The organism is Methylobacterium sp. FW306-05-D, assembly GCF_058782155.1.
Window position 1 is genome coordinate 1 of record NZ_JBYSXL010000035.1, and the last position, 46,456, is coordinate 46,456.

Annotated in this window: 46 protein-coding genes, 2 tRNA genes and 1 pseudogene; 29 read left to right on the top strand and 20 right to left on the bottom strand. The window is 70.0% G+C overall.

The annotated features are described in order from the left end of the window. Positions 1-297: hypothetical protein (locus tag AC3WLN_RS13470; protein WP_492481958.1), on the bottom strand; the 297-nt coding region annotated here is incomplete at its 3' end. Between the two features lie 275 nt (positions 298-572). On the opposite strand from AC3WLN_RS13470, the gene mnmA reads away from it, so the two are divergent. The 4 genes from mnmA (at position 573) to AC3WLN_RS13490 (ending at position 4,906) form a co-directional block, all read left to right on the top strand. Next, positions 573-1,724, top strand: coding sequence for a tRNA 2-thiouridine(34) synthase MnmA (gene mnmA / locus AC3WLN_RS13475; RefSeq protein WP_463769480.1), 1,152 nt, complete (start codon positions 573-575; stop codon positions 1,722-1,724). Between the two features lie 50 nt (positions 1,725-1,774). Continuing rightward, entirely contained in the window at positions 1,775-2,428 is a 654-nt protein-coding gene (locus AC3WLN_RS13480) for a class I SAM-dependent methyltransferase (RefSeq protein ID WP_492481961.1), read from the top strand. After that, entirely contained in the window at positions 2,425-3,228 is an 804-nt protein-coding gene (locus AC3WLN_RS13485; RefSeq protein WP_492481963.1) for a TVP38/TMEM64 family protein, read from the top strand. The genes AC3WLN_RS13480 and AC3WLN_RS13485 overlap by 4 nt, the downstream gene beginning before the upstream one ends. A gap of 187 nt (positions 3,229-3,415) precedes the next feature. Then, positions 3,416-4,906 carry a sensor histidine kinase gene (locus tag AC3WLN_RS13490; protein WP_492481965.1) on the top strand — a complete coding sequence of 497 codons (1,491 nt, stop codon included), beginning with the start codon at positions 3,416-3,418 and terminating at the stop codon, positions 4,904-4,906. Between the two features lie 44 nt (positions 4,907-4,950). Here the strand turns inward: AC3WLN_RS13490 and bioB are convergent, their stop codons facing one another. Together bioB and AC3WLN_RS13500 are read right to left on the bottom strand one after the other, a co-directional pair. Beyond that, the gene (gene bioB / locus AC3WLN_RS13495; protein WP_492481967.1) at positions 4,951-5,970 is read right to left on the bottom strand and encodes a biotin synthase BioB; all 1,020 of its coding nucleotides are present in this window, start codon (positions 5,968-5,970) and stop codon (positions 4,951-4,953) included. Between the two features lie 49 nt (positions 5,971-6,019). Further along, entirely contained in the window at positions 6,020-6,904 is an 885-nt protein-coding gene (locus tag AC3WLN_RS13500) for a fumarylacetoacetate hydrolase family protein (RefSeq protein WP_463769469.1), read from the bottom strand. Between the two features lie 432 nt (positions 6,905-7,336). Between AC3WLN_RS13500 and AC3WLN_RS13505 the strand changes: the two genes are divergently transcribed. Next, positions 7,337-8,674 (top strand): OmpP1/FadL family transporter, encoded by a 1,338-nt coding sequence (locus tag AC3WLN_RS13505; RefSeq protein WP_492481970.1) that lies wholly within the window; start codon positions 7,337-7,339, stop codon positions 8,672-8,674. A 13-nt stretch (positions 8,675-8,687) separates the two neighbouring features. Here AC3WLN_RS13505 and AC3WLN_RS13510 read toward each other — a convergent pair whose 3' ends face one another. From AC3WLN_RS13510 to AC3WLN_RS13520, 3 genes are read right to left on the bottom strand one after another with little or no spacing between them, the layout of a single operon-like run. Further along, positions 8,688-8,882, bottom strand: coding sequence for a GNAT family N-acetyltransferase (locus tag AC3WLN_RS13510; protein ID WP_492481972.1), 195 nt, complete (start codon positions 8,880-8,882; stop codon positions 8,688-8,690). Then, a complete protein-coding gene (locus AC3WLN_RS13515; protein WP_492481974.1) occupies positions 8,882-9,148 on the bottom strand; it encodes a hypothetical protein in 267 nt (88 codons plus the stop codon). The genes AC3WLN_RS13510 and AC3WLN_RS13515 overlap by 1 nt, the downstream gene beginning before the upstream one ends. Further along, complete coding sequence (locus tag AC3WLN_RS13520; protein ID WP_492481976.1) at positions 9,145-10,950, bottom strand: PHA/PHB synthase family protein; 1,806 nt, start codon at positions 10,948-10,950, stop codon at positions 9,145-9,147. The genes AC3WLN_RS13515 and AC3WLN_RS13520 overlap by 4 nt, the downstream gene beginning before the upstream one ends. A 142-nt stretch (positions 10,951-11,092) precedes the next feature. Here AC3WLN_RS13520 and AC3WLN_RS13525 point away from each other — a divergent pair, with 142 nt between their 5' ends. From AC3WLN_RS13525 to AC3WLN_RS13540, 4 genes are all read left to right on the top strand, one after another. Further along, on the top strand, positions 11,093-11,419 hold the full coding sequence (locus tag AC3WLN_RS13525; RefSeq protein WP_492481978.1) for a hypothetical protein: 327 nt from the start codon (positions 11,093-11,095) through the stop codon (positions 11,417-11,419). Between the two features lie 250 nt (positions 11,420-11,669). Further along, the gene (locus AC3WLN_RS13530) at positions 11,670-12,902 is read left to right on the top strand and encodes an LL-diaminopimelate aminotransferase (RefSeq protein WP_492482034.1); all 1,233 of its coding nucleotides are present in this window, start codon (positions 11,670-11,672) and stop codon (positions 12,900-12,902) included. Positions 12,903-13,060: 158 nt separating this feature from the next. Then, on the top strand, positions 13,061-13,273 hold the full coding sequence (locus AC3WLN_RS13535) for a hypothetical protein (protein ID WP_056475130.1): 213 nt from the start codon (positions 13,061-13,063) through the stop codon (positions 13,271-13,273). 219 nt (positions 13,274-13,492) lie between these two features. Further along, a complete protein-coding gene (locus AC3WLN_RS13540) occupies positions 13,493-13,813 on the top strand; it encodes a hypothetical protein (protein WP_492482036.1) in 321 nt (106 codons plus the stop codon). Here AC3WLN_RS13540 and AC3WLN_RS13545 read toward each other — a convergent pair. Further along, positions 13,810-14,184 (bottom strand): ribosomal maturation YjgA family protein, encoded by a 375-nt coding sequence (locus AC3WLN_RS13545; RefSeq protein WP_492481981.1) that lies wholly within the window; start codon positions 14,182-14,184, stop codon positions 13,810-13,812. The two genes, AC3WLN_RS13540 and AC3WLN_RS13545, sit on opposite strands and share 4 nt — an antisense overlap. Positions 14,185-14,289: 105 nt before the next feature. On the opposite strand from AC3WLN_RS13545, the gene prfB reads away from it, so the two are divergent. Further along, positions 14,290-15,418, top strand: a protein-coding gene (prfB, locus tag AC3WLN_RS13550) for a peptide chain release factor 2 (protein ID WP_492481983.1) whose coding sequence is annotated in 2 segments (ribosomal slippage) — positions 14,290-14,358 and positions 14,360-15,418 — 1,128 coding nt in all. Because the reading frame shifts where the segments join, the coding sequence is not laid out codon by codon here. Between the two features lie 48 nt (positions 15,419-15,466). Here the strand turns inward: prfB and AC3WLN_RS13555 are convergent. Both AC3WLN_RS13555 and AC3WLN_RS13560 read right to left on the bottom strand, forming a co-directional pair. After that, positions 15,467-16,663, bottom strand: a complete 1,197-nt coding sequence (locus tag AC3WLN_RS13555) for a M23 family metallopeptidase (protein WP_492481985.1) — start codon at positions 16,661-16,663, stop codon at positions 15,467-15,469. A gap of 97 nt (positions 16,664-16,760) precedes the next feature. Beyond that, positions 16,761-17,228: a peroxiredoxin gene (locus AC3WLN_RS13560; protein WP_492482038.1), complete on the bottom strand. Its 468-nt coding sequence runs from the start codon at positions 17,226-17,228 to the stop codon at positions 16,761-16,763. Between the two features lie 186 nt (positions 17,229-17,414). Between AC3WLN_RS13560 and AC3WLN_RS13565 the strand changes: the two genes are divergently transcribed. After that, positions 17,415-20,864, top strand: a complete 3,450-nt coding sequence (locus tag AC3WLN_RS13565; RefSeq protein ID WP_492481987.1) for a hypothetical protein — start codon at positions 17,415-17,417, stop codon at positions 20,862-20,864. A gap of 47 nt (positions 20,865-20,911) precedes the next feature. Here the strand turns inward: AC3WLN_RS13565 and AC3WLN_RS13570 are convergent, their stop codons facing one another. Further along, the gene (locus AC3WLN_RS13570) at positions 20,912-21,784 is read right to left on the bottom strand and encodes an aldo/keto reductase family oxidoreductase (protein WP_492481989.1); all 873 of its coding nucleotides are present in this window, start codon (positions 21,782-21,784) and stop codon (positions 20,912-20,914) included. Between the two features lie 96 nt (positions 21,785-21,880). Here AC3WLN_RS13570 and AC3WLN_RS13575 point away from each other — a divergent pair, with 96 nt between their 5' ends. Beyond that, positions 21,881-22,831, top strand: coding sequence for a LysR family transcriptional regulator (locus AC3WLN_RS13575; protein WP_492481991.1), 951 nt, complete (start codon positions 21,881-21,883; stop codon positions 22,829-22,831). Between the two features lie 36 nt (positions 22,832-22,867). Here AC3WLN_RS13575 and AC3WLN_RS13580 read toward each other — a convergent pair whose 3' ends face one another. After that, positions 22,868-23,059 (bottom strand): hypothetical protein, encoded by a 192-nt coding sequence (locus AC3WLN_RS13580; RefSeq protein WP_492481993.1) that lies wholly within the window; start codon positions 23,057-23,059, stop codon positions 22,868-22,870. A 196-nt stretch (positions 23,060-23,255) separates the two neighbouring features. On the opposite strand from AC3WLN_RS13580, the gene AC3WLN_RS13585 reads away from it, so the two are divergent. After that, the gene (locus tag AC3WLN_RS13585; RefSeq protein ID WP_492481995.1) at positions 23,256-23,498 is read left to right on the top strand and encodes a hypothetical protein; all 243 of its coding nucleotides are present in this window, start codon (positions 23,256-23,258) and stop codon (positions 23,496-23,498) included. Positions 23,499-23,508: 10 nt separating this feature from the next. Further along, a complete protein-coding gene (locus tag AC3WLN_RS13590; protein ID WP_492481997.1) occupies positions 23,509-23,709 on the top strand; it encodes a hypothetical protein in 201 nt (66 codons plus the stop codon). Positions 23,710-24,510: 801 nt separating this feature from the next. On the opposite strand, the gene tyrS is transcribed toward AC3WLN_RS13590, so the two are convergent. After that, positions 24,511-25,815 carry a tyrosine--tRNA ligase gene (gene tyrS, locus AC3WLN_RS13595; protein WP_492481999.1) on the bottom strand — a complete coding sequence of 435 codons (1,305 nt, stop codon included), beginning with the start codon at positions 25,813-25,815 and terminating at the stop codon, positions 24,511-24,513. A gap of 135 nt (positions 25,816-25,950) precedes the next feature. Here tyrS and AC3WLN_RS13600 point away from each other — a divergent pair, with 135 nt between their 5' ends. The 4 genes from AC3WLN_RS13600 (at position 25,951) to ribB (ending at position 30,755) form a co-directional block, all read left to right on the top strand. Continuing rightward, positions 25,951-27,090 carry an anhydro-N-acetylmuramic acid kinase gene (locus AC3WLN_RS13600; protein ID WP_463769433.1) on the top strand — a complete coding sequence of 380 codons (1,140 nt, stop codon included), beginning with the start codon at positions 25,951-25,953 and terminating at the stop codon, positions 27,088-27,090. A 147-nt stretch (positions 27,091-27,237) separates the two neighbouring features. Then, positions 27,238-28,338: a catalase family protein gene (locus AC3WLN_RS13605; RefSeq protein ID WP_492482001.1), complete on the top strand. Its 1,101-nt coding sequence runs from the start codon at positions 27,238-27,240 to the stop codon at positions 28,336-28,338. Positions 28,339-28,488: 150 nt separating this feature from the next. Beyond that, positions 28,489-29,592, top strand: coding sequence for a chorismate synthase (gene aroC / locus AC3WLN_RS13610; protein WP_492482003.1), 1,104 nt, complete (start codon positions 28,489-28,491; stop codon positions 29,590-29,592). A gap of 86 nt (positions 29,593-29,678) precedes the next feature. Then, complete coding sequence (ribB, locus tag AC3WLN_RS13615) at positions 29,679-30,755, top strand: 3,4-dihydroxy-2-butanone-4-phosphate synthase (protein WP_463769426.1); 1,077 nt, start codon at positions 29,679-29,681, stop codon at positions 30,753-30,755. A gap of 97 nt (positions 30,756-30,852) precedes the next feature. Here ribB and AC3WLN_RS13620 read toward each other — a convergent pair whose 3' ends face one another. Then, positions 30,853-31,032 (bottom strand): hypothetical protein, encoded by a 180-nt coding sequence (locus AC3WLN_RS13620; RefSeq protein ID WP_492482005.1) that lies wholly within the window; start codon positions 31,030-31,032, stop codon positions 30,853-30,855. Positions 31,033-31,335: 303 nt separating this feature from the next. Here AC3WLN_RS13620 and AC3WLN_RS13625 point away from each other — a divergent pair, with 303 nt between their 5' ends. Continuing rightward, complete coding sequence (locus tag AC3WLN_RS13625; RefSeq protein ID WP_492482007.1) at positions 31,336-32,469, top strand: FAD-dependent monooxygenase; 1,134 nt, start codon at positions 31,336-31,338, stop codon at positions 32,467-32,469. Between the two features lie 139 nt (positions 32,470-32,608). On the opposite strand, the gene AC3WLN_RS13630 is transcribed toward AC3WLN_RS13625, so the two are convergent. Then, positions 32,609-32,693, bottom strand: a tRNA-Leu gene (locus tag AC3WLN_RS13630). Between the two features lie 135 nt (positions 32,694-32,828). Then, on the bottom strand, positions 32,829-33,134 hold the full coding sequence (locus AC3WLN_RS13635; RefSeq protein ID WP_492482009.1) for a FliM/FliN family flagellar motor switch protein: 306 nt from the start codon (positions 33,132-33,134) through the stop codon (positions 32,829-32,831). Between the two features lie 80 nt (positions 33,135-33,214). Between AC3WLN_RS13635 and lipB the strand changes: the two genes are divergently transcribed. Then, positions 33,215-33,940 carry a lipoyl(octanoyl) transferase LipB gene (gene lipB / locus AC3WLN_RS13640; RefSeq protein WP_492482011.1) on the top strand — a complete coding sequence of 242 codons (726 nt, stop codon included), beginning with the start codon at positions 33,215-33,217 and terminating at the stop codon, positions 33,938-33,940. Here the strand turns inward: lipB and AC3WLN_RS13645 are convergent. Together AC3WLN_RS13645 and AC3WLN_RS13650 are read right to left on the bottom strand one after the other, a co-directional pair. Next, the gene (locus AC3WLN_RS13645; protein ID WP_492482013.1) at positions 33,937-34,824 is read right to left on the bottom strand and encodes a cation diffusion facilitator family transporter; all 888 of its coding nucleotides are present in this window, start codon (positions 34,822-34,824) and stop codon (positions 33,937-33,939) included. The two genes, lipB and AC3WLN_RS13645, sit on opposite strands and share 4 nt — an antisense overlap. 119 nt (positions 34,825-34,943) lie before the next feature. Beyond that, positions 34,944-35,210, bottom strand: coding sequence for a hypothetical protein (locus tag AC3WLN_RS13650; protein ID WP_492482015.1), 267 nt, complete (start codon positions 35,208-35,210; stop codon positions 34,944-34,946). Between the two features lie 199 nt (positions 35,211-35,409). Between AC3WLN_RS13650 and queA the strand changes: the two genes are divergently transcribed. From queA to AC3WLN_RS13685, 7 genes are all read left to right on the top strand, one after another. Continuing rightward, entirely contained in the window at positions 35,410-36,495 is a 1,086-nt protein-coding gene (gene queA / locus AC3WLN_RS13655) for a tRNA preQ1(34) S-adenosylmethionine ribosyltransferase-isomerase QueA (RefSeq protein ID WP_492482017.1), read from the top strand. 52 nt (positions 36,496-36,547) lie between these two features. Continuing rightward, positions 36,548-37,714 (top strand): tRNA guanosine(34) transglycosylase Tgt, encoded by a 1,167-nt coding sequence (tgt, locus tag AC3WLN_RS13660; RefSeq protein WP_492482019.1) that lies wholly within the window; start codon positions 36,548-36,550, stop codon positions 37,712-37,714. A 118-nt stretch (positions 37,715-37,832) separates the two neighbouring features. Then, positions 37,833-37,908: transfer RNA gene (locus tag AC3WLN_RS13665), tRNA-Lys, on the top strand. Positions 37,909-38,244: 336 nt separating this feature from the next. After that, complete coding sequence (locus AC3WLN_RS13670) at positions 38,245-38,706, top strand: hypothetical protein (protein WP_492482020.1); 462 nt, start codon at positions 38,245-38,247, stop codon at positions 38,704-38,706. A gap of 123 nt (positions 38,707-38,829) precedes the next feature. Next, a complete protein-coding gene (locus tag AC3WLN_RS13675) occupies positions 38,830-39,867 on the top strand; it encodes an NAD-dependent epimerase/dehydratase family protein (RefSeq protein ID WP_492482022.1) in 1,038 nt (345 codons plus the stop codon). Positions 39,868-39,884: 17 nt separating this feature from the next. Continuing rightward, a complete protein-coding gene (locus tag AC3WLN_RS13680; protein WP_492482024.1) occupies positions 39,885-41,393 on the top strand; it encodes a hypothetical protein in 1,509 nt (502 codons plus the stop codon). A gap of 174 nt (positions 41,394-41,567) precedes the next feature. Further along, a complete protein-coding gene (locus tag AC3WLN_RS13685; protein ID WP_492482026.1) occupies positions 41,568-42,884 on the top strand; it encodes a Tle-like phospholipase domain-containing protein in 1,317 nt (438 codons plus the stop codon). Positions 42,885-43,044: 160 nt separating this feature from the next. On the opposite strand, the gene AC3WLN_RS13690 is transcribed toward AC3WLN_RS13685, so the two are convergent. Continuing rightward, positions 43,045-43,314, bottom strand: coding sequence for a hypothetical protein (locus AC3WLN_RS13690; protein ID WP_492482040.1), 270 nt, complete (start codon positions 43,312-43,314; stop codon positions 43,045-43,047). Between the two features lie 375 nt (positions 43,315-43,689). On the opposite strand from AC3WLN_RS13690, the gene AC3WLN_RS13695 reads away from it, so the two are divergent. Next, positions 43,690-43,815: a hypothetical protein gene (locus tag AC3WLN_RS13695; protein WP_492482028.1), complete on the top strand. Its 126-nt coding sequence runs from the start codon at positions 43,690-43,692 to the stop codon at positions 43,813-43,815. Positions 43,816-44,055: 240 nt separating this feature from the next. Beyond that, positions 44,056-44,365: pseudogene (locus AC3WLN_RS13700) on the top strand (integrase core domain-containing protein); the annotation flags it as partial. On the opposite strand, the gene AC3WLN_RS13705 reads toward AC3WLN_RS13700, so the two are convergent. Together AC3WLN_RS13705 and AC3WLN_RS13710 are read right to left on the bottom strand one after the other, a co-directional pair. Beyond that, positions 44,365-45,639: a L,D-transpeptidase family protein gene (locus tag AC3WLN_RS13705; RefSeq protein WP_492482030.1), complete on the bottom strand. Its 1,275-nt coding sequence runs from the start codon at positions 45,637-45,639 to the stop codon at positions 44,365-44,367. The pseudogene AC3WLN_RS13700 and the gene AC3WLN_RS13705 overlap by 1 nt on opposite strands. A 70-nt stretch (positions 45,640-45,709) precedes the next feature. Beyond that, positions 45,710-46,456: extensin-like domain-containing protein (locus tag AC3WLN_RS13710; protein WP_492482032.1), on the bottom strand; the 747-nt coding region annotated here is incomplete at its 5' end.

Consider the following 46,456-nt stretch of genomic DNA (forward strand, 5'->3'; position numbering starts at 1 on the left):
GGGGTGGGGGCACTCCTCCGCCTTGCCGGCGCGCGCCGCCGCGGCCGCCTTCGCGGTGTCGCGAACCTCGGCGGCCTCGCGGTTCGCGGCCGCATCGGCGGCCCGGTCGGACGCGATCCGTTCGGCGCGGTCCGCCGCCGCCGCGCGGTCGTCCCGGGCGCGGGCCTCGGACACCCGCGGACGGGGATCGGGCGCGGGCGCATCGAGCGTGAAGGCCGCCGCCGCGCGCGACGGAACCGCGCCGGGCGAGACCGGGCGCCGGGCCGGGAGGTTCCATTCGATCGACGAGACAGCCATGGGCGACAATCCTCTACGGCCTTCGTTCAGCAAGGCGCAGGCCAGCCGCCGAGAACCGTAAGCCGTTGACGGAGCGAGCGATTTTCGAAAGCGTCCTGTCCCGCCCCGGCACGGACGGGCAAATCCTGCCGGGAGGCCGGCAGCTTTCGCCCGGTGGGACCCGCCGGGGGCGGGCGCGCAGCCGGGTGGCGCGGCCTCCCTGGAACTCCGGGTCGAGGATCGCTATAGACTCACGCGCGGGACCCGGCCGGTCCCTCCCGGCAAACCCTGGCGTGATGAATTCCCTCGATCTTCCCAAGGCCCCGCACGAGACGCGCGTCGTCGTCGCCATGTCGGGCGGCGTCGATTCCTCCGTCGTGGCCGGGCTCCTGAAGCGCCAGGGCTACGACGTCGTCGGCATCACGCTCCAGCTCTACGACCACGGTGCCGCCACCCACCGCAAGGGCGCCTGCTGCGCCGGGCAGGACATCCACGACGCCCGCCGGGTGGCCGAGACCCTCGGCATCCCGCACTACGTGCTCGACTACGAGGACCGCTTCCGGGAATCGGTGATCGACCGCTTCGCCGAGAGCTACCTCGCGGGCGAGACGCCGATCCCCTGCGTCGAGTGCAACCGCTCGATCAAGTTCCGGGATCTGCTGCGCACCGCCCGCGACCTCGAGGCCGACTGCCTCGCCACCGGCCACTACGTCGCGAGCCGGCGCGAGGCCTCCGGCCAGCGCGGCCTCTACCGCGCCCTCGATCCGGCCCGCGACCAGAGCTACTTCCTCTACGCGACGACCGCCGAGCAGCTCGACTTCCTGCGCTTTCCCCTGGGCGAACTCCCCAAGGACGAGACCCGGCGGCTCGCCCGCGACCTCGGCCTCGCGGTGGCCGAGAAGGCCGACAGCCAGGACATCTGCTTCGTGCCCCAGGGGCGCTACGCCGACGTGATCGCGCGGCTGCGGCCGGATGCGGCCCGGGCCGGCGAGATCGTCGATCTCGGCGGGCAGGTGCTCGGCCGGCACGAGGGCATCATCCACTACACCGTCGGCCAGCGCCGGGGCCTGCGCCTCGCGGTGGGCGAGCCGCTCTACGTCATCCGCCTGGAACCCGACACCGCCCGCGTCGTGGTCGGGCCGCGCGCCGCGCTCGCCACCAGCCGCATCCGGATCGCCGACCTGAACTGGCTCGGCGGCGCCGGCGCCGTCGCGGACCTGCCGGTGGCGGTGCGCGTGCGTTCGACCCGGGAGCCGCGGCCGGCCCTGCTCAGCCGCGACGCGGCGGGCGACACGGCCGAGATCGTCCTCGCGACGCCGGAGGACGGCGTCTCACCCGGGCAGGCCTGCGTGATCTACGCCGATGACGGCCCGCGCGCCCGGGTGCTCGGCGGCGGCACCATTCGGCGCATCGACGCGTTGGCGACCGGCGCGGCCGAAGCCGCCTGAGCGCGACGGCCCGAACCAATCCCATCCCCTCATAGGACGACGAGATCGACATGCTGAGCGAGCCGCGGGAGGCCGGTCCGAGCACCGCCCTGATGCGCAAGGCCTATGCGCGCTGGGCGCCGGTCTACGACGTCGTCTACGACAAGCTCACGGAGCCCGCCGCCCGCGACGCGGTCGAGGCCGCCGTGGCGTGCGGCCCGCGCATCCTCGAGGCCGGCGTCGGCACCGGCCTGTCGCTGGGCTACTACCCGCCGACGAGCTTCGTCTGCGGCGTCGACCTCTCCGAGGACATGCTGAAGCGCGCGCGCGCCAAGGTGCTGCGCCGCGGCCTGCACCACGTCCGCGGCCTCCAGGTGATGGATGTCTGCCGCCTCGGCTACGCCGATGCGAGCTTCGACGCCGTGGTGGCGCAGTTCCTGATCACCCTGGTGCCGGACCCGGAGGCCGCCCTCTCCGAGTTCCTGCGCGTGGTCCGGCCGGGCGGCGAGATCGTGCTCGCCAATCATTTCGGCCAGACCGCCGGCCCCGTCGCCAAGGTCGAGGAGATCGTGGCGCCGCTCTGCACCAAGATCGGCTGGTCGTCGGCCTTCAAGTCGACCCGGATCGAGGCCTGGGCCCGCGCCCACGGCGTCGAGTTCATCGGCGTCTCGCCCACCTTCCCGGGCGGGTTCTTCAAGATCCTGCGGATGCGCAAGCGCGGGTGAGCGCGCCGACGCCCCCGGACGCTCCCGAAGCGCCGACGCGGCTGCGGCGCCTCCTGCGCTGGGGGCCGCTCCTGCTCCTCGTCTGCGCTTCCGTCGCGGTGCTGGCCTCCGGCGCCTCGCACCTGCTCAGCCTCGACAGGCTGCTCGACTCCCGGACCTGGCTGAACGCCTGGGTCGCGGAGGACCGCTTCCGCGCCATGGTGGTGGCCTATCTCGTCTATGTCGGCGCCGTGGTGGTGTCCGTCCCGGCCTCACTCTTCCTGACGATGCTGTGCGGATTCCTGTTCGGGATCGTGCCCGGCGCGCTCGTGGCCGTCGCCGCGGCCACCACGGGCGCCGCCATCGTCTTCACGATCGGTCGCGGGGCGGCCTCCGACCTGCTCCTGCGGCGGGCCGGGCCGCGGCTGACCGGCCTCGCGGCGGGCTTTCGCGAGGACGCCTTCGGCTACATCGCGTTCCTGCGCCTGCTGCCGATCTTCCCGTTCTGGATGACCAACCTCGCCCCGGCGGCCTTCGGCGTGAAGCGCAGCACCTTCGTGCTCGCGACGCTCGTCGGGCTCCTGCCCGGCGCCTTCGTCTACGCCTCCACCGGGGCGGCGATCGAGGACGTGGTCCTGGCCCACGAGACCGCCAAGGCCGCCTGCCTCGCGGCCCAGGGCCTCGACTGCGACAATGCCCTGACCCTGCGCGCCCTGATCACCCCCAAGATGGTGCTGGGCCTCGGCGCGCTCGCCGCCTTGGCCCTGGTCTCGGTAGTCCTCAGACGTCGCGCTCCGGGCCGGCGACGGCTAGAATCCTGATAGAAATCAGTCAGACAGCTGATATAAAATGTTGTATCTCCGGACGCAGCCGAATGCGGTCTGGGGCGTTGGTGGGCAGCTGCGCTCCGGGCGATCGGCCTGACGACGCGACTGGGCCGTCGCCAAGTCGAAACATCGCGCCGTCACACGCCGCATCGTTGGGACATCGGAAACGCTAAGTGCCGAGATGGGTGTGACGTCGCGCGTCGGATTTCAGCAGGAGGCGATCGCCACCAACTCCGTCGCGGAGCGCGGCCTCGGCCGGCATCTCGGCCTGTCGGGCCGCCTGTTCCTGCTCACCGTGGCCTTCGTCGCGCTGATCGAGGTTCTGATCTACGTCCCCACGGTGGCGAACTACCGGCGCATGTGGCTGTCGGACCGGATCGCGGCCGCCCAGGTCGCCGCCCTCGTCCTCGATGCGGCCCCCGACCAGCAGGTCTCGGAAGGCCTGTCCCAGCGCCTGCTCGCCGGTGCCGGGGCCCGCGCCATCGCGGTGCGGGGCAACGGCACCCGCCGGCTGCTCGCCAACGAGACCGTGCCCGATACGATCTCCGACACCATCGACCTGCGCTCCGAACACTGGATCCGGTCGATCCGGGGCGTCGCCCGCACGCTGCTCACCGAATCCAACGCCCCGATCCGCGTGGTCGGACACGGCCGCGACGGCTTCGACCTCGTCGAGATCCTGATGGACCCGGCGCCGTTGCGGGAAGCGGTGGCGGATTTCTCGATCCGCCTCGCGCTCTCGTCCATGGCCCTCGCGGCCGCGGTGGCCGGCCTGATCTTCTTCGTCCTGCAGCGGGCGATCGTGCGGCCCGTCCGGCGGCTCGTCGAGAACATCACGGAGTTCGCCGACGATCCGGAGGCGATCGACGGCGTGATCGTGCCCTCGCGCCGCACCGACGAGATCGGCCATGCTGAGATCGCCCTGGCGCGGATGGAGACCGCGCTGGCGAGCGAGTTGCGCGAGAAGCGGCGCCTGGCCGGCCTCGGCCTGTCGGTGAGCAAGATCAACCACGAACTGCGCAATCTGCTGACGACGGCCCAGCTTCTCAGCGACCGCCTCGACGGCGTCGCCGACCCCGTGGCCCAGCGGGTGGCCCCGCGCCTCGTCGCGACTCTCGACCGCGCCATCCGCTTCTGCGAGGAGACCCTGGCCTACGGCCGCGCGACCGAACGCAACCCGAACCGGCGCCTCGTGCCGATCGCCCCGATCGTCGCCGAGCAGGCGGATCTCGCCGGACGCGGGCGCGATTCGAAGATCGTGATCCGGGAGATCTGTCCGAGCGAGCTCCGGATCTTCGTCGATCCCGACCAGTTCTCGCGGGCGCTGGCCAACATCGTCCGGAACGCGGTGCAGGCGCTGAGCCCGCAGGGCACCGGCCACGAGCCGCCGACGCAGGACATTCCCGAGATCACCATCCGGGCCGGGCGTCAGGGCCAGCCCGGCGCGGGCGAGACCACGATCTTCGTGGCCGATAACGGCCCGGGTCTGCCCCCGCGTGCCCGCGAACACCTGTTCTCGCCCTTCAAGGGCTCGTCGCGCTCGGGCGGCACCGGCCTCGGCCTCGCCATCGCGTCGGAGCTGATCCAGCTGAACGGCGGGCGCCTCAGCCTCGACGATACGGCCGTCGGCACCTGCTTCCGCATCACCATCCCGGACGCCGCCGGCGCCTGAGCCGACGTCTCCGCGCGGCGGGCGCGACTTCGCGGAGGCGGACGCTACTCCGCCGCCGCGAGGGTCAGGCCCGGGACGGCGATGCCGATGTCGCGCAGGAGCTCGGCATCGGAATCGGTCTCGTTGTTGGCGGTGGTCAGCAGGCGCTCGCCGTAGAAGATCGAGTTGGCGCCGGCGAGGAAACACAGGATCTGCGCCTCGCGGGTCAGGCCCTTGCGGCCGGCGCTGAGGCGCACCCGGGCGCGCGGCATCACGATGCGCGCGGTGGCGCACATGCGCACGAGGTCGAGGGGATCGACCGCCGGCCGGTCCTCCAGCGGCGTGCCCTCCACCGCCACCAGGGCGTTGATCGGCACGCTCTCGGGGTGCGGCGCGTGGTTGGCCAGCACCTGGAGCATGCTGGCCCGGTCCTTCACCCCCTCGCCCATGCCGACGATGCCGCCGCAGCAGACGCCGATGCCGGCGTCGCGCACGTTCTGCAGCGTGGTCAGCCGGTCCTCGTAGGTGCGGGTGGAGATGATGTCGCCGTAGAAGTCCGGGCCGGTGTCGAGATTGTGGTTGTAGGAGGTCAGCCCGGCCTCCGCGAGGCGCTCGGCCTGCGCGGGCGAGAGCATGCCGAGGGTGACGCAGGCCTCCATGCCGAGGCCGCGCACGCCGCGGACCATCGCCAGCACGGCGTCGAATTCCGGTCCGTCCTTGGGCTGGCGCCAGGCCGCGCCCATGCAGAACCGGTGGGCGCCGCTGGCCTTGGCGGCAGCCGCCTCGCGCAGCACGGCGTCGACCGGCATCAGCCGCTCGCGGGCCATGCCGGTGCCCTTGTGGTGGGCCGATTGCGGACAATAGGCGCAATCCTCCGGGCAGCCGCCGGTCTTGATCGAGAGCAGGGCGGCCCGCTGGATGTCGGCCGGATCGTTGTGGGCGCGGTGGATCTCGGCCGCCCGGAACACGAGGTCGAGGAGCGGCAGGTCGTGGATCGCCTGAATCTCGGCCACGCTCCAGTCGTGACGGATGGCGGCCGTCGCGGGGGCCGGGCGGGAGGCGAGGGGGGCCAGGGTATCGGTCATGCCCCCATGAGGCGAATCTCGGGCCGAAAATCAAGCCGGCCCGTGCCCCTCAATGCGTCGGCTCGCCCGCCGCCACCTTGGCGGTCCAGTCGTCGAAGGCGATGATCTCCTGGCGCTGTTCGCCGAGGCCCGCGATGCCGAGGGTCATGACGTCGCCACTGCGCAGGAAGCGCGGAGGCTTGCGTGCCATGCCGACGCCGGGAGGCGTGCCGGTGGTGATGATGTCGCCGGGCTCCAGCATCATGAAGTGCGAGACGTAGGCGACGAGCTGGGCCGCATCGAAGATCATCGTCGCGGTGGAGCCCGTCTGCATCCGGGTCCCGTTCACGTCGAGCCACATGCCGAGGTTCTTCAGGTCCGGAATCTCGTCGAGGGTGACGAGCCAGGGACCGAGCGGCCCGAAGGTCGGGCAGCCCTTGCCCTTCGTCCAGGTGCCGCCGCGCTCCATCTGGTACTCGCGCTCGGACACGTCGTTGCAGATGCAGGCGCCGGCCACGTAGGACAGCGCCTCGTTGGCGTGGACGTAGGAGGCGCGCGCGCCGATCACGAGGGCGAGTTCCACCTCCCAGTCGGTCTTGGCCGAGCCCTTGGGCAGGATCACCCGGTCGTTCGCGCCGGCGAGGCAGGAGGGCGCCTTGTTGAAGATGATCGGCTCGGGCGGGATGTCGGCGCCGATCTCGGCGGCATGGTCGGTGAAGTTTAAGCCGATGGCGACGAAATTGCGGGTTCCGCCGACGCAGGGGCCGAGGCGCGTCTCCGCCGGCAGGGCCGGCAGGCTCGCCGGATCGATCCGGCGCAGGCGCTCCAGCGTCTCCCGCGAAAGGAACGGACCGGCGATGTCGCGCACATGGGCCGAGAGATCCCGCAGGACTCCCTGCGAATCGATGAGACCGGGCTTCTCGTCTCCGCTCGCGCCGTGGCGTACCAGTTTCATCGTCCCTGCCTCCGCTGACCTGTTCGACGCCTGACATCGATCGGAGCGGGGCGGGCGGCAAGGGGCTTCGGCCATCGCGGCCCGGTGATCCGGCCGCGTGCCCCCCTGGCGGGGCCGGCTCGCGCGATTTTGTCACCGAAAGGTCACACTGCCTCCCGGAGATGCGCCGATGGCGCTTTTTCCGGCAGGGCTCTTACTCACGGAGACGAGAGTTTAGATGTGAACCATTCTGCAGGCCCGCGCGCCAATCGGGGTAAATTTCTGCAATATCACACCTAAACTAGTACAATTTTCGATATAGACCTGGCTTTTACTTGCTTAACGCAGGATTGCGAAGTTGCGGTCGCCGCGTCATGGTCTCACGCAAGGTGCAGGGCCGTCTCGATCGGGACGGGACAAGCGAGCATCAACAACAGGGGTGGGTCTCACGTCATGATGGGCACGATTCGGAGCCGTTCCCTCCGCAGCATCGCGTATGCGGGCTTTTCGGCGGCCATCCTCTGCGCCGGCGTGACCGGCGCCTCGGCCGGTGCCTTCGGCATCCGCGAACAGAGCGCCCAGGCGCAGGGTCTCGCCTGGGCGGGCGCCGCCTCCGGCTCCGGCGGCGTCTCCTCGATGTTCTGGAACCCCGCCACCGTCACCATGCGTCCGGGCTGGGTCACCGAGCAGAACCTGTCCTTTATCAACCTGTCGGCGAAGATCACGCCCGACGTGGGCACCAACCCGGCCTTCGCCCGCCTCGGCGACAGCGGGGAGCTCGGGCAGGGCGCCGTGGTTCCGGCCGGCGCCACCTCCTACCAGCTCAACGACCGGCTCTGGGTCGGCATCACCTCCGGCGCGCCCTTCGGCCTCGTGACGAAGCCCCGTCAGACCTGGTCGGGCGAGCTCTACGGCCGCTCCAGCCGGATCTTCTCCCTGGCCTTCAATCCGGTCATCGGCTTCAAGGTCAACGAGTGGCTCTCGATCGCCGCCGGCCCGAACATCGAGTACTTCAAGCTCGTCCTGCGCCAGGCCTTCATCCCGTCGCCCGTCTTCAACCCGGCCGCGCTGCCGAGCTCCGGCCTGAAGGGGGATTCCTGGGGCGTCGGCTTCACCGCGGGTGCGCTGATCACACCCCTCGACGGCACCGCCATCGGCGTCGGCTACCGCTCCTCGGTGCACCACGACATCGGCGGCCAGCTGATTCTGCCCGGAGCCCTGTCGGTGCTCGGCGGCGACATCAAGGCCAAGCTCAACACCCCCGAGAAGCTGAGCGTGGGCCTGACCCAGGCCATCACCCCGGTGGCGCGCGTCAATCTCGGCTTCGAGTGGGACAACTGGAGCCGCCTCGGGCTGATCAACATCGTCTCGGCCGGCGCCCGCGCCGCGGCCCCGCCCCTGACCCTGAACTACAAGGACGGCTACACCTACTCGATCGGCGGCGAGTACGACTGGTCGCCCGCCCTCACGGTCCGGGCCGGCGTCGCCTACGAATCCTCGCCGATCGACTTCTCGAACCGCTCCGTGCGCCTGCCCGACGGCGACCGCGTGAACGTCTCGGTCGGCGGAAGCTACCGCTGGAGCGAGAAGCTGACCCTCAACTTTGCCTACTCGCACTTCTTCGTCGACAAGGGCCGCATCCTCGCCGGGCCGGGACGCGACTACAACGTCCAGAACGTGGTCTTCGCGGGCGTGGCCGACAGCAGCGCCGACATCGTCTCGGTGGGCTTCCGCTACGTCTTCGGCGAGCCGGCCGTCGCCGCGCCCCACCCCCTGGTGCGCAAGTTCTGAAACCGGCGACCGTTCAGGCCGGCGGATCTCCGCCGGCCGCGAAGCGCTTCACGTCGAAGATCCGGTCGTGGCCGGGCGGGTAGTCGCTGATCCGCCCGCACTCGGTGAAGCCGAGGCGCGCGTAGAAGCCGGGCGCCTGGAAGGTCCAGGTGTCGAGCCAGATTCCGGACAGGCCGCGCCGGCGCGCCTCCGCCTCGGCGTCCCGCATCAGGCGCCCCCCCAGGCCCTGCCCGCGCGCCGGCCCGAGAGCCAGCAATTCCACGAAGAGCTGCCGTAGCCGTGCCGGCCCCAGAGACCGCCGACGATGGCGCCGTCCGCGTCCCGCACCGTGAGGGCGAGGAGGCCCCAGTCGCCGCCCGGCGCCTGCGCCTCGTTGTAGGCGACCAGCGGCGCCAGGATCGCCGCCCGCATCGCCGGATCGGGCTCCGCCTCCAGGCGGATCGTCCAGTCGGGGCCGGGCGTCGCGGAGCTCACGCCTTCATGCGCACGTAGGTGCCGGGCGCCGGGCCGAGCGAGGCGAGACCGCCCTCGCCAGGAACCCGGGCCGGGACGCGGGCGGGCGCCTGGTGCTCCAGCCACCGGAACCAGTAGGGCCACCAGGAGCCCTTGGTCTCGGTGGCGGCCGCGACCCAGTCCTCGAACCGGCCCTTGGCCGGCCCCCCGGTCCAGAACCCGTATTTCGGCTTGGCCGGCGGGTTCACGACGCCGGCGATGTGGCCCGAGCCGGCCAGCACGTAATCGACCGGGCCGCCGAACTTCGAGGAGCCCTCGAACACCGACAGGGCGGGGGCGATGTGATCCTCCTTCGTGGCGAGGTTGAAGATCGGGATCTTCACCTTCGCCAGATCGAGGCGGACGTTGCCGAGGATCATCTTGCCCTGGGCGAGGGTGTTGTTGAGGTAGCAGTTGCGCAGGTAGAACGAGTGGTTGGCCGCCGGCATCCGGGTGGAATCGGCGTTCCAGTACAGGAGGTCGAAGGGCATCGGCGTCTGGCCCTTGACGTAGTTGTTGACCACGTAGGACCAGATTAGGTCGTTGGGGCGCAGCATGTTGAAGGCGGTCGCCATGCCGGTGCCCTCGAGGTAGCCGCGCTTCTGCATCCGCGCCTCGATCAGGCGGATCTGGTCCTCGTCCGCGAAAACCTTCAGGTCGCCCGCATGGGTGAAATCCACCTGCGTGGTCAGGAAGGTGGCGCTCTTGATGCGCTTGTTGCCGGTGGCGGCCTGCATCGCCAGGGTCACCGCCAGCAGGGTGCCGCCGACGCAGTAGCCCGCCGCCGCGACCTCGCTCTCGCCGGTGGCGACCCCGATGGCATCGATCGCGGTCTCGATGCCCTCCCGCATGTAGCTCTCGAAATCCTTGTCGGCGTGGCGCGCATCCGGGTTGACCCAGGAGATGCAGAACACCGTCAGGCCCTGGCCGACCATCCAGGCGATCAGGCTCTTCGCGGGGTTGAGGTCGAGGATGTAGAACTTGTTGATCCAGGGCGGCACGATCAGGAAGGGGCGCTTGAGCACCGTGTCCGTGGTGGGCGCGTACTGGATCAGCTCCATCAGGTCGTTGCGAAACACCACCTCGCCCGGCGTCACCGCGACGTTGACGCCGACCTCGAAGCCGGCGGCCGGATCGGTCTGGCGCACCCGGAGCTGTCCCTTGCCGGCCTCGATGTCCTCGGCGAGCATCTTCATGCCGCGCACGAGGTTGGCGCCGTTCTCCTGGAGGGTGTGCCGGATCAGCTCGGGGTTGGTCATCACGAAGTTGGAAGGCGACAGGGCGCCGGTGATCTGGCGCAGGTAGAACTGCGCCTTGTGCCGGGTGTGCTCGTCGATGCCCTCGGCCTCCTCCACGAGGCCTTCGGCCCAGCGCGCGGTGATGAGGTAGCTCTGCTTGATGAAGTCGAAGATCGGGTTGGTGGACCATTCCGCGTGGGCGAAGCGGTTGTCCTTCGGCTCGGGCTCGACCACGGGCGGGGCGTTCTCGCCCTGCAGCCGCTGCCAGGTGGTGCCCCACAGGGTGACGAAGGCCTCGCTGAGCTTCGTCTGAGCCTCGACGGTCCGCTTCGGGTCGGCGAGCCAGGTCTCGGCGACGCTGCCGAGGGTGCGGACCACGTCGTTGACCTCCTTGGGCGGCTCCACGGCCTCGACCGGCAGGGCATCCGGCGTGCCGACCGGCTTCATGTAGCGCGACGCGGCGCGCCCGAATTCCTCGATCAGCAGGCTCGCGTTGCGGGACAGGGCCTCGATGTCGGGCAGCGGTGTCGTCCGTTCGGTCGTCACGCGTGCATCTCTCCCCGGGTGTGGCCCGACCTTTCGCCGTGCGACGCCTGCCGCGCGGCCGAGGGGGCCTCGTTTCCGACAAATTAACGCGCCATCCGCAGGTTCCGCCAGAGCGCATGCCCCAAAACGGCCGACTTCACCCATGTCCCGGCTTCACAACCCCCAGTTTGTCGCGGTCCTGGCGCTCGTCGTCCTGCTCGGCGGATGTTCCGGCGACCTGAATCCGATGCGGATGGCCTACGGCACCGGCGAGGCCGGCCCACCCCCCAAGGCGCCCGATTTCGTGGCCCAGTCCCGCCGCAGCGGCGACGACTTCATGCCCGTCGGCGTCTCCGCGCCGGCCCGCCCGATCCGCGCCAAGACGCCCGAGGGCACCAGGGCGCTGGAGAACGAGCTCGTCGCCGCCCGCGGCCGCAACGAGGCGCGCGGCCGCTCCGCCGAGAGTGCCGCGCAGGGCGCCAAGCCGTAGCGACCCGGCGGATCAACGCGCACGCCATCGCCAGATATCGTTCGGCCTCGCCGCACAAAACTGCTAGAGATTCGCGAAGCGTGCGAATTCTGCGACGGCCCTGCGCAAGGCAAGGCCGTCAAAAGACGTTCGGATTCCGCCCGAGGGACCGCCGGACTAGACCACGCCCCGTCTCGGGATGACGACAGCTTCGCGCCGGGTGACGCCCGTCACCCCGCGCCCCAATTTCATTTCGGACATCGTGAAGGCCATGACCGACTTCCACCGCATCAAGCGCCTGCCCCCCTACGTCTTCGAGCAGGTGAACCGGATCAAGGCCCAGGCCCGCGCCAACGGCGCCGACATCATCGACCTCGGCATGGGCAATCCGGATCTCGACGCCCCGAAGCACGTCATCGCCAAGCTGGTGGAGACCGCCGGCCGCCCGCGCACCGACCGCTACTCCGCCTCGAAGGGCATCGCCGGCCTGCGCCGCGCCCAGGCGAACTATTACAAGCGCCGCTTCGGCGTGAGCCTGAACCCCGACACCCAGGTGGTGGCGACGCTGGGCTCGAAGGAGGGCTTCGCCAACATGGCCCAGGCGATCACCGCCCCGGGCGACGTGGTGCTGGTGCCGAACCCGAGCTACCCGATCCACGCCTTCGGCTTCCTGATGGCCGGCGGCGTCATCCGCTCGGTGCCGGCCGAGCCGACGCCCGCCTTCTTCCCCGCGGTCGAGAAGGCGATGCAGCACTCGATACCGAAGCCGGTGGCGATCGTGGTCTGCTACCCCTCGAACCCCACCGCCTACGTGGCGAGCCTCGACTTCTACCGGGACCTCGTCGCCTTCGCCAAGCGCCACGAGATCATCATCCTGTCGGACCTGGCCTACGCGGAGGTCTATTTCGACGGCGAGCCGCCGCCCTCCGTCCTGGAGGTGCCCGGCGCCATCGACTGCACGGTGGAGTTCTCGTCCCTGTCGAAGACCTTCTCGATGGCCGGTTGGCGCATGGGCTTCGCGGTGGGCAACGAGCGCCTGCTCGCCGCGCTCACCCGCGTGAAGTCCTACCTCGATTACGGCGCCTTCACGCCGATCCAGGTCGCCGCCACCGCGGCCCTGAACGGTCCGGAGGACTGCATCGTCGAGATGCGCTCGATCTACCGGAAGCGCCGCGACGCGCTGATCGAATCCTTCGGCAAGACCGGCTGGAAGATCCCGACGCCCTCCGCCTCGATGTTCGCCTGGGTTCCGATCCCGGAGAAGTATCAGGCGCTGGGGAGCCTCGAATTCTCGAAGCTGCTGCTGGAGAAATCGGACGTCGCGGTGGCGCCCGGCATCGGTTTCGGCGAGCACGGCGACAATTACGTCCGCATCGCCCTCGTCGAGAACGAGCAGCGCATCCGGCAGGCGGCGCGCAACGTCCGGCGCTTCTTCGAGACCGCCGACAAGACGCTGCACAACGTGGTGCCGCTGACCGAGGCCCCCCTGTCGAAGGCCGGCTGAGACCGTTCCCGCCGGATGTTGCGGCCGGGAGACAGGCGCCCGCAAAGCTTGGCGAAACGCGCCGTCGTGCTTGTCACGGCGGTGCGAGGTCAGCAGGGTCGAACGAGGCCGCATCGGGAATTCTTCGCGCGGCCGTTTCGCCGAGGCCCGAGGATCGTATGCGTCGCCTGACCCTTGCCGTCGCCCTGGTGCTGAGCGCCTCCGCGGGAGCCTGCGCTCCGAAGCCGATCGTCGCCCGCGACCCGGTTCCGGCGCCCGAGCCGACCCTCGGCTACGAGTGCAACTCGCGCCCGACCGTGCTGAACGGGTTCTACTCGACCTGCGAGCCGGTACTCCAGGAGCGCTCCGTGGTGCTCCGCGCCAAGGGCTGAGTGGACCGTCGGACCCCATCATGGTTCAGGGCCGGGCGATCGCCCGGCCTTCGTCGTTCCGGGCACCGCTCCACGGGGCTTTTGCCCACAGGGCTTTGCTGAAAGTCGTGGCGGCGCGACCGAACGGACACGGACAGCGTCGCGGGAATGGAGCATGATGCGCGCGGGCGCCTCTCTTCCCGGTCTCAGGCTGCCCGCAGGAGCGATTCCGTGGTGCTGATGATGCGAACCCTCGTTGCCGCTGGCCTGATCGGTCTCGGGTTCACCGTCGCCGCGCCCGCGCAGACCCTCTTCCTCGGGGCCCAGGGGCCCGTCGTCCTGCCGACGAGCCCGAACAGCGGCCGGCCGATCCCGGACGTGCCGAACGCCGTGCCGGTGCCGAGCGTGATGAACGGCGGCGGCTTCGGCCTGACCGGCACGGACTACTTCGGCGACGGCCTCAGCGAAGGCCCGCTGAACCAGCGCCATCGCCCGCGCGAGTACGTGCTGGCACCAGCCCGCATCGGCCCGCCCGACTACGTTCGCCCGGCCCTGCGCTAGCGCCGGTCGGCCAGGCGCGCGGCCAGGATTCCGGCCCCGTAGGCGACGAGGTTCCAGGGCGAGAACACCCGCCCGATCAGGAGCTTGCCGGCCAGCGTCAGCCGGAAGGCGTCGAGTTCCGGCGTATGGACCAGCCGGAAGAGCTCGACCGCGACGGCGATGGCGGCCGCCAGGGCCAGGATACGTCCGCGCGGCCACGGCAGCACGAGGCCGACGAGCCCGTAGACCATCGCGCCCCAGAGCACCGAGCCGCCCCACTTCGTCGCCGTGGCCGGCAGGCCGAGGGGCACGAGGCGCAGGACGAGGCCGGCCGCGATGACGAGGATGGTCAGCGCGAGAAGCCCGAGCCGCCGGGTGTTCTGGGCTCGCATCGTTCGACGATCCTGGGGCGGCGACGGGTGCGCGCCGTTTACACCATCCGGCCGGCCCGGTATCACCCGCTCCCACACCCCATACAGACGAGCCCGAAACACCAGATGCGCGCCGAGATCGAACAACTCTCGGATGCCGCCAAGCAGTCGATCGGACTGCTGAGGAGGCATCTTTGACTGGGATACCGTCGAGAAACGCCTCGCGGAGCTGAACGCGGCTTCCGAGAACCCCGAACTCTGGAACGACGCCGAGGCGGCCCAGAAGGTCATGCGCGAGCGCACGCAGCTCGATGACGCCGTGACCGCGATCAGGAAGCTGAGCCAGGACCTCGAGGACGCCCACACGCTGATCGAGCTCGGCGAGATGGAGGGCGACGAGGCCACCATCCAGGAAGGCGAGGCCGGCGTCCGCGCCGTCGAGAAGGAGGCCGCGCGCCGCCAGATCGAGACCCTGCTCTCCGGCGAGGCCGACGGCTTCGACACCTATCTCGAAGTCCATTCGGGCGCCGGCGGCACCGAGAGCCAGGACTGGGCCAACATGCTCCAGCGCATGTATGCCCGCTGGGCCGAGCGCCGGAAGTACAAGGTCGAGATCGTCGAGTGGTCGGACGGCGACGAGGCCGGCATCAAGGGCGCCACGCTCCTGATCAAGGGCCACAACGCCTATGGCTGGCTCAAGACCGAGTCCGGCGTGCACCGGCTCGTGCGCATCTCGCCTTACGATTCGAGCGCGCGGCGCCACACCAGCTTCGCCAGCGTCTGGGTCTATCCGGTGATCGACGACCGGATCGAGATCGAGATCAAGGAATCCGACTGCCGCATCGACACCTACCGGTCGTCGGGCGCCGGCGGCCAGCACGTCAACACCACCGATTCGGCTGTGCGCATCACGCACATCCCGACCGGCATCGTGGTGGCGTGCCAGCAGGAGCGGTCGCAGCACAAGAACCGGGCCACCGCCTGGAACATGCTGCGCGCCCGCATGTACGAGGCCGAGCTGAAGAAGCGGGAGGAGAAGGCCAGCGCCGAGGCCGCCGCGAAGACCGATATCGGCTGGGGCCACCAGATCCGCAGTTACGTGCTGCAGCCCTACCAGCTCGTGAAGGACCTGCGCACCGGCACCCAGTCCACCGATCCGGACGCGGTGCTGGACGGCTCCCTCGACCCGTTCATGGAAGCGTCGCTCGCCCAGCGCGTCTATGGCGGGGCGGACGTGGTCGAGGACATCGAGTAGGGGGCGCTTGCCCGAATCCCGGGCATCGCCGCGCCGCTCGCTTCGCGATCAGAGCGCGTCGGCCGCCCTCAGGAACCGCACCGGATCGACGGGCTCGCCGTCGATCCGGGTCTCGTAGTGCAGGTGGCTTCCGGTCGAGCGTCCGGTGGAGCCGACCCGCCCGACGATCGTGCCGGGCTCGACCCATTGGCCCGCCACCACGTCGAAGGCGGAGAGGTGGGCGTAACGGGTGACGAGCCCGTGTCCGTGGTCGACCTCGACCATGTTGCCGTAGCCGCCGTTGTAATCCGCCATCGTGACCCGTCCCGCCGCCGTGGCGCGGGCCGGCTCCCCGGTCTCCGCCCGCATGTCCATGCCGGTATGCATGGCGTAGCCGCGGGTGAAGGGATCGAGGCGGGCGCCGAAATTGCTCGACAGGCTGATCTCGCCGGACAGCGGCCGGCGTACCGGCAGTCCGGCGGTGACCCGGCGCAGATGCGCCTCGTCGGCGAGGGAGCGCTGCACGTCCGCCAGCGAGAGTCCGAAGGCGTCGGCGCTCAGGGGCACCAGGGGGCCACCGATCCCGGCGGGGCGCTCGTGCTCGAAGCGGGCGGGGTCGAGGCCGAGCCGCGCGACGAGGCTGCGCAGGCGCTGGGCGCGCCGGCCGGCCCGCAGGCCGAGATTGGTCAGCACGCGCGACTGCGCTTCGGCGAGCCCGTCGAGGCGCTGCTCGAGGGCCGCGACCCGGCCCTCCACCGCGCGGGCGGATTGCCGTCCGGGGACGGCTTCGGCGTCGGTGCGCAGCTGAAGGGCGTCGGGGGTCGGGAAGGGCTTGCCGCTTGGCAACGGTCGCGGCGCGGGCTCGGGGATCTCGGCGGCCGGGGGCGGCAGCGATGCCGCGCCGATGTCGCCCGCGAGATTCGCGAGCACGGCCTGGCGCGCTTCCATCGCGGCCTGGCGCCGCGCGAGCTCGGCCATGCGCTGGGCGATTCCGTCGCGCGCCGCCGCCTGCTCCATCGTCACCCGGTCGAGCTGAAGGCGCAGCGCGCCGATCCGCTCCTCGTAGCCGTACTGGATCGCGCTCTGCTGGGAGACGAAGCGGGCGAGCACCTCGTCGTGGAAGACGAGGTAGTACGTCGCCCCGCCGGCCCAGGCGACCGCGAGGGCCAGCGCTCCGATGAGGAGGCGCGACCGAAGCGCTGAGCCTGGGGCGGCGGAGACGACGCGGGTCGCCTTCGAGGAGGTCTTCCGAGAGGACGATGGCATGGGACGCGTGACCTGATCCACCGCGTCACACTGCCCGAATCAGGGTTAACGAACCGCCAAGGCGGCGCACCGACGATTCATCATGCGGAGCGATCCGTCAGGCGAGATCGCGCGCCGCCGCCAGCACCTCCTCGGCATGGCCCGGGACCTTCACCTTCGGCCAGATCCGGGCGATGCGGCCCGTCCGGTCGATCAGCATCGTGGTGCGCTCGACGCCCATGTACTTGCGGCCGTACATGCTCTTCTCGACCCAGACGCCGTAGGCTTCCAGCATCGCCTTGCTCTCGTCCGAGGCGAGCGGGAAGGTGAGGGCGTACTTGGCGCGGAACTTGTCGTGGCTCTTCACCGAATCCGGCGAGACCCCGATCACGATGGTGTCAGCGGCCGCGAAGTCGGGGCCGAGGGCGTTGAAGCCCTGCGCCTCCAGGGTACAACCGCTCGTGTCGTCCTTGGGGTAGAAGTACAGGATCGCCTTGCGACCCTTCAGTGCCCCGAGGCTGATCGTCTCGTCGCCGGCGCCCGCCAGCGTGAAATCGGGCGCCTGATCTCCGGTATCGAGGGGCATCATGCCTTCCTTTCGGCCGATTGATGGTGTGCCTCTGGCGTTGCATCGCGACGGGGTCCGAGGCCCCGGCGCCGCAGGGCCCGAGAACGCGGAAGACCCGCGGTAGAAGACTCGCGAAAGCTGAAACCCGTAGGACAGCCGCTCGATAGCCCGAGGGGACGTTCCGATCCAGCGGCACAAGGATTGATGGACCAGGAAACGGCCAAAGGTTTGCGATCCGCGCGGCGTGGCGCCCGGCGGCGGCCGCTGCTCTGGATCGTGGCCGCCCTGGTCACCGGCCTGCTGATCGCCGTCGGGGGGCTGATCGGCCGCCTGTCCATGGGGCCGCTGCGCATCGACGGCATGTCGGAGCGGGTCGCCTCGGCCATCGCCGGCAGCATCGGTCCCGGCTGGCGCGTGAACCTCAGCGACAGCGCCCTCGAACTCGATTCCGAACAATCCCTCGCGCTCCGGGTGGCTGGGCTCGACATCCACAATCCCGAGGGCGCCCTGGTGGTCCGGGCGCCCCTCGCGGTGGTCAGCCTCGACACCTGGAGCCTGCTGCGCCTCGCGGTGCAGCCGCGCGCCATCGAGTTCCGCGACCTGCAGATGACCGCCCTGGTCCACCGCAACGGCAGCATCGCCTTCGCGGCCTCCGACAGCAGCAGTCAGGCCGGCGCGGTGGTGCCCCATACCCTGCCCAGCGTCGACGCCGCGGCGGGACACGTCTCGCCGATCTCCGCCAGCGTCGCCTCGATCTTCGGCGTCGTCCTCGACTCCGCCGGAGTCATCGGCGCCCTCGACCGGGCCCGGATCACCAACGGGCGCCTGACCCTGATCGACGACGACGCCCGCCAGCGCGCCGTCTTCGAGCACGTCAACGGCCTGTTCCGGCGCGACGCCGTGCGCGATGCCCGGGTGTTCGAACTGCGCATCGACGGACCGCACGGGGAATGGCGCTTCGGCGGCGACCTGCACGAGGCCGGCGGCACCAAGCGCACCGGCATCATCACCTTCGACGACCTGCCGATCACCGACCTGCTGCTCCTGTCCGGGCAGTCGAAGCTGCCGGTGGAGACCGACCTCAAGCTCTCGGCCAAGGCCGACGTGGCGATCGATGCCGGACGCATCGAGACGATGACGGCCGAGATCCGGACCGGCGGCGGCAACGTCCTCATCGAGGAGAAGGACTTCAACCCCGTCACCATCGACAGCCTCGCGGCCGCGGTAAGCTGGGACGAGGCGGGCCGGGCCATGAAGCTCGACGCCCTCGACTATCGCGGCGCCGGCAATGCCGTGCATCTCACCGGCGCCTGGACCGCCGCGCCGCCGGGCGCCGAATCCGCCTGGACCCTCGAACTGGCGGGCAAGGACGCGGTGCTGCGCGGGGCCAATCCCGCCGACAAGCCGGTGACCCTCGACACGGTCTCGACCCACCTCACCGGCAAGGCCGGCGGCGTGGTCATCGACGATTTCTCCGTCCGGGCCGGCGCGGCCAACGGCCGGATCACCGGGACCATCGGGACCGCGGCCGACGACGACGGGCTGACCCTGCACATCGTGGCCGCCGACACCGACGGGCGCATGGCCCTGCGCCTGTGGCCGGAGCACGTGGCGCCGCCGGCGCGCAACTACCTCGTCGACAACCTGCGCGGCGGCAAGGTGAACGCGGTCGACATCACCGTGGACATGAGCGGCCCCGAACTCGCCGCCGCCACCCGCGGCGAGCCGATGCCCGACAATGCGGTGCACATCGATTTCTCGGTCTCCGATGCGAGCCTCCTGGTCACGTCCGACGCCCCGCCGCTCACCCGCGGGCGCGTGACCGGCACGATCACCGGACTGACGACGACGATCCGCAACGTCACCGCCGACCTACGGATGCCGGACAACCGCGCCCTGTCGATCTCCGACGGCTCCTTCGTCATCCCGAAGATCACGCCCGACACCGTGGTGGCGCAGATCGGCCTGCGGCTCGGAGGCGGCGCCGACGCGCTGGTCTCGCTGCTGCAGACGAAGATGTTCAAGAGCCTGACCGGGGTCGACCTCGATCCGGCGACCGTCAAGGGCAGCGCCGACCTGCGCATCGATTTCCCCCTCAACCTCAAGCACATCCCCGACCTGCCGGACCTGCCGGTGACGATGACGGGGACGTTGGCCGACATCGCCGTCGACAAGGCCTTCGGCAAGGAGCGCCTGGAGGCGGGCCGATTCACGGTCTCCTACGACCGGGGCGCCTTCGCCCTGAAGGGCGACGGCAAGGTGATGGGCTCCGCACTCACCGTCGACCTGCGCCAGCCGAAGGCCGGAGCGCCCGGCGAGATTAACGTGGCGCTCGCCCTCGACGAGGCCCTGCGCGCCCGCAAGGGCCTGCCGGTGGCACCGCTGCTCTCCGGCACGATTCCGGTGCGGATCAACGTCCCGATCGGGCGGCCGAATGCCGGCAAGCCGCCGATCCGGGTCGAGGCCGACCTCGCCCGCGCCGGCAGCGACGGATTGCTGCCGGGCTTCACCAAGGCGGTCGGCAAGCCCGGCCGGGCGAGCTTCACGGTGCAGGAGACCGCGGGCGGCGGCATGGAGTTGCGCGACCTTGCGGTCGAGGCCGCGCCTCTGCTGGCGCGGGGCAGCGCGACGCTGAACGGGGAGGGTGGCTTCGAGCGGGCGGACCTGGCAAGCTTCAAGCTCTCGCCCGGCGACGACATGCGCCTCCAGGCCGAGCGCAACGGCAACGGCTACCGCGTGACCGTGAAGGGCGCCGTCGCCGATGCGCGCCCCTTCCTGCGCAACCTCGCCGGGGCCGACGCCAAGGGCGGCCGCGACACCACCCCGAAGGACATCGATGCCGACCTCAGCGTCGGCATTCTCACCGGCTTCAACGGGGAATCGCTGACCAACGCCACCGTCAAGGTCGCCCTGCGCGGGCGCGACATCCGCAGCGGGCGCATCCAGGGCAAGTTCACCAGCGCGCCGTTCTCCGCGCAGGTGACCCATACCGACCGGGGCGGGCCGGGCCTGACCATCGAGACTCTGGATGCCGGCTCGACCCTGCGCTTCGCCGACATCTACAAGCGGATGTACGGCGGCAAGCTGATCATGACGAGCGGCTTGAACGACGGGCCGCAGCCGGGCTCCGTGCAGATCCGCAACTTCATCCTGCGCAACGAGCCGGCCCTGTCGAGTATCATGGCGCAGGGGCCGGCGACCAGCGAGGTCACGGATGCGCGCGGCCGGAAATACGTCGTCCAGAACGCCGGCAACGACGTGGAATTCGACCGCCTGCGGGCGATCTTCACCCGCACCGGCAGCCGCATCGACATCAGCGACGCGGCGATCTCGAACCCCGCCATGGGCTTCACGATGACGGGCTTCCTCGACACCGCCAAGGAACGCACCGACATCAACGGCACCTTCGTGCCCCTCTACGGCCTGAACAACGTCGTCTCCCAGCTGCCGATCCTCGGCCAGCTCCTCGGCGGCGGCCGCAACGAAGGGCTGTTCGCCCTGAACTTCCGCGTGTCCGGCCGCCTCGCCAAGCCGGACGTGAGCGTGAACCCGCTCTCGGCCCTCGCCCCCGGCATCCTGCGCAAGCTCTTCAGCGCCGGCGGCGGCAATGACGGGCTCGCCGCCGGCACGCCGATGAACGAGACCGAGCGCTGACGTCCACCGCCCTCGGCCTCTTCTGCTCACACGGGGAGCGCGAACCGTCAGACCGCCCCGGCGATCCCGTCGAGTTCAGCCAGCGCGTCCTCGGGCAGCCTCAGGCTCGCGGCATCGAGATTCTCGCGCAGGTGCTCTGGTGACGAGGTGCCGGGAATCAGCAGGATGTTCGGCGACCGGGCGAGGAGCCAGGCGAGGGCCACCTGCATCGGCGTCGCGCCGAGGCGCGCGGCCACCGCCGACAGCGTCGTCGACTGGAGCGGGCTGAAGCCGCCCAGCGGAAAGAACGGCACGTAGGCGATGCCGGCCGCGGCGAGATCGTCGACCAGCGCGTCGTCGGCCCGGTGGGCGAGATTGTAGGCGTTCTGCACGCAGGCGATCGGCACGATCGATCGGCCCTCGGCCACCTGCCGCGCCGTCACGTTGCTGAGCCCGATCTGGCGCACCAGACCCTGGCGCCGAAGGTCGGCCAGGACGCTCAGGGGCTCCGCGATGGAGCCCTCGGCGGGCCCGTGCACGTCGAACATGATGCGCAGGTTGACGATGTCGAGGGCCTCGACGCCGAGATTCCGCAGGTTGTCGTGGACCGCCTCCGTCAGCGCCTCGGCGGAGAAGGCTGGGTTCCAGGACGCATCCGGGCCGCGGCGCGCGCCGATCTTGGTGACGATGACGAGGTCGTCCGGATAGGGGTGCAGCGCCTCGCGGATGATCTGGTTGGTGACGTGCGGGCCGTAGAAGTCGCTGGTGTCGATGTGGTCGACGCCGCCGGCGATCGCCGCGCGCAGTACGGCGACGGACTGGGCCCGGTCCTTCGGCGGGCCGAACACCTGCGGCCCGGCCAGTTGCATGGCGCCGTAGCCCATCCGGTTCACCGTCCGGTCGCCGAGCCAGTAGGTGCCGGCGGTGTCGAAGTCGTTCATGGGGTCTCTCCTGTTCGGTGAGCCCGATCTAGACCCCGGGGCTCGATGCGATAATACGGGACAATCCGCACGGGTCGTGCGTCGGAGCGAACAGCGATGACGGATCTCAGCGATCTCGCGGCCTTCGTCGCCGTGGCGGAGGCGGGCGGTTTTCGCGATGGCGCCCGCGCCAGCGGGTCGAGCGCTTCGGGCCTGAGCGAGGCGGTGCGGCGGCTGGAGACCCGCCTCGGCGTGCGGCTCCTGAACCGCACCACGCGCAGCGTCGCACCGACCGAGGCCGGATTGCGCCTGCTGGAACGCCTGAAGCCGGCATTGAGCGAAGTCGCGGCGGCGGTGGACGTGGTCAACGGCTTCCGCGACCGGCTGGCCGGGACGCTCAAGCTGAACGTGCCGGTCAGTGCCGCCCGGCTGGTGCTGCCCCGGATCGTGCCGCCGTTCCTGGCGGCCTATCCCGACATCCGCCTGGAGGTGGTCGCCGATGACAGCTTCGTCGACGTGCTGGCGGCAGGCTGCGATGCGGGGATTCGCTACGACGAGCGCCTGGAGCAGGACATGATCGCGGTGCCGATCGGCCCGCGCGCGCAGCGCTTCGCCACCGTCGCGGCCCCGGCCTATCTCGATCGGCGTGGCCGCCCGGAGCACCCGCGCGACCTCCTCGGCCACGCCTGCATCGGCGGACGCTTCGCCAGCGGCGCGATGACCGCCTGGGAGTTCGAGCGCGACGGCGAGACCGTCACGGTCGACCCGACCGGACCGCTGATCGTCCGGGTCGGGGCGGCCACCGATCTCGCCGTCGAGGCGGCCATCGCCGGGGTCGGCATCCTCAGCCTGTTCGAGGACTGGCTCCGGCCGCATCTCGACAGCGGCGCCCTGGAGCCCGTGCTGGAGCCCTGGTGGCCACGCTTTCCGGGGCCGTTCCTGTATTATCCCGGGCGGCGCTACCTGCCGGCGCCGCTGCGGGCCTTCGTCGATTTCATCGGGCGGGAGCGGCGCACGGGGTCTTCGCAGGCGGACCTTTCCCGGCAGGCGCCGAGCACGCCTCCGTAGCGACCGCGCTCCAACGTCCGAGGGGTCGCACCAGCGCTATGGCAAGAGCGGATAGCGGTGGACGATCGCCTGCGAGATTCCATCGCGGATCTCGGCGGAGGTCGCTCGAACACCCGCTCGCGGCTCATCGATCAGCTTTTTCACATGCGATTTCGCCGAATCCAGGTCGCCGGTCCAAGCCTTCGAACCGAGCGCGGAGGCTTCGTGGCGGAGAATAATACGGAACATGCGTCGCCTTTATTTCTAAATATATATGCGAGCATACACATGTTTTTGTTGCCTCCTACAAATAAAAACTCGCTGAATTTGTTTTTCCAGGATTGCCAGAATCTTGCGCCGAGCGCATCACTGACAGCGCATCTTGCGCGTTGGCGACGGACCCTTCGCATGATGGCGCCCCAGATCTGTCTTTCGAGGACCGCCGATGGACGTCGTACTCACGCCGGTGCCTTCGGATGGCGACGCCTGGTCTCTGAAGGACCGATTGGGTCGCGACCTCGGAACGATCCGGAGAAGCGCGGCGGGGGATACCGTCACCATCAGACCGGAGCCGGGGACGATCCTCGCGGCGGTCAAGGTTCTGCACCCGAGCCTCGATGAGGCCATGACGGCCATCGCCAAGCTGACGAACGGCGCCTGCAACCTCGACAGCCAGCAATGGGATTAGGTCAGCCGGGATGACAGACCTCCTCGAAGCGGCGCTCGACGTGGCGGTTGCGACCGCCGTTTTGGCGATCGGCGCCAGGATGGTCTGGGCTCGGGCCGGCCGTCAGGCGAAGACGCTTCCTCGGACGACGTCTCCCGCGCTGCCCGTCTGTGCAGCGGCGATCGTCTTCATCATCGGGACCTGCATCGGCGCACCCTGGACCCCGCACTGATCGCGAAGGGAGATCCGAACTCGCACCGCGCCTCGGTCCCTGGGCCGAGCACTTTCGGTCCGCCACCGTGCTTCTCGATCCGGCCTGCGGACCAACTGGACGGCGTCGTGCCTGGTCCGAGGCAAACAGGGGCGATCAAGTCGAGGACCGACGCGCGCGGCCCAGGGACGTCGTCCGCATCATGGCCGAGCCCCTGTGAGACCTCGGCAGGCTCACGCCCCCCGGCGGTCCGTCGCGTGTGCTTCGGTAAGGTCCGTCGCGGGCGGCCTTCGATCAGCAGGCCACTGCGACGGTGTCCTCCCGCGCGGCGATCTTGTCCAACGCGATGAGGGCGGCCAGGGCCCGGCCCAGACGATTGAGCGTCTCGTCGTTCTGGACGAGGGGAAGTGCCATTTCCAAAGCCCGCGTCGCACCGACGACCGCCGCCTGTGCTGCCGATGATCGACGCCGACGGACGAGTTCCTGAATTGTCATAGAGCATCCTGACCCACGGATCAGTATGCGCTCCGATCCCTGGATTACCTACACGTATTGTCGATGGGTCCGGGTGCCGTCGTTCGGGTGACGATGCGCGCCGGCCCGGGTCGACAGCCTGACCCCGGCCTCGATCCGCGAGCGGATCGGAGACCGCTCGGCGAGGCGGTGCGCCCGCTGGGTGGGGCGCCGGTCGACAACACCGGCCAGCGGGTGGCGAAGCGGAGGAGCGCCAGAGGGTCCGTCGTCCCGCATCCGCGGGTCCCGACAGGCCCAGGAGATCTCCCGGGCTTCTCTGCCGAGAGCGGGTTTGGCGCGAATCCCGTTTCAACCCGCGCGGACGAGCACGTGCTTCTTGCGACCGAAGGAGAGCTTGATCACGCCGTCCGCGGTGAGGTCGGCCGTACGCAGGACCGCGCGCTCGTCGGTCACCGGCACGTCGTTGACGCGCAGGCCCCCGCTCTTGATCTGGCGGCGTCCCTCGCTGGTGGAGGGCAGGAGCTTGGCGTAGTCCGGCCCGAAGGCCGAGAGCACGCCCAGGCCCGTTTCCAGCAGGTCGGGCGAGACGGTGATGCTCGGCAGGTCCTGGGCGACGGTGCCCTCGACGAAGGTCTTGCGGGCGGTCTCGGCGGCGGCCTCCGCCGCCTCGCGGCCGTGCATCAGGGCGGTGGCCTCCGTGGCCAGCACCTTCTTGGCCTCGTTGATCCCGGCGCCCGTCAGGTTTTCGAGGCGCGCGATCTCGTCCATCGGCAGCAGCGTGAACAGCTTGAGGAAGCGGCCGACATCGGCGTCCTCGCTGTTGCGCCAGAACTGCCAGTAATCGTACGGGCTGAGCATCCCGGCATCGAGCCAGACCGCGCCGGCGGCGGTCTTGCCCATCTTGGCGCCCGAGGCGGTGGTGAGCAGCGGGCAGGTCAGGCCGTAGAGCTGCGGCGTGCCCATGCGGCGGCCGAGATCGATGCCGTTGACGATGTTGCCCCACTGGTCCGAACCGCCCATCTGCAGCACGCAGCCGTAGCGGCGGTTCAGCTCCACGAAGTCGTAGGACTGGAGGATCATGTAGTTGAACTCCAGGAACGAGAGTTCCTGGTCGCGCTCCAGGCGCATCCGCACGCTGTCCATCGACATCATGCGGTTGACCGAGAAATGGCGCCCGATGTCGCGCAGCATCTCGATGTAGTTCAGCTTCGTCAGCCACTCGGCGTTGTCGATCATCGTCGCGCCGTTGCCGCCGGCCTCGAAGCTGAGGAACCGCGAGAAGGTCTTCTGGATGCCGGCCTTGTTCTCCTCGATCTGCGCGAGGGTGAGGATCTTGCGCGATTCGTCGCGGCCCGAGGGGTCGCCCACCCGCGTCGTGCCGCCGCCCATCAGGGTGATCGGCGTGCCGCCGGTGGCCTGGAGCCAATGCAGCATCATGATCGAGAGGAGATGGCCGACATGCAGGGAGGCGGCGGTGCAGTCATAGCCGACATAGGCCGTCAGCCGGCCCTCGCGCGCGGCCGCGTCGATGCCGGCGAGGTCCGAACCCTGGTGGATATAGCCGCGCTCCGTCAGCACCTTCAGGAAATCGGATTGTGGGACGAAGGCGTCGACGGGCTTGGCGGGGGCGGCCTGGGAGGCGTCGGGGGACATGCGAGGTTCCGGTCTGGTGGATCGCGGCGCGGGACAGGGCCGAAGGCCGCGTGATAGCACCGCACGGGTTGTTGGGGCGGCTCTTAGCAGGGCTGCGGACGGATGGCACGGGCATCGAGGCCCGCGGAGGGCACCATGACGATGATGCGCGCGATCGGGCTGATGAGCGGCACCTCCCTCGACGGCGTCGACGTCGCCCTGATCGAGACCGACGGGGAGACCGTGCGCGTGGTCCAGAGCCACAACGGCTACCTCGAACCCCTCGGCCCCACCGGCTATCGGGGCTACACCGAGGAGGACCGGGCCCTGCTGCGCCAGGCCCTGATCGATTCGGAAGGGGTCAGCGCCCGCGAGGACCGGCCGGGCTGCCTCGCCGAGGCCGAGGCCTTCGTCACCGCCGCCCATGCCGAGGCGGTGGAGAGTTTCCTGGCCGATAACGGCCTGACGCCGGCCGACATCGACGTGATCGGATTCCACGGCCAGACCGTGGTGCACCGGCCGGACCAGCGCATGAGCGTGCAGATCGGCGACGGCGCGGCGCTCAGCCGGCGCCTCGGCATCGCGGTGGTCTCGGACCTGCGCCATGCCGACGTGGTGGCGGGCGGGCAGGGCGCCCCCCTGGTCCCGGTGTTCCACCAGGCGCTCGCCCGCGCCTCCGGGTTCGAGGGGGCGCTCGGCATCCTGAACATCGGCGGCGTCGCCAACGCCACCATCCTGTCCTCGAACGGCGACGTCATCGCCTTCGACACCGGCCCCGGCAACGCGCTGATCGACGACTGGATGCGCGAGCGCACCGGCCGCCCCCTCGACGATGGCGGCCGCACCGCCGCCCGCGGGCGCCCCGACGAGCCGCTGCTGGCCTGGCTGCTGATCCACCCGTTCTTCGCCCGGCGCCCGCCGAAATCCCTCGACCGCAACTGGTTCTCGCACAAGCTCGCGGGCCAGCTCTCCACGGAGGACGGCGCCGCGACGCTGACCGCCTTCACCGCCCGCGCGGTGGCCCGCGCCCTCGATCACGCCCCCGAGATCCCGTCGCGCTGGATCGTGGCCGGCGGCGGAGCCCGCAACGGCGAGCTCGTGCGCCTGCTGAACTACCACCTGCGGGCCGAGATCACGACGGCGGATGCCATCGGCTGGTCCTCGGCCTATCTCGAGGCGCAGGCCTTCGCGCATCTCGCGGTGCGTTCGCTGAAAGGCCTGCCGATCACCTTCCCGTCGACGACCGGCGTGCGCGAGCCGACGACCGGCGGCGTTCTGGCGCGCCCGGACGCCTGAGCAGATCGGCCACGCCGGGAGGGATATTGACCCGGCGGGTCGCGCCGCGAGGTATCCCGCCGAGCATCTGGAATGTGATCGCGCGCGGCCCGAACCCGCGCCCGACGGACCGGTTCACGGGAGGAAACCCTTCCCGAAAGGCAAGCCATGGCCGGTCCCGAAACCTATCTGCGCTATCACGACGGCATCGAGACGCCCGCCCCCGACGAGGACCGGGTGATCGAGGAAATCATCGCCTCGATGACGCGCGAGAGCGAGGTGACGGCCAAGCGCTACGATCACGCCGTCCGGGCGTCGCACGCCAAGGTCAGCGGTGTCGTCGTCGGCGAATTCGTTGTCCCGGACGATCTGCCGGAGCCCCTGCGCCAGGGGCTCTTCGCCCGAGGAGGCACCTACCCGGCAGTGGTCCGCTTTGCGCAGGGGCCGGGCGAGCGGCTCTCGGACACGGTCTCGACCCATCGCGGCATGGCGATCAAGCTGTTCGGGGTCAGCGGCGAGATGCTACCCGGACACGAGGGCCGGACGACGCAGGATCTCGTCCTCGCCACCGGTCCGGTTTTTCCCAATCCGGATGCCGCCGGATTCCTCGGCAGCATGAAGCAGCTCGAACGCGGCACCCGGGCCCCGGAGGCCGTGAAATCGGCGGTCTCGCACCTCGCGCGCGGCGCCAACACGGTGGTCCGGAGCATGACGAGGAAGGATTCGGCGCTGCTCGACTTTTTCGGGCACGCGCCGGTTCATCCCCTATCCGAGGCCTATTACAGCCAGGCCGCCCTGCGCTTCGGCGACCACGTCGCCAAGATCGCGGCGGTCCCGGCCTCGCCGGCCCAAGCGGCGCTCGCCGGCGATCTCCTCGATGCGTCCAGGGATCCCGACGTCTTCCGGCATGCAGTAACCGCGTTTTTCCGAGGCGACGGCGCGGTGTTCGAGATTCGGGCGCAGCTCTGCACCGACCTTGAGACGATGCCCGTGGAGGACGCCTCGAAGGAATGGCCTGAATCGGCGAGCCCCTACCGGACGGTCGCGCGCCTGGTGATCCCGGCCCAGGCGGCCGACAGCCCGGCCCGGCTGGCCTATGCCGACGATTGCCTGTCCTTCCGTCCGGGGCACGGGCTCGCGGCCCATCGTCCGCTCGGCTCGCTCATGCGCGCCCGCCTGAAGACCTATCCGGCGCTGTCGCGCTTTCGGCATGCCCGCAACGGCGTCCCGGAGGCCGAGCCGCAGGCGGTCTCCGACATACCCGCCTGACAATCGCATGCCTGACATGGCCGCCCACCAGAATACCGCCGGCCGAGGGGGAGGGGGCGATATGCCCGTGCGCAGCTGCAGGGGCGACCTGCGCCGGGCGCGGGCCGCGCGCTGGCCCTCGGGCCAAACCCGCGCTAGAGCGGGGGCGCCATGTCGCACAATACGTTCGGACACCTGTTTCGCGTCACCACCTTCGGCGAGAGCCACGGGGTGGCCCTCGGCTGCGTGGTCGATGGCTGCCCGCCCGGGCTGGCCCTCTCGACGGAGGATATCCAGGCGGAGCTCGACCGGCGCAAGCCCGGCCAGTCGCGCTTCACCACGCAGCGGCGCGAGCCCGATCAGGTCCGCATCCTCTCCGGCGTCTTCGCCGACGACCGCACCGGCGGCGTCCAATTGACCACTGGTACGCCGATCGCCCTGGAGATCGAGAACACCGACCAGCGTTCCAAGGATTATTCCGAGATCCGCGACAGCTACCGGCCGGGCCACGCCGATTACGCCTACGACGCCAAGTACGGCATCCGGGACTATCGCGGCGGCGGTCGTTCCTCGGCCCGCGAGACCGCCGCGCGGGTGGCGGCCGGCGCGGTCGCCCGCAAGGTCCTGCCGGCCGGCGTCACCATCCGGGCCGCCCTGGTGCAGATGGGGCCGCACGCCGTCGACCGGTCCCGCTGGGACTGGGAGGCGGTGAATGCCAACCCGTTCTTCTGCCCGGACCCGGAGACCGCACGCTTCTACGAGGACTATCTCGACGGCATCCGTAAGGACGGCTCCTCGGTGGGCGCCGTGATCGAGGTCGTAGCCGAGGGCGTCCCCCCGGGCCTCGGCGCGCCGATCTACGGCAAGCTCGACGCGGACCTCGCCGCCGCGATGATGTCGATCAATGCCGTCAAGGGCGTCGAGATCGGCGACGGCTTCGCCTCCGCTGCGCTCCGGGGCGAGGAGAACGCCGACGAGATGCGCTCGGGCAATGGCGGCGCCCCGACCTTCCTCGCCAACCATGCCGGGGGCGTCCTCGGGGGCATCTCCACCGGCCAGCCGATCGTCTGCCGCTTCGCCGTGAAGCCGACCTCGTCGATCCTCACCCCGCGCATGAGCGTGACGCGGGACAATCGCGACGTCGACCTCGTCACGAAGGGCCGCCACGATCCCTGCGTCGGCATTCGCGCCGTGCCGGTAGCGGAGGCCATGATGGCGTGCGTCCTCGCCGATCACTATCTGCGCCATCGGGGACAGGTCGGCGCGCGGGACTGAACCCGACTGCGCCCTCCGCCGCTCGATCCGCGAACGCCAAATGTCCGCGAAACGCCAAGTGTCCGCGAAACGCCAAGAGACAGCCCGTGCCCCATACCCACATCACGCAGGCCATCGAGGCCTATGCCCGAGGCGAGATCGTCGTCGTCACCGATGACGACGATCGTGAGAACGAGGGCGACCTCGTCGTCGCCGCCTCGCTCTGCACGCCGGAGAAGATGGCCTTCATCATCCGCAACACCTGCGGCATCGTCTGCGCGCCCCTGACCCGCGCCGAGGCACGCCGCCTGCGCCTCGACCCGATGGTGGCCTCGAACGATGCGCCCCTGGGCACCGCCTTCACGGTGACGGTCGACGTCAAGCACGGCCTCACCACCGGCATCTCCGCCGAGCAGCGCTGCAACACGGTGCGGGCCCTGGCCAACGGCAACATGGGCGAGGACGATTTCGTCCGCCCGGGCCACGTCTTCCCGCTCATCGCCAAGGACGGCGGCGTGCTCATGCGCTCGGGCCACACCGAGGCGGCCGTGGACCTGTGCAAGCTCGCGGGCCTGCCTCCGGTGGGCGTGATCTGCGAACTCGCCAATGACGACGGCACGGTGATGAAGGGGCCGCAGATCACCGCCTTCGCCGAGCAGCACAATCTCCAGCGCGTCTCGGTTGCCGATCTCATCGCCTACCGCCAGGCCCGCGAGACACTGGTGGAACGGGTCGGCACCTTCCCGGTGAAGACCGAGTTCGGCGAGATGACGGGCTACGCCTACACCACGCCGTTCGAGACCGTGCAGCAATTCGCCTTCGTCCACGGGCGCATCGGCGACGGCAAGGACGTGCTGGTGCGGCTGCACCGCTCCAACGTGGTGGCGGACGTGATCGAGGGTGGGCGCCAGATCGAGGCGGTGATGCGCCGCTTCGCCGAGGAGGGCCGCGGCGTCCTGGTCTACCTGCGCGACGGCACCGCCGGCGTGCCCCTCAAGCCCTTCGCCGAGGAGGGCTCGGAGGCCCAGCGCGTAGCCCAGTGGCGCGAGGTCGGGCTCGGAGCACAGATCCTGCGCGATCTCGGAATCTCCTCGATCCGCAACCTCGCGACCTCGTCGCGCGCCTATGTAGGCCTGTCGGGCTTCGGGATCGAGTTCCTCGGCGACGAGCGCCTGGAGGGCTGAGGCGGCGATCCCGGCCCCGCCTGCCGGTCCGGCGGTCCCATCGTCGGTCTCCGATCGTCAGCACCGGACGATCAGGACTCCGTGTCCGACCCTGGTTCTAGGATTTGGAGCCGCTCGACCAGGACAGTCGACGCGGCTGGGAGAGGGGGCGATCGTGTTCCGTGTCGCGGCGCGTCAGGATCTCGCGTGCCGCCAGGATGGTGAAGCGGTACCAGATATAGGCATTCCTCAGGAGCCGGCGTCGGCCCGTCGCATCGACATCATCGATCAACCGCATTCCGAGTCCCTCTTCGCTCGACGAGCATCTACGTAGAGTCTACGTAGATTTCCCCCGGATGGAACCAACTTTGTTTACCATGCCGGCGAGAAACGCATGCGGAGGGCGCCGGTCTCGACACTGCCGCTGCTGAAGCAAGTGCCGGGCCGCCGCAGTCGGGATCCGATCATGGAAGGCTCGGCGCGCCATCCGGTTCCCTGGTCTCAGCAACATTGCGACTGCGTTCGCATGACGGTCCCGTTTGCGTCGACACCCGGGGCGCGGCCCGGTCGGGGACCGACGGCAACCGTTTCGGGAGGTTTCATGCGGGACGAACGGAACGGTCGGGTGCTCGTCGCCGGCGGCGGCATCGCGGGGCTGGCGATGGCCCGGGCGCTGCAGCGGCGGGGCGTTCCCTCCCTGACCCTGGAGCGACGGACCGACGCGCGCGATGCCGGCCTCGCCATCAACCTGCCCGGCAATGCCGTCCGGGCCCTGGCGCAACTCGGGCTCGCGGAGGGCCTGCGCCGCTACGGCGCGCCCGTGCGGCGGCGGGACTACCGGACCGAGCGCGACCGCCTGATCTTCTCCGTCGACGAGGATGCGTTCTGGGGCGAGGCCCTGCGCCCGCACTGCCTGCGCCGCAGCGACCTCCTGGGCCTGCTGGCCGATGGCCTCCCCACGGACGCTCTGCGGCGAGGCTCCGAGATCGCGTCCGTCCGCCAGGCGGCCGAGGGCGTCACGGTGGAGCTGTCCGATGGATCGACCGAGACCGGAACCCTGCTGGTCGGCGCCGACGGGGTGAACTCGGCGGTCCGGCGATCCGTGTTCGGGGCGTTGGCGCCGCGATCCGCGGTTCTAGCCGAGGCGAGCTGGCGCTTCATGGCGCCGAACCCGGGCATCGAGGCCTGGACGCTCTGGGCCGGTGCCGGCGGCCTGTTCCTGCTGATCCCGGTCGACCGCGGCGAGGTCTACGGCTGGGTCTCGGTGAGCGGGGCGGGGGCCGCCGGCCGCGATCTCGCGGCCCTGCGCGGGGTCTTCGACCGGTTTCCGCAGGCCGTCCGCGACACCCTCGACAGGGTCCTGCCGGATTCGGAGGCGATCCATCATTCGCCGCTCGAAGAGGTCCGTATCCCGCGCTGGAGCGAGGGCCGCGTGCTCCTGGCGGGCGATGCCGCCCACGCCACCGCGCCGGTCTGGGCCCAGGGCGCGGCGCTGGCCCTCGAGGATGCCCTGGTGCTGGCCGGCCTTCTCGGCGAGGGAATGGACTGGGATACTCTCGGCCCGGCCTGGGAGGCGCTGCGCCGCCCGCGCGTCACCCATGTCCAGGCGATGACCGACCGCCTGTCGCGCACGGCCAACATGCCGGACTGGGCGAGGAACCTGCTGCTGCCCATCGTCGGTCCGCGCAGCTACCGCGCGACCTATGAACCGCTCCGCGTGCCGGTGCCGGCCTGAGGACGGGCCGCTGTAACGCACCGAACCGGTCGGACAGCGATCACGCCTCGATCTTCGATGCAGATCTGAATATTGGGAGAGATCAGGAGGCCTGGTAGCGGCCTCGTCGTTCCGGAGGGGAACACCAACTCCGTTGAGTTGGTGCGGCCAAGAGGACTCGAACCTCCACCCCTTGCAGGACTAGCACCTCAAGCTAGCGCGTCTACCAATTCCGCCATGGCCGCATCGTCAACACACCGTTCGCGTCGGTCACCCGGCCCGGAGATCCTGTCTCACTCGGCTGCGGCGGCCGATCTCTCGGGGCGCGGCGCAGCCAATAACAGAGGGATTTCCGTCCGACAAGCGCCGCGAGGGTGGGATCAGAGAAAATCGACGCCGCCTTCGAGGACCGGGACCGCGCCCTCGCCGATGGTGACGCCGGTGAGGCGCACGACCTCGGCCTTCCGGATCAGCTCGGTGATCTCCACGGAGATGCGGTTGCCGGTCACCACGATCTGCCCGCGCGCGATCGGGTGGTCGTTGGCGAGAATCTCGACCATATCGGATTCGGTGGCTTCGAGTTCGATCACGGCGCCCCGGCCCATGCGCAGCAGCATGTGCAGCGGCATGTGACTGCGTCCGAGCACCACCTTAAGATCGACCTTCAGGTCTTCGAGAACCGCCACGCGACCCGTCCTTCGTTCCGGGGCGACGCGCGACGCGGCGCCCGCCCTCCCGTCCACCTTCCACGCGCGATGGTGAAGTCTTGGTAAACGAAACCATAACCGCCGCCCGGTTGGCGCTCCCAGCGGGGGACTTTCGGGCCGGGCCCGGCTCGGCCCCCGTGGCGTGGCGGATCAGCGACGCGCTCGTTCCCTACGCGGAGGCCGTGGCCGCCATGGAGGAACGGGCCGAGGCCATCGCGGCTGGCCGGGCACCGGAGCTCGTCTGGCTCCTGGAACACCCGCCGCTCTACACCGCCGGCACCTCGGCGCAGGAGGCCGACCTCGTGGAGCCGGAGCGCTTCCCCGTGCACCGGACGGGGCGGGGCGGGCAGTATACCTATCACGGGCCCGGCCAGCGCGTGGCCTACGTGATGCTCGATCTCGACCGGCGGCGCCGGGACCTGCGCGCCTACGTGGCCGCCCTGGAAGCCTGGATCATCGCCACCCTGGAGGCCTTCAACGTGCGCGGCGAGCGCCGGGAGGACCGGGTCGGCGTCTGGGTCCGTCGGCCGGAGCGGGGGGAGGGCGTCGAGGACAAGATCGCCGCCATCGGCATCCGGGTCCGGCGCTGGGTGAGCTTCCACGGCATCAGCCTCAACGTGGAGCCCGAGCTGTCGCACTTCTCCGGAATCGTGCCCTGCGGCATCGCCGGTCACGGCGTCACCAGCCTCGTCGATCTCGGGCACCTCGTGTCGATGCCGGAGGTGGACATGCAGCTGCGCGCCGCCTTTGAGGCGATCTTCGGCGCGACGGCGTCGGTGGACTAGATCACCGGCACGCCGCGGCCCTTGGCGTGCTCGCCAGGCTCGACGTGGATGACCACCACCGAACCCTCGATGGCGTTCTCGATCGCGTCCTCCAGCCGGTCGCAGATCGCGTGCGAATCCTGCACCGTCATCGTGCCGGGCACCACCAGGTGGAAGTCGATGAAGGTGGCCTGGCCCGCGTGGCGGGTGCGGACGTCGTGCGCCTCCAGGGCACCGATGCTGTGGAGCGAGATCAGTTCGCGGATCTGCGCCACCATCTCGCTGGGGGCCGCCTTGTCCATCAGGCCGCTGACCGAGTCGCGGATCATGCCCCAGCCGGACCACAGGATGTTCAGGGCGACGAGCCCGGCGATGAGCGGGTCGAGGATCGCGTAGCCCGTCACCGCCACCAGGGCGACGCCGAGGAGGACGCCGCCGGAGGTGACGACGTCCGCCATGACGTGGCGGGCATCCGCCACCAGGGCGGGGGACCGCCATTCCCGGCCCCGCCGGAGCAGGATCATGGCCCAGGCGCCGTTGATCGCGGTGGCGACGAGGTTGACGACGAGACCGGTCACCGGCGCGTCGAGGGGCTTGGGGTCGAGCAGCCCGTGAAAGGATTCCCGCAGGATCAGGATGGCCGCCACGATGATCAGCGCGCCTTCGATCACCGCCGAGAAGTACTCGGCCTTGTGGTGGCCGTAGGGGTGGTCGTCGTCGGCCGGGCGCGAAGCCACCCGCAGGGCGACGAGGGCGAACATCGCCGCCACCACGTTGATGATGCTCTCGAGGGCATCGGAGTACAGCGCGAGGCTTCCGGTGACCCAGTAGGCGGCGAACTTGAGCCCCATCACCAGGGCGCCGAGGCCGGCGCTCAGGAGGGCGGCTTTCTGGGTACGGTCCATCACGACGTCCGGTCTCGCGCCGGACGGAGCGGTGCCGCCCGGTGGCGGTGCCATAGCGCCCGTCCCCGCGCCAAGGCCACGGCAAAGGTTGAACCCGTCGCTGAACGATTGAGCCGGGGCTATGCCGGGCCGGAGTCTTCCGGCACCTCCGGCGCGGCGTGCGCGTCCGGGCTGGGGGATCGGCGTGCCGCCTCGCGGGCGGCGAAGCGTGCGCCTTCGGCCCGCGCGCGCTCCGCCTTGCGCCGCAGGCTCCGGGCGCTCCAGTTCCAGCGCGCCGCGTCGGCGAGGGCGTCGAGACGCTGCGCCTCCCGCTCCCAGTACGACACCAGTTGCCCGTCCAGGGTGACGCGGCCCGGCCGTACCAGCCGGGTAATCCCATCGCTCATGCCATCTTCTCCCACCATGCCCGCGCGCCGCCCGCGACCGCCTGCAACGATTCTTGGATGGAGCGGACCATCGAAGGCAGCCTGATGTCTGAAAACCGAGGCGGCCTCGGCGGTCGCCTGCCAGGAAGTCGGAACCGGCCGGCCCGTCTCAAGTTCCGGCCCATTGATCCGCGCCCGCAAACCATGCAGTTGGCGCGGCATGCGCGTCGATCTCTTCGATTTCGAGCTGCCCGAAGCCAGCATCGCCCTGCGTCCGCCGGTGCCCCGCGACGCCGGGCGCCTCCTCGTGGTCCGTCCGGGCGCGGGCCTGGAGGACCGTCGGGTGCGCGACCTCGCGCACCTCCTGCGCCGGGGCGACGCCCTGGTCTTCAACGACACCCGGGTGATCCCGGCGCGCCTCACCGGCCTGCGCCACCGTCCGGGCTCGCCGGGCCTTCGGATGGAAGCGATGCTGCACCTGCGCGAGGCGGCGGACAGCTGGCGCGCCTTCGCCCGGCCGGGCAAGCGCCTCGCCGTCGGCGACCGGGTCAGCTTCGGCCAGCGCGGCACCAGCGAGCCCTGTGCCCTCGGCGGCCTCGACGCCACCATCGCGGCGAAGGGGGAGGGCGGCGAGATCACCCTGCGCTTCGATCTCTCCGGGCCCGCCCTCGACGAGGCCATCGCGGCCATCGGCGACCTGCCGCTGCCGCCCTACATCGCCGGCAAGCGCCCCACCGACGCGCAGGACGCCACCGACTACCAGACCGTCTATGCCCGCGAGCCCGGGGCGGTGGCGGCCCCCACCGCCGGCCTGCACTTCTCCGAGGCGATGCTGGCCGACCTCGACGCCGCCGGCATCGCCCGTCACACCGTGACGCTCCACGTCGGCGCCGGCACCTTCCTGCCGGTCAAGGCCGACGACACCGCCGATCACCGCATGCATGCCGAGATCGGTCGTCTCGACGCCGACACCGCCGAGGCTCTCAACGCCGTGCGGGCGCGGGGCGGGCGCATCGTCGCCGTCGGCACCACGGCGCTGCGCCTCCTCGAAAGCGCGGCCGACGCCGATGGACGCCTCCGCGCCTTCGCCGGCCAGACCGAGATCTTCATTACTCCCGGCACCCGCATCCGCGCGGTGGACGCGCTGATGACCAACTTCCACCTGCCGCGCTCGACCCTGTTCATGCTGGTCTCGGCCTTCTCGGGCCTGGAGACCATGCGGGCGGCCTATGCGCACGCCATCGCGACGGGCTACCGCTTCTACTCCTACGGCGATTCGAGCCTGCTGTTTCCGGCGCAAACCTGAGGCGCGACGCCGGGTTTGCCTCGAAACCGGTGCAGGCTCTAAGACGGCGGCCATGTCCGAACCCGCTCCCGACGCCTCCTGCCTGCCCACCGATTTCACCTTCCGCATCGACGCCACCGATGGGGCGGCGCGCACCGGCGCGATCACGATGCCGCGCGGCACCATCCGGACGCCGGCCTTCATGCCGGTGGGCACCGCCGCCACCGTCAAGGCGATGTATCCCGGCCAGGTTCGGGACCTCGGCGCCGACGTGGTCCTGGGCAACACCTACCACCTGATGCTGCGCCCGGGGCCCGAGCGCATGGCGCGGCTCGGCGGCCTACACCACTTCATGAACTGGCCACACCCGATCCTCACCGATTCCGGCGGCTTCCAGGTCATGTCGCTCTCGGCCCTGCGCAAGCTCGACGAGCAGGGCGTCACCTTCCGCTCCCACGTCGACGGCTCGACCCACCACATGAGCCCGGAGCGCTCCATCGAGATCCAGGGCCTGCTCGGGTCCGACATCCAGATGCAGCTCGACGAATGCGTCCGCCTGCCGGCCGACCACGCCGCCATCGAGAAGGCGATGCACCTGTCCCTGCGCTGGGCCGAGCGCTGCCGGGTGGCCTTCGGCAGCCAGGCCGGCAAGGCGATGTTCGGCATCGTCCAGGGCGGCGACGTGCCGGCCCTGCGGGTGGAGAGCGCCCGCGCCCTCGTCGATCTCGACCTCAAGGGCTACGCCATCGGCGGCCTCGCGGTGGGCGAGCCCCAGGATGTGATGCTGGCGATGATCGAGACCGTGGAGCCGCACCTGCCCGCGGGCAAGCCGCGCTACCTCATGGGCGTCGGCACGCCGGACGACCTGATGCGCTCGGTGGCCCGCGGCATCGACATGTTCGACTGCGTGATGCCGACCCGCGCCGGCCGCCACGGCCTGGCCTACACCCGGCACGGCCGGATCAACCTGCGCAACGCCCGCCATGCCGAGGACACCCGCCCCCTCAACGAGGCCTCGGCCTGCCCGGCGGCCCGCGACTATTCCCGGGCCTATCTCCACCACCTCGTGCGCAGCAACGAGATCCTGGGCATGATGCTGCTGACCTGGAACAACTTGTCCTACTACCAGGACCTGATGGCCGGCCTGCGCGCCGCCATCGCGCAGGGGCGCCTCGCCGATTTCTGCGACGAGACCCGCGCGGCCTGGGCCCGGGCCGAGGCCGAGCGCGCCGCCGCCTGAGCCGTCATCCCCCGGGGACGGCCGCGAAGCCGGTTGACCCCATACCGCCGACCCCCTATTGCGAGCCACGCTGTTCGACACGGCGCGGCCCCCGGTGCCGCAACGCCCCGTCGCACACGAGCGCGTAGCTCAGTTGGTAGAGCAACGGACTTTTAATCTGTAGGTCCTGGGTTCGAGTCCCAGCGCGCTCACCACCTCATCGACCGATGATCGTCGCCAGCCGGCCGAGCACTCTGCGAAAGCACCGAGCCCGCCTGCGAACCGTGCCGCCCAACCTAACGAGACCGCAGCGAAAAGCGTCGACGTGCACCGACGCCTGCGCGAAATCGATCGCGAGGCGCCGCACGACGATCGACACGAACAGAAGCGTGCGACTATGTAACCGCCACCGGTCTTTCGCAGATGTGCGATCCTGACGCCAGAAAACACTCGGATACCGAAGTCCAACGCACAGGACTAAGTCGTTTTCATTATCGGCAATGCAGAAACAACGAGCGTCGTGAGCGATTGACCTCCGGAGGGAGGTCGTCATGCGGATCTGGATCTGTGCCGTCATCCTGACGGGTCTGACGGCGCCGGTCTCGGCCCAGGAGACGCCTCCGGCCCGTCTGGGGCAGGGGCGGAACGATCTCCTGCTGAATGAACTGCGTTCCGCACCCCGGCCGAAGCCGGCCAAGGATATCGACACCCTCCGGTTGGCTTCCGCCCAGCGCGAGCGAGCCACGTCGGTGGAGGAAAGGACGAACGGGTTGTGGCAGTCCTGGCTGGTGTCGATCTGCAACGGCTGCGGCGATACGGTCTCGTACCGGAAGACGGTCGGGGACGATTTCATCAAGCGGAAAGGGCTTTATCTGACGCGCTCCGAGGGCAGCGCCCTGCGGCGCCAGGCCCTATCGGCGTCGACGCGAACACCACGCGGTACGGGCCGCAGCCTCTACGCGGACCTCTCGCCCCAGAACATCGGTCAGATCCGGCGTATGCCCGGCCCGTAGCGGGCCCGTCACCCCGCCGAGGCCGGCCACCGCCCCGCGCGACGCGGCGCCACGCAATGGTAACCAAATGGCCGCAAGCTTCGGTGCCGGTCACAGGTTCGACGCCGGCCTGAAGGGGATTGCGTGGCTCGTCTTCTCGTTACCGGCGGCTCAGGCTTCCTCGGCTCGCTGCTGCTCGCGCGCCTGCTCGAAGACGGGCATACGGTGACCAGTATCGACCGGCTCGAATGCCGGACGACTCATCCGAACCTGACCACCATCGTCGGCGACATCCGCGATCGCCCGCTGCTCGACCAGGCGTTGCAGGGCCGTGAGCACGATGGCGTATTCCATTGTGCGGCGCTCCTCGCGCACGGCTCGATTCCGGCGCGCGAATTGTGGTCGGCCAACGTCGAGGGCACACGGACGCTCGCGGCGGCCGTCGCCTCGGCCGGCATCCGCCACCTGGTCTACGTGTCGAGCAACTGCCTATGGGGGCGGGGCTTCAGCCGCCCGGTCCGCGAGGACGACCCACCGGAGCCCTGCGAGATCTACGGCGCGAGCAAGTGGGAGGGCGAGAAGATCCTCGCGGCGCATGCGGATGATTTCACCACGACGGTGCTTCGCTCGCCCACTATCCTGGACGCTGGGCGGCTCGGCCTCCTGGCGATCCTGTTCGAGTTCATCGCCGATGGGCGGCGCGTCTGGGTCGTCGGCGACGGCTCGAACCGCTACCAGTTCATCGCCGCCCGGGACCTGATCGCCGCGATGCTCCTGGCCTGGCAGCGGCGAGCGCTCGGGACCTTCGGCATCGGCTCGGACGATGTCGGCACGATGCGCGACAGCTACGCCCACGTCATCGCGCAGGCCGGCAGTCCGTCGCGGATCGGCAGCCTGCCCAAGGCGCCCACGGTCCTGGCGATGCGCGTCGCGCATGCCCTGCGGGTGTCGCCCCTCGGGCCGTACCACGCCCGGATGATCGCCTCGGACTTCGTCTTCGACACGACGCGGATCAAGGCCGAACTGGGCTGGCAGCCGACGCTGACGAACCGCGAGATGCTTCTCTGCGCCTACCGCTACTACGAGGCCAACCGCGCCGAGATCGTCGGCCGCCACGGCGTGTCCGCCCATAGCCGCCCGGCCGACATGGGCGCGATCCGCCTCCTGAAATGGGTCTCCTGAGGCCCGCCGAGGCCGGGATGGGGTCGCTCGCATCGCCGAGCCTGGCCGCGCCGTCCCGATCGCGGGCGACGGTCCTGGCGGCCCTCGGCGCGGCTCTGTTCGCCGCGGCCCTGATCGCGGTCGGCGCGCACCACGAGGCGTGGTTCGACGAGGCGCAGGCCTGGCTGCTCGCCCGCGACAGCACGCTGCCGGACCTTCTCCTCGAGCGCCTGCACTACGAGGGGTCGCCCGGCCTCTGGCACGCGCTGTTGTGGCTGGCCGTGCAGGCCGGCTACCCGTTCTCGGGTCTCTGGCTCCTCAGTTCCGCGCTCGCGGTCTCGGGCGCGTTCCTCGTCCTGCGCGCCGCGCCGTTCCCGATCTGGCTCCGGATCGGCCTGATCGGCTCGTACTTCTTCGCCTACCAATACGCGATCGTCGCCCGCAGCTACGCGCTCGATCTCCTGCTGATCCCGCTGGCCGCCATCCTGTTTCCGGGCCGGATCACCCGGCCGCTGCCCTACGCACTGGTCCTCGGCCTCCTCGCCAACGCCAATGCGCACAGCTTCCTGGTGGCCGGAACGCTGGGTGCCGAGGCGACGCTCCAGGCCTGGCGGACCGGCGCCTGGACGCGAACAGCCTTCCTCGGCAGCATGGCCCTGGCCTCCATTCTCGCCCTGGCCGCCGTGCTGCAGGCCTGGCCGGCTCCGGACCTGGCCTTCGGCGCGGCGACGGAGGTCAGTCTCACCCGCGCGATCCGGCTGCTCCGGGAGGCCCTCGTCGACCGCGTGCCGCTCGACGAGCCCGTTCTGGTCGCGACGCTGGTGTCGTTCGCGCTGCTGATCCCCTCGCTGCTCCTGTTCCGCCGGGCTGGGACCCTCGGCCTTTCGGCCTCGCTCATCCTCTGCCTCATGGTCTTCTCGGCGCTGAAGCCGGCCAATGTCTGGCACTCGGGCATCCTGTTCCTCGTCTGGATCTTCTGCCTCTGGATCAGCTGGCTGGGTCTCGGCGCCTGCGGCCGCGGACTGCGCGGGCTCGTCCTGGCGAGCGTCGGCGTCGTCGTGCTGTTCCAGGATGCCGAGACCGCGAGCGCCTGGTTCCGGGAGGTGCGGGAGCCCTACGCGTCGGGCCCGCAGGCCGCCGCGATCGTGCGGGCGGCGCGGGCGCACGATCCGGAGGCGCGGGTCGCGGCGGTGGGTTTCAAGACCTTCTCCCTCCAGCCCTGGTTCGACCGCAACGTGTTCGCGAACTACGATGGCGGCGCGTCGAACCCGGCCTTCTATGTCTGGCGCCAGCAGCAGCCCGTCGCGCCGGACGCGGACCTCGGCTCCTTCCGCAGGGCCCTGGCGGGCGGCTACGACCTAATCGCCCTCTCGACCTACCTTCCGGTCGGTTCCGAACGCGGCGCTTACGTTTCGGTGGGATCGGAGATGGGCTACTGCCCGACCGCGGAGGTCCCCGGCCATCTGATCTGGAAGACCGAACGCCGCGAACCGGACGGCATCGTCTTCTTCGCGCCATGCCGGCCCGCGCGCGCCGGCGCCGATTGACATCGCCCGGCCCGCGCGGCGCGGCGTCAGGCCGGCGAGCGCGTTGCCGACCGCGCCCGTAGGTCCAGCAGCCCGGATCGGTTTCGGCCGAGCTTGCGTTACCGTCGCGCAAGGCAGGCAGGCAGCGCCCAGGCGGCGCCGCCTGTGCCGCCGTATCGAAAGGACAGACGCTCGATGGGAACGATAGCGGCGACGCTGGCGACGATCGCCGCATCAACCTACTCCAACACCCTCGCCGGACTTCCCGCAGGCTTCGCGCCCCTCTCGGCCAGCGGGCTGACGAACGGCACCTTCGCCAATCAGAACGCCTACGCCGCCGCCGTCACGGGTAGCTTCGGCAACCAGTCCGTCGTGGTCCTGAGCTTTCGCGGCAGCGACGACCGGCAGGACTGGCTGAACAACCTGCGCAACATCAACGCCGACTACGACAAGCTCGCCCCGCTGGTCTCGGCCGTCGACACCTACGCCGCGCAGCACGACGCCACCGTGGTCGTCACCGGCCATAGCCTCGGTGGCGCGCTGACGCAGGTCTTCATGGCCAATCACCCCGACACCGGCGACGTCCTCTACCAGGCCGCCACCTTCGGCTCGCCAGGAGCCCTGATCTCCGCCACGCCCGACGACCGCATCGTCAATTACGAGATCGCGGACGATCCGGTGCCCTATCTGGGAGCTTACCGGGCTCAGATCGGCCAGACCGCCAGCGCCGACCCGATCTATGCCGGGACGGTGCCCTTGGCCTTGTCCACGGCCATCGGCGACGGGGTCACGCCCCAGGATATCGCGGCCTCGATCCCGAGCCTGACCAGCAACTACGTCAACCGCGGCACGATCGATTACCTTCCCGGTACCGATGGGACGGAGACGACGCTGACGCCGTCGCAATTCCTAGATTCGGGGAAGTTCGTCGATACCTTCCTCCGGTACGGCGCGGAGCACGACGTCTCCGTCTACGCGGCGCGCAGCGCCGGTTCGGCCGCCGTCGATCCGGTGATCCGCAGTTCCGGCACGGCGGCGAACCAGCCCGACCCCGTCTTCCGCTTCTTCGACACCAAGACGGGCGACCACTTCTACACGACCAGCGCGATCGAGAAGGCGCAGATCCAGGCGACGATCCCGTACTTCAACTTCGAGGGTTCGCCCTGGTCGACCCCGGACGAGAGCGCCGACACCCACGACGTGTTCCGGTTCTTCGACACGAAGAGCGGCAACCATTTCTATACGGAGAGCGTGAACGAGCGCGACAGCATCATCGCGAACATCGCCAGCTACACGTTCGAGGGCGTCGCGTTCGAGGCCTACAATGCCGCCGACGGCGCCGGCCACGTGACCCTAGAGCGCTTCTACAACACGCAGACGGGTCAGCATCACTTCGCCGGCAATGCCGAGGAAGCCGCGAGCCTCAAGCAGGGCCTCCAGGGGCCGGGCTGGGTCGACGAGGGCAAAGCCTTCACGGTGCATGTGCCGACGGACGGCCTGCTGCACGCCTGAGGCTCCGAGGTCTTCTCCGCTCACGCGTCGAACAGACGACCGTGGGCGGGGCTCTGCGGAAACCCCGCCCGCCGAACCCGACCGTGCGCGGCGTCAGACAAACGGAACCCGCCGCGGCGAAGCCGGGCGAGTTCCGAGGATCACGCGTCGGGACAAGGGATCAGCGGCTGCTGCCGCCACCGCTGCCGTTGGGCACGGCCTGCTCGGGCTTGTTCGCATTTCCGCCGGCCGCGGAATCCGTCGTCGCGGTCTCCGCGCCCGTGGCGCCGCGTGACACGGACACGCTCGGATCGTTGCCCGTCGTGTTCGGCTGGCTTTGGACCACGGCTCCGCCCGTCTGGCCGGGAACGGTGCCCGGTGCGGTTGCGGGCTGCGCCAGGGCCGACAGGCTGACGAAGGAGACGCCGAGGGCGAGGGCAACGGTTCTGATCATGATGGTTCCCGGTTGAGAGCTTACAGGGGCAACGACCCGCCCGCTCTTGTCGTTCCAGGGAAAAGTCCGGCCTGAACGCAGTGTACGGCCTCGGACGGTCGCCAGCCGGATGGGCAAGGGCGATCGACGGTTCGAAGGACGAAAATCACCATTCATCCCCCGATCTGACAAACGTGTTCCGGTGGGATATCGATCTCTGATGACGATGCGAGGCGCCTGATGAGAAAAGGGGTGCTACCCCGTGTTGAAGTCAAATATGTCGCAAGTCGATATCGTGTCTTCGGATTTTCAAGATTGTCAACGTACCATGGATACTGTCGCAAATCTTGAAGACAGCCTGGAGATCCCCGACAAGGAAAAACGATCCAGCTGTTGGCCTTGATCGCCCGCAGGATCGCGGACCTGAATGACCACACGCTCTCGATGAAAGAGATGTTGCAGAAGATTTCGCTGAAAAATCAGACTCCGGAGAGCGACGGGCTCGACATCGGCGTCTGATTTCCGCTCTTGACTGACGACCTTCGACGGTCGTTGGGGCGAAGCAACGCTCGCAGGACCTCCATCGATGCGGTGGAGCTTTCCGGCAGGGTGCATCGGTCCCTCCCGGCGAGCTCCGCACTGGAGGGTCGCCCCGGAGGAGGACGTCGCTTCGCGCGCAGGCCCTCCGTCGTCACGCCGGGGCGCCGCACCGGGCGATGTCCGCGCGTCATCCCGACGTCAGTGATGCCCGGCCATGCCCACAGCTTCGAGCGTGCCTGCGCCCGCAACGATATCACCCATCGCCCGACCAAGCCGCGTCACCCCTGGACGAATGGGTCAGTCGAGCGAATGAACCGCACGATCAAGGACACGACGGTTAAGCGCGGCCACTACGACAGCCACCCGCTACTCCGTGCCCATCCGGCCGACTTCGTCAGCGCCGACACCTTCGCAACACCCCCTGAAGACCCTGCGGGGCCTCCCCCCACGAGGCCACTGGAAGGTCTGGTCTGGCGGGCCAGGCCGCTCGACGTCAAACCCCATCCACCAGACGCTGGGACCTAACATCTACTCGTCCTTGAACACCACCTGCGCGCCGCGGCTGACGCGGTTGGCCAGATCGCGGACATCCCAGTTCGTCAGGCGGATGCAGCCGTGGGACTCGGTCTTGCCGACCTTCTCGGGCTCCGGCGTGCCGTGGATGCCGTAGGACGGGATCGACAGGTCAATCCAGACCACCCCCACCGGGTTGTTCGGCCCGGGCGCGATCGTGAACTTGGTCTTCGCCTTGACCCCGGCGAAGTCGTATTTCGGATTGTAGGTATAGGTCGGCGCATAGGCGACGCCCTCGACCTTCGCCTCGCCGGAGGGCGCCGGCTTCTCCTCGCTGCCGATCGAGGCGGGATAGAACGCGACGAGCTTGCCCGCCTTGTCGAAGGCCCGCACGTTGCGGCTCTCCTTGTCGACCTCGATGCGGGTCACGTCCTTCGCCGCCGGGTCCTCGGCATCGGCCACCTTCGCATCCGGGCCCTTGGCCTGCGAGCCCTTCTCGTCGTCGCGCGGGGCTTCCTTCTTCGCCGTGTCCTTGCTGGCGTCCTTGGCCGCCTCCTTGGCCTGCTTCTTCGCCGCCTTCTCCTCCGCCGTCGCCTTGCCGGTCTCCAGCGGCTTGACCGCGGCGACCAGGATCACCGTACCGGCCTTAGCGACATCGGCCTCGGGGTTGAGCGCGGTGAGGAGGTCGGGGGACATGTGGAAGCGCTCGGCCAGCATCTCGCGCGGGCTGGTGTAGCCCAGCGCATCGAGATCGGCCTGATCCTCCATCTTCGGCGGCATCTTCTCCACGAAGGGACCGGCCGCATCGGCTTGCGTGACGGTGTACTCGGTCAGCACCGGATCGCGGCTCGTCGCCTGGAGCTTGTCGGCGAGATCCGGCTCGATCTCGGTCTCGGCCTTCAGGCCGTTGGCGGTGGCGAAGGCCGCCAGGGCGCCGCGAAGGTTGTCGCCGTCGCGGCCGTCGATGGCGCCGGGCGAGAAATGGGCCCGGTCGAGCAGGATCTGCGCCTTGATCAGGGCCGGCTCCGGGTGGTTGGCCGCCTCGGCCTTCGACTGTGCCTTGCCGGATTTCGTCTCGGCGCCTTTCTTCGTCCCACCGTCCTTCGAAGATTCCTTGGAATCGTCCGCCGCGGTGTCGCCGGGGGGCGCTAGGGCCGCGGATTCCACCGCCTCGCGCGTCAGGACCGGCGCCGGTGCCTTGTCCTTCGTCGCGGCCTGCGCGCCACCCGCCAGGGCGACCAGGGCGAGGCCGGCAAGGCCACCGAGTCGTGTCGAAGGATACCTGATCACCGAAGAACTCCCGCGCTATCCGCCTGATGGCGCAGGAGTAAGCGCGCTGGGCCAGTCCGCGTTCCGCCCCTCACTGACACAGGCGATGCCCGGCATTCCGCTGCCGCTCGTCGAGGTGGAGATGGTTGGCATGGGCCGCGTCGGAGCCCGGGCCGAGGACCGTGCGGAAGAAATCGCAGGCCCGGCTGCGCACCGCGGCGAGGAAGGTCGCCTCCGGCGTCCCCTCGGGGGCGGCCAGCACCGAGAGGGCCGGGCGGCTGGCGAAGGTGAAGCCCATCACGTCGACGCCGTTGGCGAAGCTGTGCTCGCTGAGCTTGGCGTCGGGATCGTGGTTCTGGCCCCGGCATTCGTAGGAGGTGCCGATCGTCAGGCCTTTCAGCGGCTGGCCGAGGTCGCGCTCGGCGGCGACCTGGGCCTCCGTCGCCCAGCGGGCGAGGGATTCGGCCGCCGCGCAGACCAGCGTCACCGGCGGCGAGAGGGCGAGGTCGTCGGCGAGCGCCGTCACCTTCAGGGGTTTCGCCGCCCCGCACTGGCCGTTCGCGATGGCGGGCAGGGGTTCGAACCGGGCGCCGAGGCGCTCCAGGCGCCGCCGGCAGGCGCTGTCGTCGACGGGGGCGACGGTGATCGCCAGCGCGGGCGCCGAGAGCTCGGCCGGACGCGGCGGCGGCGCCGGCACCTCTCCCCCCTCCGCGGGCTTCACCGGCTCGGGCTCACGGGCCTTGGCCGCCTCGGCCGGCGGCGCGAACTCCGCCGGCCGCTCGGGCGGGCGGGGCGGCTCGGCCGCTCTGGACGCTTCGGCCGGGCGCGGCGCCTCCGC

What these genes read in the sequence shown, in the direction of transcription:
- AC3WLN_RS13565 (WP_492481987.1), top strand. Translation starts at nt 17,415, where the DNA reads ATGGACCAGGAAACGGCCAAAGGTTTGCGATCCGCGCGGCGTGGCGCC.
- queA (WP_492482017.1), top strand. Translation starts at nt 35,410, where the DNA reads ATGCGCGTCGATCTCTTCGATTTCGAGCTGCCCGAAGCCAGCATCGCC.
- AC3WLN_RS13505 (WP_492481970.1), top strand. Translation starts at nt 7,337, where the DNA reads ATGATGGGCACGATTCGGAGCCGTTCCCTCCGCAGCATCGCGTATGCG.
- AC3WLN_RS13480 (WP_492481961.1), top strand. Translation starts at nt 1,775, where the DNA reads ATGCTGAGCGAGCCGCGGGAGGCCGGTCCGAGCACCGCCCTGATGCGC.
- bioB (WP_492481967.1), bottom strand. Translation starts at nt 5,970, where the DNA reads ATGACCGATACCCTGGCCCCCCTCGCCTCCCGCCCGGCCCCCGCGACG.
- AC3WLN_RS13685 (WP_492482026.1), top strand. Translation starts at nt 41,568, where the DNA reads ATGGGAACGATAGCGGCGACGCTGGCGACGATCGCCGCATCAACCTAC.
- AC3WLN_RS13555 (WP_492481985.1), bottom strand. Translation starts at nt 16,663, where the DNA reads ATGCCATCGTCCTCTCGGAAGACCTCCTCGAAGGCGACCCGCGTCGTC.
- AC3WLN_RS13490 (WP_492481965.1), top strand. Translation starts at nt 3,416, where the DNA reads ATGGGTGTGACGTCGCGCGTCGGATTTCAGCAGGAGGCGATCGCCACC.
- AC3WLN_RS13600 (WP_463769433.1), top strand. Translation starts at nt 25,951, where the DNA reads ATGACGATGATGCGCGCGATCGGGCTGATGAGCGGCACCTCCCTCGAC.
- AC3WLN_RS13545 (WP_492481981.1), bottom strand. Translation starts at nt 14,184, where the DNA reads ATGCGAGCCCAGAACACCCGGCGGCTCGGGCTTCTCGCGCTGACCATC.
- AC3WLN_RS13645 (WP_492482013.1), bottom strand. Translation starts at nt 34,824, where the DNA reads ATGGACCGTACCCAGAAAGCCGCCCTCCTGAGCGCCGGCCTCGGCGCC.
- AC3WLN_RS13650 (WP_492482015.1), bottom strand. Translation starts at nt 35,210, where the DNA reads ATGAGCGATGGGATTACCCGGCTGGTACGGCCGGGCCGCGTCACCCTG.
- tyrS (WP_492481999.1), bottom strand. Translation starts at nt 25,815, where the DNA reads ATGTCCCCCGACGCCTCCCAGGCCGCCCCCGCCAAGCCCGTCGACGCC.
- AC3WLN_RS13530 (WP_492482034.1), top strand. Translation starts at nt 11,670, where the DNA reads ATGACCGACTTCCACCGCATCAAGCGCCTGCCCCCCTACGTCTTCGAG.
- tgt (WP_492482019.1), top strand. Translation starts at nt 36,548, where the DNA reads ATGTCCGAACCCGCTCCCGACGCCTCCTGCCTGCCCACCGATTTCACC.
- AC3WLN_RS13585 (WP_492481995.1), top strand. Translation starts at nt 23,256, where the DNA reads ATGGACGTCGTACTCACGCCGGTGCCTTCGGATGGCGACGCCTGGTCT.
- mnmA (WP_463769480.1), top strand. Translation starts at nt 573, where the DNA reads ATGAATTCCCTCGATCTTCCCAAGGCCCCGCACGAGACGCGCGTCGTC.
- AC3WLN_RS13535 (WP_056475130.1), top strand. Translation starts at nt 13,061, where the DNA reads ATGCGTCGCCTGACCCTTGCCGTCGCCCTGGTGCTGAGCGCCTCCGCG.
- AC3WLN_RS13500 (WP_463769469.1), bottom strand. Translation starts at nt 6,904, where the DNA reads ATGAAACTGGTACGCCACGGCGCGAGCGGAGACGAGAAGCCCGGTCTC.
- AC3WLN_RS13670 (WP_492482020.1), top strand. Translation starts at nt 38,245, where the DNA reads ATGCGGATCTGGATCTGTGCCGTCATCCTGACGGGTCTGACGGCGCCG.
- AC3WLN_RS13510 (WP_492481972.1), bottom strand. Translation starts at nt 8,882, where the DNA reads ATGCGGGACGCCGAGGCGGAGGCGCGCCGGCGCGGCCTGTCCGGAATC.
- AC3WLN_RS13620 (WP_492482005.1), bottom strand. Translation starts at nt 31,032, where the DNA reads ATGCGGTTGATCGATGATGTCGATGCGACGGGCCGACGCCGGCTCCTG.
- AC3WLN_RS13625 (WP_492482007.1), top strand. Translation starts at nt 31,336, where the DNA reads ATGCGGGACGAACGGAACGGTCGGGTGCTCGTCGCCGGCGGCGGCATC.
- AC3WLN_RS13580 (WP_492481993.1), bottom strand. Translation starts at nt 23,059, where the DNA reads ATGTTCCGTATTATTCTCCGCCACGAAGCCTCCGCGCTCGGTTCGAAG.
- aroC (WP_492482003.1), top strand. Translation starts at nt 28,489, where the DNA reads ATGTCGCACAATACGTTCGGACACCTGTTTCGCGTCACCACCTTCGGC.
- AC3WLN_RS13680 (WP_492482024.1), top strand. Translation starts at nt 39,885, where the DNA reads ATGGGGTCGCTCGCATCGCCGAGCCTGGCCGCGCCGTCCCGATCGCGG.
- AC3WLN_RS13605 (WP_492482001.1), top strand. Translation starts at nt 27,238, where the DNA reads ATGGCCGGTCCCGAAACCTATCTGCGCTATCACGACGGCATCGAGACG.
- AC3WLN_RS13575 (WP_492481991.1), top strand. Translation starts at nt 21,881, where the DNA reads ATGACGGATCTCAGCGATCTCGCGGCCTTCGTCGCCGTGGCGGAGGCG.
- AC3WLN_RS13525 (WP_492481978.1), top strand. Translation starts at nt 11,093, where the DNA reads ATGTCCCGGCTTCACAACCCCCAGTTTGTCGCGGTCCTGGCGCTCGTC.
- AC3WLN_RS13570 (WP_492481989.1), bottom strand. Translation starts at nt 21,784, where the DNA reads ATGAACGACTTCGACACCGCCGGCACCTACTGGCTCGGCGACCGGACG.
- AC3WLN_RS13560 (WP_492482038.1), bottom strand. Translation starts at nt 17,228, where the DNA reads ATGCCCCTCGATACCGGAGATCAGGCGCCCGATTTCACGCTGGCGGGC.
- AC3WLN_RS13540 (WP_492482036.1), top strand. Translation starts at nt 13,493, where the DNA reads ATGATGCGAACCCTCGTTGCCGCTGGCCTGATCGGTCTCGGGTTCACC.
- AC3WLN_RS13590 (WP_492481997.1), top strand. Translation starts at nt 23,509, where the DNA reads ATGACAGACCTCCTCGAAGCGGCGCTCGACGTGGCGGTTGCGACCGCC.